Annotated in this window: 45 protein-coding genes (1 of these 45 running past the window's edge); 31 read left to right on the plus strand and 14 right to left on the minus strand. The window is 44.8% G+C overall.

Going from position 1 to position 57671, the window contains the following annotated elements; translation table 11 throughout:
* Positions 1-151: 151 nt before the first annotated feature.
* Entirely contained in the window at positions 152-1516 is a 1365-nt protein-coding gene (locus QZ938_RS23720) for a calcium-binding protein (RefSeq protein ID WP_293150853.1), read from the minus strand.
* 368 nt (positions 1517-1884) lie between these two features.
* On the opposite strand from QZ938_RS23720, the gene QZ938_RS23725 reads away from it, so the two are divergent.
* The 3 genes from QZ938_RS23725 to QZ938_RS23735 all read left to right on the plus strand — a co-directional run bounded on the left by QZ938_RS23725 (position 1885) and on the right by QZ938_RS23735 (position 4777).
* On the plus strand, positions 1885-3087 hold the full coding sequence (locus QZ938_RS23725; RefSeq protein WP_293353679.1) for a sensor histidine kinase: 1203 nt from the start codon (positions 1885-1887) through the stop codon (positions 3085-3087).
* Between the two features lie 280 nt (positions 3088-3367).
* Positions 3368-4027, plus strand: coding sequence for a response regulator transcription factor (locus tag QZ938_RS23730; protein ID WP_293158197.1), 660 nt, complete (start codon positions 3368-3370; stop codon positions 4025-4027).
* A 165-nt stretch (positions 4028-4192) separates the two neighbouring features.
* Positions 4193-4777 carry a Uma2 family endonuclease gene (locus QZ938_RS23735; protein ID WP_293158200.1) on the plus strand — a complete coding sequence of 195 codons (585 nt, stop codon included), beginning with the start codon at positions 4193-4195 and terminating at the stop codon, positions 4775-4777.
* A gap of 315 nt (positions 4778-5092) precedes the next feature.
* Here the strand turns inward: QZ938_RS23735 and argF are convergent, their stop codons facing one another.
* Positions 5093-6013, minus strand: a complete 921-nt coding sequence (argF, locus tag QZ938_RS23740; protein ID WP_293158202.1) for an ornithine carbamoyltransferase — start codon at positions 6011-6013, stop codon at positions 5093-5095.
* A gap of 162 nt (positions 6014-6175) precedes the next feature.
* Positions 6176-7189 carry a tRNA dihydrouridine synthase DusB gene (gene dusB / locus QZ938_RS23745; RefSeq protein ID WP_293158204.1) on the minus strand — a complete coding sequence of 338 codons (1014 nt, stop codon included), beginning with the start codon at positions 7187-7189 and terminating at the stop codon, positions 6176-6178.
* Positions 7190-7821: 632 nt separating this feature from the next.
* Between dusB and QZ938_RS23750 the strand changes: the two genes are divergently transcribed.
* Both QZ938_RS23750 and QZ938_RS23755 read left to right on the plus strand, forming a co-directional pair.
* Positions 7822-9432 (plus strand): glucose-6-phosphate isomerase, encoded by a 1611-nt coding sequence (locus tag QZ938_RS23750; RefSeq protein WP_293158207.1) that lies wholly within the window; start codon positions 7822-7824, stop codon positions 9430-9432.
* Positions 9433-9772: 340 nt separating this feature from the next.
* Positions 9773-10513 (plus strand): response regulator transcription factor, encoded by a 741-nt coding sequence (locus tag QZ938_RS23755; protein ID WP_293353677.1) that lies wholly within the window; start codon positions 9773-9775, stop codon positions 10511-10513.
* A gap of 108 nt (positions 10514-10621) precedes the next feature.
* Here the strand turns inward: QZ938_RS23755 and QZ938_RS23760 are convergent, their stop codons facing one another.
* From QZ938_RS23760 to murB, 3 genes are all read right to left on the minus strand, one after another.
* A complete protein-coding gene (locus QZ938_RS23760; protein ID WP_293353675.1) occupies positions 10622-11083 on the minus strand; it encodes a low molecular weight protein-tyrosine-phosphatase in 462 nt (153 codons plus the stop codon).
* Between the two features lie 226 nt (positions 11084-11309).
* Positions 11310-11657 carry a YbaB/EbfC family nucleoid-associated protein gene (locus tag QZ938_RS23765; RefSeq protein WP_194063602.1) on the minus strand — a complete coding sequence of 116 codons (348 nt, stop codon included), beginning with the start codon at positions 11655-11657 and terminating at the stop codon, positions 11310-11312.
* Positions 11658-11720: 63 nt separating this feature from the next.
* Positions 11721-12677 carry a UDP-N-acetylmuramate dehydrogenase gene (murB, locus tag QZ938_RS23770; protein WP_293154226.1) on the minus strand — a complete coding sequence of 319 codons (957 nt, stop codon included), beginning with the start codon at positions 12675-12677 and terminating at the stop codon, positions 11721-11723.
* Positions 12678-12712: 35 nt separating this feature from the next.
* Here murB and QZ938_RS23775 point away from each other — a divergent pair, with 35 nt between their 5' ends.
* The gene (locus QZ938_RS23775; RefSeq protein WP_293154224.1) at positions 12713-12877 is read left to right on the plus strand and encodes a hypothetical protein; all 165 of its coding nucleotides are present in this window, start codon (positions 12713-12715) and stop codon (positions 12875-12877) included.
* On the opposite strand, the gene murC is transcribed toward QZ938_RS23775, so the two are convergent.
* Positions 12828-14384, minus strand: coding sequence for a UDP-N-acetylmuramate--L-alanine ligase (gene murC / locus QZ938_RS23780; protein ID WP_293353673.1), 1557 nt, complete (start codon positions 14382-14384; stop codon positions 12828-12830). The two genes, QZ938_RS23775 and murC, sit on opposite strands and share 50 nt — an antisense overlap.
* Positions 14385-15239: 855 nt before the next feature.
* Here murC and nadD point away from each other — a divergent pair.
* The 11 genes from nadD (at position 15240) to QZ938_RS23835 (ending at position 25611) form a co-directional block, all read left to right on the plus strand.
* Positions 15240-15950: a nicotinate (nicotinamide) nucleotide adenylyltransferase gene (gene nadD, locus QZ938_RS23785; RefSeq protein WP_293353671.1), complete on the plus strand. Its 711-nt coding sequence runs from the start codon at positions 15240-15242 to the stop codon at positions 15948-15950.
* 214 nt (positions 15951-16164) lie between these two features.
* A complete protein-coding gene (locus tag QZ938_RS23790) occupies positions 16165-17184 on the plus strand; it encodes a type I glyceraldehyde-3-phosphate dehydrogenase (protein WP_293353669.1) in 1020 nt (339 codons plus the stop codon).
* A gap of 568 nt (positions 17185-17752) precedes the next feature.
* Complete coding sequence (locus QZ938_RS23795) at positions 17753-18706, plus strand: GDP-mannose 4,6-dehydratase (RefSeq protein ID WP_293353667.1); 954 nt, start codon at positions 17753-17755, stop codon at positions 18704-18706.
* Between the two features lie 22 nt (positions 18707-18728).
* Positions 18729-18968 carry a DUF5678 domain-containing protein gene (locus QZ938_RS23800; RefSeq protein WP_293353665.1) on the plus strand — a complete coding sequence of 80 codons (240 nt, stop codon included), beginning with the start codon at positions 18729-18731 and terminating at the stop codon, positions 18966-18968.
* 33 nt (positions 18969-19001) lie between these two features.
* Positions 19002-19778, plus strand: coding sequence for a glucose-1-phosphate cytidylyltransferase (rfbF, locus tag QZ938_RS23805; protein ID WP_293353663.1), 777 nt, complete (start codon positions 19002-19004; stop codon positions 19776-19778).
* Positions 19775-20773 (plus strand): GDP-mannose 4,6-dehydratase, encoded by a 999-nt coding sequence (locus QZ938_RS23810; RefSeq protein WP_293353661.1) that lies wholly within the window; start codon positions 19775-19777, stop codon positions 20771-20773. The genes rfbF and QZ938_RS23810 overlap by 4 nt, the downstream gene beginning before the upstream one ends.
* Positions 20774-20925: 152 nt before the next feature.
* Positions 20926-22155 (plus strand): class I SAM-dependent methyltransferase, encoded by a 1230-nt coding sequence (locus QZ938_RS23815; RefSeq protein ID WP_293353659.1) that lies wholly within the window; start codon positions 20926-20928, stop codon positions 22153-22155.
* Positions 22152-22685, plus strand: coding sequence for a dTDP-4-dehydrorhamnose 3,5-epimerase (gene rfbC, locus QZ938_RS23820; protein WP_293353657.1), 534 nt, complete (start codon positions 22152-22154; stop codon positions 22683-22685). Before QZ938_RS23815 ends, rfbC begins: the two co-directional genes overlap by 4 nt.
* The gene (locus QZ938_RS23825) at positions 22682-23608 is read left to right on the plus strand and encodes an NAD(P)-dependent oxidoreductase (protein ID WP_293353655.1); all 927 of its coding nucleotides are present in this window, start codon (positions 22682-22684) and stop codon (positions 23606-23608) included. The genes rfbC and QZ938_RS23825 overlap by 4 nt, the downstream gene beginning before the upstream one ends.
* A 74-nt stretch (positions 23609-23682) precedes the next feature.
* Complete coding sequence (locus tag QZ938_RS23830; protein ID WP_293353653.1) at positions 23683-24843, plus strand: class I SAM-dependent methyltransferase; 1161 nt, start codon at positions 23683-23685, stop codon at positions 24841-24843.
* Positions 24844-24846: 3 nt separating this feature from the next.
* Positions 24847-25611, plus strand: a complete 765-nt coding sequence (locus QZ938_RS23835) for a cephalosporin hydroxylase family protein (RefSeq protein ID WP_293353651.1) — start codon at positions 24847-24849, stop codon at positions 25609-25611.
* A gap of 57 nt (positions 25612-25668) precedes the next feature.
* On the opposite strand, the gene QZ938_RS23840 is transcribed toward QZ938_RS23835, so the two are convergent.
* Positions 25669-28761, minus strand: coding sequence for a tetratricopeptide repeat protein (locus tag QZ938_RS23840; protein ID WP_293353649.1), 3093 nt, complete (start codon positions 28759-28761; stop codon positions 25669-25671).
* Between the two features lie 385 nt (positions 28762-29146).
* Here QZ938_RS23840 and QZ938_RS23845 point away from each other — a divergent pair, with 385 nt between their 5' ends.
* The 7 genes from QZ938_RS23845 to QZ938_RS23875 all read left to right on the plus strand — a co-directional run bounded on the left by QZ938_RS23845 (position 29147) and on the right by QZ938_RS23875 (position 40241).
* Entirely contained in the window at positions 29147-30103 is a 957-nt protein-coding gene (locus tag QZ938_RS23845; RefSeq protein ID WP_293353647.1) for a GDP-mannose 4,6-dehydratase, read from the plus strand.
* 242 nt (positions 30104-30345) lie between these two features.
* Entirely contained in the window at positions 30346-33156 is a 2811-nt protein-coding gene (locus QZ938_RS23850; RefSeq protein ID WP_293353645.1) for a hypothetical protein, read from the plus strand.
* A 164-nt stretch (positions 33157-33320) separates the two neighbouring features.
* Positions 33321-35402, plus strand: a complete 2082-nt coding sequence (locus QZ938_RS23855) for a glycosyltransferase (RefSeq protein WP_293353643.1) — start codon at positions 33321-33323, stop codon at positions 35400-35402.
* Positions 35403-35646: 244 nt separating this feature from the next.
* A complete protein-coding gene (locus QZ938_RS23860) occupies positions 35647-36279 on the plus strand; it encodes a bifunctional 2-polyprenyl-6-hydroxyphenol methylase/3-demethylubiquinol 3-O-methyltransferase UbiG (protein WP_293353641.1) in 633 nt (210 codons plus the stop codon).
* 42 nt (positions 36280-36321) lie between these two features.
* Positions 36322-37581, plus strand: coding sequence for a glycosyltransferase family 4 protein (locus tag QZ938_RS23865; RefSeq protein ID WP_293353639.1), 1260 nt, complete (start codon positions 36322-36324; stop codon positions 37579-37581).
* A 157-nt stretch (positions 37582-37738) separates the two neighbouring features.
* Positions 37739-38992 (plus strand): glycosyltransferase, encoded by a 1254-nt coding sequence (locus QZ938_RS23870; protein ID WP_293353637.1) that lies wholly within the window; start codon positions 37739-37741, stop codon positions 38990-38992.
* A 43-nt stretch (positions 38993-39035) separates the two neighbouring features.
* Positions 39036-40241: a glycosyltransferase family 4 protein gene (locus QZ938_RS23875; RefSeq protein WP_293353635.1), complete on the plus strand. Its 1206-nt coding sequence runs from the start codon at positions 39036-39038 to the stop codon at positions 40239-40241.
* Between the two features lie 415 nt (positions 40242-40656).
* On the opposite strand, the gene QZ938_RS23880 is transcribed toward QZ938_RS23875, so the two are convergent.
* Entirely contained in the window at positions 40657-43350 is a 2694-nt protein-coding gene (locus QZ938_RS23880; RefSeq protein WP_293353633.1) for a tetratricopeptide repeat protein, read from the minus strand.
* 338 nt (positions 43351-43688) lie between these two features.
* On the opposite strand from QZ938_RS23880, the gene QZ938_RS23885 reads away from it, so the two are divergent.
* Positions 43689-44327 carry a Uma2 family endonuclease gene (locus QZ938_RS23885; protein ID WP_293353631.1) on the plus strand — a complete coding sequence of 213 codons (639 nt, stop codon included), beginning with the start codon at positions 43689-43691 and terminating at the stop codon, positions 44325-44327.
* Positions 44328-44578: 251 nt separating this feature from the next.
* Here the strand turns inward: QZ938_RS23885 and QZ938_RS23890 are convergent, their stop codons facing one another.
* Positions 44579-45178 (minus strand): 50S ribosomal protein L25/general stress protein Ctc, encoded by a 600-nt coding sequence (locus QZ938_RS23890; protein ID WP_293353629.1) that lies wholly within the window; start codon positions 45176-45178, stop codon positions 44579-44581.
* Between the two features lie 14 nt (positions 45179-45192).
* Between QZ938_RS23890 and QZ938_RS23895 the strand changes: the two genes are divergently transcribed.
* Positions 45193-45357, plus strand: a complete 165-nt coding sequence (locus QZ938_RS23895; RefSeq protein ID WP_293353627.1) for a hypothetical protein — start codon at positions 45193-45195, stop codon at positions 45355-45357.
* A gap of 87 nt (positions 45358-45444) precedes the next feature.
* Here the strand turns inward: QZ938_RS23895 and QZ938_RS23900 are convergent, their stop codons facing one another.
* The 3 genes from QZ938_RS23900 to QZ938_RS23910 form a co-directional block, all read right to left on the minus strand.
* On the minus strand, positions 45445-45834 hold the full coding sequence (locus QZ938_RS23900) for a hypothetical protein (RefSeq protein ID WP_293353625.1): 390 nt from the start codon (positions 45832-45834) through the stop codon (positions 45445-45447).
* 16 nt (positions 45835-45850) lie between these two features.
* Positions 45851-46222, minus strand: a complete 372-nt coding sequence (locus QZ938_RS23905) for a hypothetical protein (RefSeq protein WP_293353623.1) — start codon at positions 46220-46222, stop codon at positions 45851-45853.
* 114 nt (positions 46223-46336) lie between these two features.
* On the minus strand, positions 46337-47677 hold the full coding sequence (locus tag QZ938_RS23910; RefSeq protein WP_293353621.1) for an adenylosuccinate synthase: 1341 nt from the start codon (positions 47675-47677) through the stop codon (positions 46337-46339).
* Between the two features lie 372 nt (positions 47678-48049).
* Here QZ938_RS23910 and QZ938_RS23915 point away from each other — a divergent pair, with 372 nt between their 5' ends.
* Positions 48050-49087: an adenosine deaminase gene (locus tag QZ938_RS23915; RefSeq protein ID WP_293353619.1), complete on the plus strand. Its 1038-nt coding sequence runs from the start codon at positions 48050-48052 to the stop codon at positions 49085-49087.
* A gap of 406 nt (positions 49088-49493) precedes the next feature.
* On the plus strand, positions 49494-52433 hold the full coding sequence (locus QZ938_RS23920; protein WP_293154154.1) for a CHAT domain-containing protein: 2940 nt from the start codon (positions 49494-49496) through the stop codon (positions 52431-52433).
* 310 nt (positions 52434-52743) lie between these two features.
* On the opposite strand, the gene tnpA is transcribed toward QZ938_RS23920, so the two are convergent.
* Complete coding sequence (gene tnpA / locus QZ938_RS23925; protein ID WP_293353617.1) at positions 52744-53301, minus strand: IS200/IS605 family transposase; 558 nt, start codon at positions 53299-53301, stop codon at positions 52744-52746.
* 551 nt (positions 53302-53852) lie between these two features.
* On the opposite strand from tnpA, the gene QZ938_RS23930 reads away from it, so the two are divergent.
* The 3 genes from QZ938_RS23930 to QZ938_RS23940 all read left to right on the plus strand — a co-directional run.
* Entirely contained in the window at positions 53853-55304 is a 1452-nt protein-coding gene (locus QZ938_RS23930) for a hypothetical protein (RefSeq protein ID WP_293353615.1), read from the plus strand.
* A 44-nt stretch (positions 55305-55348) separates the two neighbouring features.
* Complete coding sequence (locus QZ938_RS23935) at positions 55349-56836, plus strand: TldD/PmbA family protein (protein WP_293353613.1); 1488 nt, start codon at positions 55349-55351, stop codon at positions 56834-56836.
* Between the two features lie 185 nt (positions 56837-57021).
* Positions 57022-57671, plus strand: the 5' portion of a protein-coding gene (locus QZ938_RS23940; RefSeq protein ID WP_293353611.1) for a TldD/PmbA family protein. The gene runs 697 nt beyond the window's last position; 650 of the gene's 1347 nt are visible here — the first part of the coding sequence; the start codon lies at positions 57022-57024; the stop codon falls past the right edge of the window.

Raw genomic sequence — 57671 nt, forward strand, 5'->3', positions numbered from 1 at the left:
TAATTTAACTGGCTCACTCAAGATCATTTTTAGCATCCCAATTACAGAAGTCACAACCGCTCATGTCAAATTTTTTGTTTCCTACTCTTCGAGGATAACTGGGATTATATTTAATTGCAAGCCCCTAAGCTGAAAGGCGCGCACCTGAAAACTAGCTGACTCTGAATTGCGTTGTATCGTTGATATTCAGACCAGAAGGTGCATCCTGAACGATCGCAATCAACTCAAGGGGCTGTGCAAATCCAGTTTTCTTGAAAATTCCCATATCTTGAGCTGCACTCCCTCCTTGCAGGGAATTGGGGACGGATCTGAGCTCATAGCTACTGCGCGATCCACCCAGTTGAATGAGATCCTCACCAACTTTGAAGTCAATGATGCGGGCAAAATCGCTCAGGCCATCAATGCCAGCGTTGCCATTGAACAAGTCCTCAAATTTGTCTAACACGCCGTTACCATCATCATAACTGGTTTGCCCGAGCTGTCCCAGCACAAAAGTATCTACTCCTGCACCGCCAATTAGCACATCAATTTCACCTTGGCCTCCTCCTATTGCGGCACCTTGAATTCGATCGTTCCCATTACCCCCGGAAAGAACGTCACTTCCTCCATTGCCCAATAGCGTGTCGTTCCCGTTACTGCTGAAGAGAAAATCATTGCCGTTACCACCACTAGCATCGATGTTTGCTGATACATTATTCGTATTCAGGCGATCGTTGCCTTCTCCCCCCGTGAATTGGATAAATTGGACGCCGCTTGCCACGCCTAGATTGCTGACACTCAAAACGTCATCGCCACCGCCACCGTTAATTGCATTAAAACTTTCTATGCCTGTGGTTGTTAAGGTTACGGGGACGAGATTGGTGCGTCGCAATACAACGTTCGATCCCGATTGGGCGAGTTCAATGTTATCCCCTTGCGCGATCGAACCGTTGAATAACAAGTTATCGCTTCCGCTGTCGCCTTGAATCAAATCGCTGCCGTCACCATCCACCCATTGAAAGTTATCATCGCCGTTACCACCGATCATCGTATCGTTACCCTTGTCGCCAGCTAGGAAATCGAACCCATCGCCACCTTCTAGCAGATCAGTATCGTTGCCACCTCGCAGGTTATCGTTTCCTGATTCTCCCCTTAAAGTATCGAATCCGTCTCCACCAATTAGGCGATCGTCCCCTGCCCGACCGGAGATGTCGTCATTGCCAAAGCTACCATCGATCTGATTGTTAAAAGCGTTGCCAGTTAAGACATCTTGATTGTTACCGCCAATTAAGTTTTCAATACCGATGAAAGTCCCGCTACCTCCAAAAAAAGTTGCTTTGTTCGTCTCTAAAGAAGCATTAATATTATTACTAAATCCCAGATAGGTCGCTGTATCATTTCCGTTTCCACCATCCAGAAGATCGTCCCCAAAAAAACCGCCAAATAGATTATCGTTTCCGTCCAAGCCCCGCAGGGTATCGCTCGCAGCAGTACCGTTCAAATTGTCGTTGCCGGGGGTTCCATTAATTAAAGCCATGTTCGTTGCTCCTAGATATTAAGTGAAGTATTGAGGCAAATCAAAACTGTTTGCTTTGGTTTGCTATGTCACAATCTTAGGAAATCAACTCGGTTAAACACATCTGAAAAACGTCTCGATCTGAGAGCATTTTGACATCAACGAAATGGATACTCTCGATCGCCCGCTCATCTGCCAAAAGTCTCGATCGCCCATTACTGCCAAGAGCGATGTTCGCGATACCTATCCCGATCGGCTATAACTTTAGTCATAGTTCCCAGGGGTAGCATCAGCGAAAGTTAGAAAATTGCCGAGTTTTATCGACATTCAGTCTGACTTGCAGTATTTTTTGGGAATACGGAGAGACACAAATACAGGAGGCCCCTGCCATGAATGCGATCGCACCTCTACTAAAAACCCAACCTCAACCATTTCGCTTTCTGCTGTACACCGAATGGCTCATGTTAGGCAGTTGTGGGATGATGGCCGCGATCGAAGCGTGGCAGCGTCAAAGCATTCCCGTACAGCACATTCTAATCCTGGTATCCCTAGGCTTGATGGGATGGATCTTACCCTCGGGCAAAACTTCGTTTCGCTATCTCTATACGGCGATCGAAATGAGTCTGATCTTCTACGGAACTACCTTGGGATATCTCCATATCCTACCGACGCTGTATTTGATCGTGTTGATTCGCAGTTGTTTTTTATTTGAATCTCCCGGTCGCTGGATTGTGGCAGGTCTGTCGCTGGTAATGTATATGTTTCATCAAGTTCAGTATCTTCAGAGGGTAACACCCCTGATGTTGCCTAATGTCGAGCAACAGCAAATTTGGATGCACCAAACGGCAGAATTGTTGATGTTTGCGTTGGGGCTATTTTTCGTGTCGCAGTTAGTCAGTACCTTGCTAGCAGAACGCAGAACCCAGGAACAACTATCGCAAGCCCACGCGCAGCTACGGGAATATGCCCTGCAAATAGAAGATTTAGCAGCGGTTCAGGAACGCAATCGGATTGCTAGAGAGATTCACGATTCGCTGGGTCACGCCTTGACTTCGCTCAACATTCAACTGCAAACCGCCGTGAAACTTTGGCAGCACGATCCCAAAGATGCACAACCGTTTTTAGAACAAGCCCAGCGACTCGGTAAGGTGGCGATGAAAGAAGTTCGACAATCGGTAAATGCGCTGAGGGCTGACGCAGAGGCAGAAGAACCCTTGGAACAGGGGATTGTCTCCCTGATCGAAGACTTTCGCCAGAGTACGGGTGTCACTGTTACCAGCAGCATTGCTGTGGAAGTTGTGTTACCGCCTCAAGTTGCCAAAACGCTGTATCGGGTCGTGCAAGAAGCATTGACCAATATTTGCAAATACGCCGAAGCTACCGAGGTGCGCCTGAAATTGCAAACAAAATGCGATCGAGTTCATTTGAGTATTGAGGATAACGGGCGGGGGTTCCAGTTGGAAAGTCGTGCTGGCGGGTTTGGATTGCAAGGAATGCGAGAGCGAATTGCTTCTCTCAACGGAGAGTTTCACCTGGAAACATCACCCGAAGCGGGATGCAGAATTGATGTTAGCTTGCCGTTAAGTAGGTAGGTGTGAGCATCAAAAAGCTGTAGGGGCGGGTTCACCAAGGTCTTTAAAGCTTGCAGATAGCTTAAATAAACCCGCCCCCACCCCACAAATAACCCCCAAATACCCCCCTAAGATTGAGATTGCTGCAAGATTTGAGTAGGTACAAATAAAAGGGATGAGTAATTCAGACCTAGTATTACTCGATGTAACAAAATGTAAAACTCACCTAACGCCTTTCCGTGTTTTTTCTTTGTCTGTGTAATTAAGAACTATCATGGGATGAGAGATTGAGGAATATCCCATGATTAGTCTGTTGTTAGTGGACGATCAGCAGCTTATCTGCCAAGGGCTCAAGGCTATGTTAAGCCTAGAATCAGATTTAGAAGTGGTTGGAATTGCCCATAACGGTAAAGCTGCCCTAGAGCAAGTCGAAGCTCTCCAACCCGATGTTGTATTAATGGATTTGAAAATGCCCGTCATGGATGGTAGAGAAGCAACTCGCCTGATCTGCCAGTCGTTTCCCAACACGAGTGTCTTGGTTTTAACTACCTTTGATGACGATGGATACATTGTTGATGCGATGCGGGCCGGGGCTAAGGGCTATTTATTGAAAGATATGCCGTCGGAAGAGTTAGCACAGGCAATTCGTTTGGTGCGATCGGGTTACACTCAACTGGCGCCTGGTTTAATGGACAAGCTAATGACAGGATTTGGTGCTGCACCTACGACTCCAACACCTACTACTCAACCCTCGAAACTTCCTGATCTGGCACAATTAACCCCGCGGGAACAAGAGGTATTGCGGTTGATTGGTAAGGGTTTAACCAATCGAGATATTGCCCAGCAGTTATTTATTTCTGAGGGAACGGTGAAAACCCATGTCACTCATTTACTGAATCGGTTGAATTTGCGAAATCGATCGCAGTTGGCAATTTACGCTAATTCTGCGATCGCCACCTGAATTATGTGAACGTTTTATTGTTTTTTTATTAACCGCAGAGAGCGCAGAGGGCGCAGAGAGTTGGAATGGAGAGGCTGCACAATCCCGCTCGGATTACCGCTGCATACTTTACGTCAGCTACAATCATATTATCCTGGATGGAATTGCGATATTTTTGGTGAAGCTATGCTGATAACAGAAGCCCCTTTTACGCTCCGCAAATGGACAGTTAAAGAATATCACAAGCTGGGAGAGATGGGATTTTTTCACCCAGAGGAGCGAGTTGAACTACTTTCAGGAAATATCATCACAATCAGTGATAAAGGAACTGCTAACACTTCCGCCACGAGACGCACTGCTAATGTACTGCGAGATATTCTGGGAAATCAGATTGATGTTTATTACAAAAGCCCGATCGCCCTTGACGACAATTCTGAACCTGAACCGGATATCGCTGTAGTAATAATAGATCCGTTTGACTACGCTACTCACCATCCGATTCCCTCAGAAGTATATTTAATTATCGAAGTAGCAGACAGCAGCTTAGCTTACGATCGCGAAGTTAAATCCAAAATCTACGCGCGATCGCGAATTGCCGACTATTGGGTATTAAATGTGAATGAGAGACAACTGCACGTTTTCCGAGAACCCACTGAAGATGGATATCAAAGCGAAGTCATTCTTGAGGAAACTGCCAGCATTTCACCGCTCCAATTTCCCGCTGTTAATATCGCAATTGGGGAAATGCTGCCACCTATTATATCAAATTGAAAACCGATATCAAACTAATCCAATAATTGCCGTCGGTTTTGATCCAATACGGTTCAGATAAAACGGTGGTTGAAATAACGGAAGACTCAGAATATCACGTAATTTTAACCGCCTACTCTTCAACCCACGGAGGTGGGTTTTGTCTGTGTAGACGCGGTTTCAACCGCCGTCTTATCTACTCTTCAACCCACGGAGGTGGGTTTTGTCTGTGTAGACGCGGTTTCAACCGCCGTCTTATCTACTCTTCAACCCACGGAGGTGGGTTTTGTCTGTGTAGACGCGGTTTCAACCGCCGTCTTATCTTATCTTATTAACCTAATCGCTTTCGAGGATGCTAGCCAGCAAAGCTTGCTGGGCGTGCATCCGATTTTCCGCTTGATCCCAAACGCGCGATCGCGAACCTTCAATCACCGCATCGGTAATCTCTTCATCTCGGTGTGCCGGCAAACAGTGTAGTACGATAGCATTGCGATCGGCCATTTCTACCAGTCGCTCGTTTACCTGATAAGGCTCAAACAAAGGAATCCTGAGTTTAGCTTCCTCTTCCTGTCCCATACTTGCCCAAACATCAGTGTAAATGACTTGAGTATTCTTAGCAGCAGCTTCCGCATCAGCAGTCACAGTAACTTCTGTTTTGCCATTCGCGATCGCCTGAGCTTTTGCCACTATCTCAGGATTTGGGAGGAAATCTTCAGGACAAGCAATTCTGACATTCATCCCCATCATTGCACACCCCAACATCAGCGAATTTGCCATGTTGTTGCCGTCTCCAAAATAAGTCAACGTCAGTCCTTCCAGCTTTCCAAAACACTCTTTGACTGTCATTAAATCAGCCAGCACTTGACATGGATGTTCGTCATCTGTCAGAGCATTAATTACAGGAATTTTGGCATAATTGGCAAAGGTTACTAAATCCTTTTGCTCAAAAGTCCGAATTGCCAAAATATCTAAATATCGGTCTAAAACCCTGGCTGTATCTACCAAAGGTTCGCCACGGCTGACTTGTGTTACATTGGGATTGAGGTCGATTACTTGCCCTCCCAATTTATACATTGCCACCGTAAAACTCACCCGGGTTCGTGTCGAAGCTTTGGAAAATAACAAGCCGAGAACTTTGTTGCGTTTCAGCTTGACCATTCCCGATTTTAAACTGGTTGCGAGATCCAGTAAATAATTTAATTCGTCAATGCTTAAATCGGCCAGACTTAATAAATCTCGCCCTTTTAATGAGTCCATGCTTTCCCCTACACACAAATTTTCAACTGTTAATAAAAACGGTTCGTAGTGAGGACTTTAGTCCTCTGAATTAGAGGACTAAAGTCCTCACTACGAACCTTACTTTTTGCGAGCGATTGGACTCGCAACAGCGGGCTTTTGGCGAGCCCCTCTCCCAGGGTTTTAAACTGCGGGCAATTGCTCGATCGCGCGATCGATCGAATCACAACCTTGCTCAACCGTTTCTACTACAGCCAACACACCCCGCAATTCCGCAGCACCGGGGAAGCCCTTAGCATACCAGGTTAAGTGCTTGCGCGCTTGAGAGACACCGCTTTCACCTTTGTATTCCCACAAAGCCCGCAGATGTTCCTTAGCACATTCGAGAAGTTCAATTGGTGTCGGAGGTATCTTTTCTACACCTGTTTTCAAGAAATAATCGACTTCTCCCACCAAGAATGGATAGCCCAAAGTTCCCCGCGAACACATCACTCCGTCGGCGCCAGTTTCTTCGAGACAGCGCACCGCTGCTTCCACTGAAAAAATGTCTCCGTTACCAATCACGGGAATCGATAAAACTTCCTTAACGCGGCGAATCCACTCCCATTTTGCCGGGCCGGTGTAACCTTGCGATCGCGTGCGGCCGTGGACGGTAATCATTTTTGCTCCCGCATCCTCCATCCGCTTAGCAAATTCCAAAATATTAATTTCTTTGTCAGTCCAACCGATGCGAGTTTTCACCGTCACAGGAACATCTACAGCATCCACAACCGCCCGCACAATTGCTTCGGCATTTTCCGGATCTCGCAGCAGCGAAGAACCGCCGCCGTTTTTAGTAATTTTGTTAACGGGACAGCCCATATTAATATCAACTGTATCCGCTCCTTCTGCCACAGCTTTCTGCGCCGCTTCCGCCAAGAAATTCGGCCGGCAGTCAAACAATTGAATGCTAATCGGGCGCTCGTTTGGATCGATTTCCATAATTCGTGGCAGTTGCTTCACGTAGTGCAAACCTGTAGCGTTGACCATTTCGGTGTACATCATCGAATCCGGGGCATAGCGGCGCACCAGGCGGCGAAATACCAAATCGGTTACGCCGGATAAGGGCGATTGCAGGACGCGACTTTTGACTTCTAAGTCGCCGATTTTCAGCGGAGTTGCTAATCTTTCTTTTAATTCTGGAGATAGGGTAAGCATAGTCGATCGCACTTTTAATTATAATATCTGTATATTCCAATACGTTTCTCTTAGCGCTGTTTATTGCCCGGAGATCCCCCTCGCATCCCCCTTAAGAAGGGGGACTTTGAAAATACTCTTGTCCCCCCCTTAACAAGGGGGAGTAGGGGGCAAGCTAAGGGGGGATCAGTCTTAAGTGAACCGTATTGCTGTATATTATACTACAATTTTGGTATTTGACAGTTGTTCATTATATTTTTAGCCGATGATTGAGTGACAGCTAAAAGTATATTTAACCAGACTGCAATGCCTATTTGAAAGGGACTTCCCAAAATTTAACTGTTGTCAAACTAAAACCCAAAGCCGAACCCGGACAACATTTAAATCTATTTCTCGCTGTCGCTTGACTTTTGAGCTATCTATGGGGCGTTGCCACCAATGGGCGATCTACCTACTAAAACTGTCGCGCAAGTCACTTTTTTATTCCTTAATTCTGCCACAGTCTTCTGCCTGTCGGAGGGTTCCGCCTTCAGACGAGTAATGCTTAAATTTATTGGGATTCTGCAAAAGCCATACATAACATCGTTTTAAACTACAATTGGTTGATTCCCGACTAGCCCGATCGCACATTATAAAAATTGTAGAGAATTCCTATGGATGCCACAGCACTCTGGCAACGCTACCAAGACTGGCTTTACTATCACTCTGGATTGGGGCTTTACCTCGACATCAGTCGCATGGGATTTGACGACGCTTTCGTCGCCACAATGAAACCCAAATTTGACAAAGCTTTCAAAGACATGGCAACTTTGGAAGCAGGCGCGATCGCCAATCCCGACGAAAACCGCATGGTGGGCCACTACTGGCTGCGAAACCCCGATTTAGCTCCCACTCCAGAATTAAAACAAGAAATAGTCGAAGGCGTATCACAAGTCGAAGAATTTGTCAAAAAAGTTCAAAGTCGCGATATTAAACCGCCATTTGCTCCGCAATTTACCGATATTATCTCGATCGGCATTGGCGGTTCTGCCCTCGGCCCTCAATTCGTCGCCGAAGCGTTATCCCCAGATATTGGGCCCCTAGCAATTCATTTTATCGACAACACAGATCCGGCTGGGATCGATCGCATCCTCAACAAAATCAAAGACAAACTCAGCAGCACCTTAGTAATTACTATCTCCAAATCCGGCGGCACCCCCGAGCCCCGCAACGGCATGATCGAAGTTCAAAAAGCCTTCGCCGCCCAAAAACTCGACTTCGCCAAACAGGCAATTGCCATCACCGGCACAGACAGCCAACTAGACAAATTAGCCAAATCCGAAGGCTGGATTGCCAGCTTCCCCATGTCAGACTGGGTGGGAGGACGCACTTCGGAACTCTCAGCAGTCGGACTTTTACCAGCAGCTTTGCAAGGTATCGACATTCGGGCGATGCTCGATGGCGCTAAAGTCATGGACGAAGCTACCAGAATTCCCGACATTAAAAACAATCCCGCTGCCCTTTTAGCCCTCTCCTGGTATTTTGCCTGCAACGGACGCGGCGAGAAAGACATGGTAGTTTTGCCTTACAAAGATTCCCTGCTATTGTTCAGCCGCTATTTGCAGCAATTAGTCATGGAATCGATCGGCAAAGAAAAAGATTTAGACGGCAACACAGTTTATCAAGGAATCTCAGTCTACGGCAACAAAGGCAGTACCGACCAACACGCCTACGTCCAGCAACTCCGAGAAGGCGTGCCGAATTTCTTCCTAACATTTATCGAAGTTTTGGAAGACAGGCAAGGAATTTCTCCAGAAGTAGAACCGGGCGTCACCTCGGGAGATTATTTATCTGGTTTGTTGCAGGGAACTCGACAAGCTTTGTACGAAAATCATCGAGATTCAATCACCGTCACAATTCCCCAAGTCAACCCTCGGACAGTAGGAGCATTAATCGCCCTCTACGAAAGAGCCGTAGGTTTTTACGGTTCCTTGGTAAATGTCAATGCCTATCACCAGCCAGGGGTTGAAGCCGGTAAAAAAGCGGCCGCTGCTGTGTTGGATTTGCAGCAACTGGTGCTGCAAGTTATCAAAGACGCTCCAACACCTCTGTCTGTATCAGAAATAGCAAAAAAAGCCGGAAGACCAGAGCAAATCGAGACAATTTACAAAACTCTGCGGCATTTGGCAGCCAACGGGCGCGGCGTAGCTTTGCAGGGAACATTAGCGCAACCTGGTACTTTAACTGCAACTTATCAGAGAGATGGGTCTAAAACCCCTTCTTGAGTGGCAGGCTTTTCGCCATTGTTCAGTAAAATAACAAATCCATCTTCACAAATGAATATGGTAAAATAAACACATCAGACAAGATTTAAAAACCTACCCCCTCCCGGTGGGAAAGTCTACGCCCAAAACATTTTGAGGAGACATGACTACGCACTTAATCGTGTAAACGCAGTCAGCGAAAGGAACCCTAACAATAGGGATATTTTGACAGAAATGTCTTAAAAATCCCCGTACCTTGATATTCGGGGAGTGTCAACAACAGAATTAAACAGTAGAATTAAAAATTAAAAGTGATTAATTTCACTTTTGATTTTTAATGTTTAATTTTTAATGTCCGCCCATGCCCTTGACGATTCTGGTTGCTGACGACGATTTCGCGACGCGCTTGTCGATTACCGATTATCTGGAAATTACGGGATACTCTGTAATCGCTGCTGAGAACGGCAAAGATGCTTTAGGCTTGGTAGAGGAATTTCAGCCACATTTGATTGTTACCGACATTACAATGCCCGAGATGGATGGCTACGAATTCGTGCGTCGAGTTCGGACTCGTCCCGCCTTCCGATTGCTACCGGTGATTTTTTTGACGGAACGCACGAGCACGCAGGAACGGATTCGGGGCTATCAGATGGGGTGCGACAATTTTCTGGCTAAGCCTTTTGAACTCCCGGAATTGGGCGCGGTAATTCGCTCTTTGCTCGATCGCTACGCTCTAATTGCTCAGGCACCGTCTCGTTCCCCCGAACCCGAACAGATGCCAACAGCGACAGGTATCACCGCCAATGACCAGCCTCAAACTGATTTTTTAACTCAAAAACCAGAAACGCGCGATTCCCTACGGGATAGCTCGTTCGCGCGGGTATATGGCACTGGCGATGCTCCGAATTTGACGCAACGAGAGCAGGAAGTGCTAGATTTGGTGACAGAAGGTCTTTCTAATGTTCAAATCGGCGATCGGCTCCACCTCAGTCCTCGCACCATCGAAAAGCACGTCAGCAGCTTGTTCAGAAAAACTGAAAGCAACAACCGGGCAGAACTGGTTCGCTTTGCGATGGAACACCATTTGGTCGGTAATTGGTAATTGGGCATTGGCCAAACAGGGCATTGGCCAAACAGGGCATTGGGCAGAGGTTATTTTGATCGACCAATAACCAATAACCAATAACTAATAACTAATAATCACCGACTACTACTTCACATACTCCAACAAACCCTCGCAGGCATCTAACAGTAAATCAATTACCCGATCGAATCCCTCCGGCCCACCGTAGTAAGGATCTGGAACTTCCTTCAAGTCGTGCGATCGGCAAAATTCGCACATCAAGCGCACTTTATCTTTATATTTTCCCGCAGTATCAACAGCCAGAATATTGCGATAATTGTCGCGATCCATCGCCAAAATCAAATCAAAATTTTCAAAATCTTTCCTGTTAAATTGGCGGGCTTCGCCTAACAATTCAATCTTGCGCTTTCTCGCCGCCAACGCCATGCGGTTGTCAGGGGGGCTGCCAATGTGATAGCCGCCAGTTCCGGCTGAATCGCAGGTAATGCGATCGCTCAAACCAGCTTGTTTAATTAAGTGATTCATAATATTTTCTGCTGAAGGCGATCGGCAGATGTTGCCAAGGCAGACAAACAATAATTTAGTCATTAGTTATTTGTTATTTGTTATTTGTTATTTGTTATTTGTTATTTGTTATTAGTCAGTCAACAGTCAACATTGCTAATTTGTAGGGTACGTCGCCTTCGACAACCTGCAAGTTCCATGAACGATCGTAGGGCGACGCACCTTACTATAGGGGTTTTCCAGAAAGTTTAATCAGTCAAAAGTCAACAGTCAACTGATGGCTGATGACTGCTGACTGCTGACTGAGCGCTTAGAAACCGGGGAGATTAAGTCCGCCGGTCAGTTCTTCCATTTTCTCCCGCATCGTTGCCGTAGACTTAGTGTAGGCATCCTGCATCGCCACCGTGACGAGTTCAGAAACCACATCAGCACCTTCACCGAGGGCATCCGGTGAGATTTCGACGCGGCGGGGTTCTTGGTTGCCGCTGAGAAAAACCTTAACCAAGCCGCCGCCGGCAGTTCCCTCAATTTCCATTACATCCAACTCTTCTTGGAGCTTTTTAGCTCCTTCTTGAACCTGCTGAGCTTTTTTGAAAGCTTCAGTCAGTTCTTTCATTTTGCCCAAGCCGAAGCCAAATCCTTGTCCTGATTTTGTCATAAGTCGTTTGTGATGGTGTGTGGGGTGGCAGTGTGCCGTTTCCGCGTTACTTCTAATGATGCCTTAGGAGGGAAACTCTCCCAGTATTCTAACTTCTGGCTCCAACAACAGCGACCACCGCTGCTCGACTTGCTGTTGAACGTGGCGGATCACTTGAAAAATATCGTTAGCCGTTGCTGACCCGCAGTTAAGAATAAAATTAGCATGACGCTGAGCTACTTGTGCGCCGCCGATCTGATATCCCTTCAGTCCCGCTTGTTCGATTAACCAGCCTGCTGCCTTGGGGCTGGGGTTGCGGAAAACTGAGCCGCAGCTAGGCAGATGGTAGGGTTGACTTGTCCGCCGCTGGCTGAAATTGTTATTGGTTTCTGCCATGACTTGCGATCGATCGAATCCCGGCTGCAACTGGAAAGTCGCTTCTGTTACCAGTCGATCGCCCCCTTGCAACACTGAAGTCCGGTAACGATAGCCTAAACCTTCTGGTGTGAGAATTTCCACCTTACCATTAGGAGATAGCAGGCGAGCGTTGACTAGAATATCAGCAGCACAGCCCCTGTGAGCGCCTGCATTCATCACCACAGCCCCTCCCACAGTGCCCGGTATGCCAACTGCCCATTCGAGGCCTTTCCAGCCCCGCTTAGCCGCCAACCAAGCGAGGCGGGGGATTGACTCCCCCGCCCCGGCTGTAACTTGACCTGTTTCTGCATTAAAGTTTACCTGTTTCAGGTAGCGAGTGGCGACGACCAAACCGGACAAACCCCGATCGCTCACCAACAAATTAGAACCCGCGCCTAGGAGAGTCACCGGTATCCCTTCATCGTGCGCCCAGGTAAAACTCGCTTGCAAAGCCTCCAGACTGCGGGGAGCGACGTACCACTCAGCCGGGCCGCCGACTCGGAAAGAAGTCAGGCCAGCCAAAGAAACTTGAGAATTAATTTTACAGTCAGTTCCCCGCAAAGAAATAGGAGAATACACTCGCCGATTTTCCTTCACACAGGAGTCATTCGATATAGTCACCATCTTGAAAATCCTTAAAAATACATTCGCTTGAAGAGGTGGTAGCAAATTCTGTTTGCGTAACTTATGCGACTGTTTTGAGAGAGTCGCCAGACAGCAGTGTCGGTACAACCTGCACCGCCATCATGTCGATCGACTTGGGGCGGGCGAGAGCTAATCCGGGCGATCGGCTTGTTGATAAAAAGCCATCACCTCTGGAATAATCTGATTCAGATTGCCAGCACCCAAAAACAGAGCCAAATCCCCCGGTTGCAGATTTTCGGTTAAAAACTTACTTACCGACTCCAGGGAAGATTGAAACTCAACCTCTCGGCCTTCTTTAGCAATCAAATCAGCAACCTGCTGCCCGCTAATCTCTCCTAAATTCGGTTCCCCAGCACTATAAATATCGCAAGCGACAACCAAATCTGCATCCCCAAAAGATTGAGCAAATTCTGGCAAAAATGTCAGAGTTCGGCTGTAACGGTGCGGTTGAAAAATAGCAACTACTCTTCGGGATTTGGAATTCTTTTCGTTACCTTCGATGCGTAAGCGAGCAGCGGCCAAGGTAACCCGAATTTCGCTGGGGTGGTGGGCGTAGTCGTCCACAAACAGGATGTCATTGTGAAAACCCCGCACTTCAAAACGGCGGCGAGCGCCTTCAAAGCCAGCAATCGCTTTGGCGATCGCCGAAAACTCCAACCCCAACAATCGACCCACTGCTACCGCAGCTAGTGCATTGCTAAGATTGTGTGTGCCGAGCAACTTCAACTCCATTTCCCCCAGGAAAGCTCCTCGCTCCCAAATGCCAGCCTTGGTGCTGGCGGCGCCGTATTCCACGTCCGAAACCGTGTAGTCAGCACCGCTGTCCGGATTCAAGCTGTAGCTGACATTCGGTGCAAGGGAGTCTTTGACGATTTGGTCGTCTATGCAGCCCACCAACGTTTGACAGTTTTGGGCAAACACTTTAAATGTGTCTATTACCTGTTCGAGGGTATCGTAATGGTCTGGATGATCCAGTTCCACATTCGTCACTATGCCAATTTTGGCTGCAAGCTTGACGAGGGAACCGTCGGATTCATCAGCCTCGGCGACTAAGTAGGGGCCTTCCCCTAAACGGGCATTCCCTTCCCAAGCATTTACCTCGCCTCCTACCACGATCGTCGGATCCAGACCCGCAGCCATCAGCATAAAGCCGATTAAGCTGCTAGTGGTAGTTTTGCCGTGAGTCCCTGCTACGGCTATGCTTTGGTAATCTTGAATTAACGCTGCCAACACATCCGATCGATGAAAAATCGGACATTCCAAATCTAGGGCAGCTCGATATTCGGCATTTGCCGGGTGAATTGCCGTCGAACATACTACTTGAGGCAATCCCACAATTGCTTGGGGGCCAGAACCCTTGCCGTTCAATTTGAGAGATTCGGCTGTCGCCACGGAAGTCCCTACCGTGCCAGCGACTGCCGAGGATACGGCCTTTTCGGCTGCCCCGCGATCGGGACTGCTAACGTTGAGGGCCGTTTGAAATATTTCAAAATTGCTGGCGTCTTGACGCCAAAAAATGTGAGCTCCCATTTCTTGCAAGCGCTCGGTTATGTGACTCGATTTAATATCGGAGCCGTACACAGGCAACTTGCGTTTCGCTAGAATGTAGGCAAGGGCTGACATCCCAATTCCACCAATGCCGATGAAATGAAATGGTCTCCCGCTGAAATCAACAGAACTCGGCATTTTCGCTCCTCACACACCACACCACGCCAATAACACGCGATATCATATCAAGAATTGTTTTTTCAGGATACAGTTCGCTAGAGATTTTGTACAAAATTCTCTGCGCGTCCCTAGATTTGTGGGACTTGTAGAGATGTTTGTCTTGTATCCTATATGACTTAGTACCGAGTAGTTTTCCGGAACAGTCACAACTCGAAAATTGCAGGTCAGAGAGAATGGGGTCTGGGGTCGGGGCTAACTGACTAATTTTGGGCGGTTGCATATCTCCTGCATTCTTTCTATTTCTACCCGCCTGCTGTGCTGGGATACGGCAGCAAAAGCCCCACAACCTTTGTACGAAGATTGAGGGTAAAACCCATCAGGATTTACAAACACTACCACGTATGACAAAAGTTCGCTCATTTTTTACTCATTTATCTGCTGGTACGGTCATTTTTTCCTGAAAGTCAGAGATTGACTCGATCGCCACCACAGTATTTTCTCACATACTGTATACATTTTCTCACTTAATAAAGGTACGTTGTTGGGCTTCAGCCCTCTTACAGTCTTATATAAATTACATTAAGATACAGGCAAATAATTTCAATCACAGTCATACCTCACCTATCTGAGGAGAATGAGTTATAGCCTTTCTCAAAAAGATGAGGTATGACTGACAGCTTATATAACCCCTTAAACCAAGAGGGCCCAAGCCCAACAACGTACCTCATCTTTGTGAGAAAGTTATATATACAAGCTATACATTAAATCACGGCCGTCAAACAGTGACTGAGCTTAGTGGTAAAAGCGCACAAACATGAAATTTGGGCGATGTCTGTCTGTATTAATCCTAATTAATCCTAATTTTTGGGAAATATGGGGAAAATAGCGATTTTTGGGGGTACTTTTGACCCGGTGCACAGGGGTCACTTGTTGGTAGCCCAGGCGGCTGCGAGTCAGTTTAATCTCGATCGAGTGATTTGGGTACCCGATCGCGCTCCTCCTCACAAGTGGCGATCGGATTTGGCAAGTTTTGAGCGGCGGCGCTCCATGCTCGCTCTGGCGCTGGGCGATCGCCCAGACTTCCTACTAGCGCCGTTGGAGGTAAATCCTTCGGGCAGTTCTTTTGCGATCGACACTTTGCTATATTTGCAAAAAATGTATCCAGGCGATCGGTGGTACTGGATTATTGGCAGCGATGCTTTCAGAACTCTTCCCAAATGGCACCGCTCGGCGGAAATCGGCCGGTTGTGCCACTGGTTGGTGGGCCCGCGTCCGAGTCAGGGAGGTGCACAGACAGCAGAAAGCGGGGACATAGGGGCAGCATCTGAGTGGGGCGATAGTTTGAGGGATGTGTCCATTGATGCCGGCGACAGGATGCAGGTTGAGACAAATGCTGTTTGCTCTAAAGTTGCCGAACAGATGGCTCTGCTAGATGTGGAAATTTGTTGGGAGGTGCTGTCGATGCGCGCGATCGAGATTTCGTCGAGCCACATCCGCCGCTGCTGGGCCGAACATCGGGATCTGAGCGACTTAGTACCGGAAGTTGTCGGGAGTTATATTGCGGCCCATCAGCTTTACCAGTAAAGGGCGATCGAATTTACCAGCAACCAGGGACTGAAAGCCGGAGGCCTTATGGCTTGCGATTTCTGCCTTCTCAAAAATTTCAGATTTTTTCAATACAGACGAAAAGTTAGAAAGGATCAGCCTTTGCGATATGATCTTGTCTCATAAGTCAATTCTTAATTTTTGTCAAAAATTCAGCCTGAGCTAAGGGCTGCCATCGTTAGGAGGTACTAAGGTGATTCGAGTCGCGATCAATGGTTTTGGGCGTATTGGGCGCAGTTTTGCGCGCTGCTGGCTGGGCCGTGAAAACAGCCAGCTAGAGTTGGTAGCTATTAATGACACTTCCGATCCCAGAAGTAATGCTCACTTGCTGAGATACGATTCCATGATGGGAACATTAAAAGGCGTGGACATCAGCGCCGATGAAAATTCCATTACTCTCAACGGCAAGACAGTTAAATGCGTGAGCGATCGCAATCCCCTAAACTTGCCTTGGAAAGATTGGGGTGTCGATCTAATTATTGAATCAACTGGCGTCTTTATTGACCAGGCCGGTGCATCGAAGCATATCACTGCCGGTGCAAAAAAAGTGCTAATTACCGCTCCCGGCAAAGGCCCAGAAGTTGGCACCTATGTAATGGGAGTCAACCACCACAACTACAAGCACAGTGACTACACTGTCATCAGCAATGCTAGCTGTACGACTAACTGTCTGGCTCCTGTACTCAAGGTGCTGCACGAAAATTTTGGCATCGTCAAAGGCATGATGACCACTACTCACAGCTATACTGGCGACCAACGCTTGCTCGATGCCAGCCACCGCGACTTGCGGCGGGCGCGGGCGGCGGCAATGAATATTGTGCCTACTTCTACTGGTGCTGCTCAAGCTGTAGCTTTGGTGATTCCAGAATTAAAGGGTAAGTTAAATGGTATTGCCATGCGCGTGCCGACTCCCAATGTGTCGGTAGTTGATTTTGTGGCTCAGGTAGAGAAAAAGACTTTTACCGAGCAAGTAAATCAAGTGTTTAAGGAAGCTGCTGCTGGTTCCATGAAAGGGATTTTGGAGTATAACGATTTGCCTTTAGTTTCTTGCGACTATCGAGGAAATGATGCCTCTTCGATCCTGGATTCCAGCTTGACGCTGGTGATGGATGGCGATATGGTAAAGGTTTTGGCTTGGTACGACAATGAATGGGGCTACAGCCAGCGCGTAGTTGACTTGGCTGAATTGGTCGCCCAACGGTGGGAAGCCTAGTATCTGAAGGCAGAAGTTCAACAGTTGACAGTTGACAGTTGACAGTTGACCATGGGAGAGCGACCTCTACCTAGAAGGAAGAGGATTGGAGTAATGAATAGTCTGATTTTAATTTCTCCCGCTCCGGGTTCCGGCTTTCAACCAATTCTTTCTGGTAAAAATAACCAGTACAGTAATATCGGTCTACTGTCTGATGCTTAGGCCCAGCTCCCCCCTAACCCCCCTTCCCAAGGGGGGAACAGGACTCTTCTCAAAGTCCCCCTTCTGAAGGGGGATTTAGGGGGATCTGGCCTAGGCTATAAGCCAGATTTCGCGATATCGCACGGGTGGGCAGAAACCGGGTTTTTTTACCAAAATATTTGGTTCAAACCCTTAATATCGGTAAAAAACCCGGTTTCTTTAGTCCCCGGCGTAAGTCCTAAAATTTGTTTGCTGTAAGCGCTTAAACTCGCCCTGGTAAGTCCTGCAAAAATCCCAAATACTAAAAACAATAAAAATTCTGACGGTAAAAGTTAAATAACGGGAAAAATAGCAACCGTTAAGCTAGAGTTTGATTGTAAAAATTTATATGAAAAAAGCGCTAATTTGTGGTATATCAGGTCAAGATGGAGCTTATTTAGCTAAACTGTTGCTCGATCGAGGTTATGAAGTTTGTGGCACCTCCAGGGACGCCCAAATGTCTAGTTTCGGAAACCTTGCCCGTTTGGGAATCCGGGACAGAGTAAAACTAGAATCCATGTCTCTCAACGATTTTCGCAGCGTCTTGCAAGTATTGGCAAAAATTGCACCCGACGAAGTGTACAATCTAGCAGGTCAAAGTTCCGTCGGCCTGTCTTTTGAACAACCAGTAGAAACCCTCGAAAGCATTGCCACCGGAACATTAAATCTGTTAGAAGCAATTCGGTTTACAGGCGGCAAAATTAAACTTTACAACGCCAGTTCTAGCGAATGTTTTGGGGATACCGGAGGCAATCCTGCCGATGAAAATACGCCCTTTCGCCCCAGAAGTCCTTACGCAGTGGCGAAGGCTACAGCATTTTGGGAAGTAGCAAATTATCGGGAAGCGTACAATTTGTTTGCGTGTTCTGGTATTTTGTTCAATCACGAGTCACCGCTGCGCCCGGAGAGGTTCGTCACCCAAAAGATTGTATCTGTGGTGTGCCGAATTGCTGCGGGTAGTTCCGAAAAACTCCACTTGGGAAATATTTCGGTGCAGCGAGATTGGGGTTGGGCGCCGGAATATGTGGAGGCGATGTATTTGATGTTGCAGCAGGAAGAACCAGATGATTATGTAATTGCTACTGGTGCAAGTTATCCTCTGGAGGAGTTTGTGCAGACAGCTTTTGTTTCTGCTGGTTTGGATTGGCGGGAACATTTGGTAACTGATGCGAGTCTCTACAGACCGACGGAGATTGCACTTGGAATGGGTAATCCGGCTAAGGCGAAGGAAAAGTTGGGCTGGGAGGCGAAGTATAAAATGCCCGATGTCGTGCGGATGATGGTGGAGGCGAGGATGGTTTGAGGGAAAATTATGGGGTGAAAATATGGCGGCAGAATATGCAACGGCTAAGGAGTGGTATAAGGCTAATCGCCGTGAATTGAAAAAATATCGGGGTCAGTGGATCGCTTATACTAACCAAGGTGTGATTAGTGGCGATCGGGATTATCGAAAGATGAAGGACGCTATTCCTGCTGATGTACCTAGTTTAAGTTATGTCATCAGTCGTATATATGAAAGCGATATTGAGTCTGTTCGCTTCCCAGGATTTCGCTGTTGTAACTAGATATTAGTTGATGATGTTTAAAACTGTGAAAAGATGCAAGTAGTTATATTAGCCGGCGGTTTGGGGACACGTCTCCGAGAAGAAACAGAATTTCGTCCTAAGCCCTTAGTTGATGTGGGCGGGCGACCGATTCTCTGGCACATTATGAAGACCTATGCCCACTACGGCTTCCTAGATTTTATTGTGTGTCTGGGCTACAAAGGCAACATGATTAAGGAGTATTTCCTCAATTATGAAGCGATGAATAATGATTTTACTATTTGCTTGGGTCGCCAAAATCAGATTACCTATCACGAGGAACACCAGGAGCAAGATTTTAAGGTGACGCTGGCGGAAACAGGCCCTGACAGCATGACTGGGGGGCGAGTGAAACGAGTCGAGAAATACATTACCGATGATACCTTTATGGTGACATATGGTGATGGAGTTGCTGATATCGATATTGGGGCGTTGGTAGATTTTCACAAGGCTCATGGTAAGCTGGCAACTGTTAGTACGGTTCGCCCAACATCTCGATATGGTATTTTAGATGTGGACAACCAAGGCAAAGTTCTGGAATTCACCGAAAAACCTCAAATAGATGGCTGGGCTAGTGCCGGATTTTTGGTACTTCATCGCAGCATATTTGAGGCTTTAAGCGGGGATGATTGTTTTCTGGAGCGGGAGCCACTAGAGCGGTTAGCAGCGGAAGGACAATTGATGGCGTACCGCCACCAAGGCTTCTTTTTTGCAATGGACACTTACCGCGAGTATAAGTATTTGAATGAACTGTGGGATAATGGAGAGGCTCCTTGGAAGGTGTGGGAATGAGTGAATTTTGGCGCGATCGATCGGTATTGGTAACAGGTTGCACAGGTCTTTTGGGTAACTGGTTAGTGGCTGAGTTGCTGGAAAGAGGAGCTTTGGTAACGGGATTAGTCCGTGACTTGATACCCCAATCCCGACTTTATGCTGGAGAGTGGTACAAGCAAATTAATATTGTTCGCGGTTGTGTCGAAGATTTGCCAACGGTAGAACGAGCGATTAATGAATATGAAATAGATACGGTGTTTCACTTAGCAGCTCAGACTATTGTGGGAGTTGCAAATAGAGAGCCACTGGCAACTTTTGAAACGAATATTAAAGGTACTTGGAATATTCTAGAAGCTTGTCGCCGTGTTGGTGGTGTGAGTCGAATTGTCATAGCATCAAGCGATAAAGCCTATGGAGACCAGCAAGTTTTGCCTTACAGTGAAACAACTCCGCTGCAAGGAGAACACCCTTACGATGTTTCTAAAAGCTGTGCTGACTTAATCAGTCGTGCTTATTATATCAGTTATGGTTTGCCTGTTTGCATTACTCGCTGCGGGAACTTTTACGGCGGTGGGGATTTGAATTTCAATCGCATTGTTCCGTCTACTATTCGATCGGCATTACGAGAAAAGCCAGTAGTCATTCGTAGTGATGGCACTTTTATTCGGGACTATTTCTATGCGAAGGACGGGGTTTTAGCTTATCTCCATTTGGCAGAACAAATGGACAGGAAAGAAATTTTGGGAGAAGCCTTTAATTTCAGTAACGAGCTTCAAATCTCTGTCCGAGGTATGGTAGACCATGTTTTGAGATTGATGGGTAAGAGTCATTTAGAGCCTGTCGTATTGAATCGGGCAAAGAATGAAATTAAACATCAGTATCTCTCGGCAGATAAGGCGCGAAGAATGCTCGGTTGGGAATCTAAATATCCTCTAGAAGAAGGGTTGAAAGAAACAATTGAGTGGTACGAGCAATTTTTGATGGACGAAAGTCCCTGTTTTATCAACGTGTGATTCAGGTATGACTTAAGCCAAGTGTCACCGTAACATCAAGTTGTTGTAGGGTGCGTCAGACATTGATTATTTCGATTTTAACAAGTTTTTCGGATCTGACGCACCCTACGGATGTACCTTAAAACTCAAAACTTTTAAAAGGGGTTAATTCTGTGACATCTAAATGTCGTTTTTGTAGTCACCCATTGGAGCATACTTTTGTAAATTTGGGGATGTCGCCGCTAGCGAATGCTTTTCTATCTCAAGAGCATCTGAATTGTGCTGAAAAATTCTATCCACTCCATACTTATGTCTGTGCTAATTGTTTTTTAGTGCAGTTAGAAGAGTTTGAATCCCCGGATAGCATCTTTAGTGACTATGCTTACTTTTCTTCCTATTCAGACTCTTGGCTGCGCCATGCTCAGAAATACACAGAGTTGATGGTGGAGAGGTTTGGATTTAACCAAACCAGTCAGGTAATCGAACTCGCTAGCAATGATGGCTACTTACTCCAGTATTTTCAGCAGCAAGGAATTCCAGTATTGGGGATTGAACCTGCTGCAAATGTAGCTAAGGTGGCTGAGGAAAAAGGGATTCCAACTTTAGTCAAGTTTTTTGGCGTGAAAACGGCTAAAGAGTTGGTTTCACAAGGGAAGCAGGCAGATTTGTTGCTGGGAAATAATGTGTTGGCTCACGTGCCTGACTTGAATGATTTTGTGGCGGGGATGAAAATTCTCCTGAAACCAAATGGCGTCTTGACAATGGAGTTTCCTCATGTGTTGCGACTAATTCAAGACAATCTGTTTGACACGATTTACCATGAGCATTTCTCTTATTTTTCGTTGTTGACAGTTGAGAAAGTTTTTGCAAGTCATGGTTTAACTTTGTTTGATGTGGAGGAATTACCGACGCACGGGGGTTCTCTGCGGATTTACGGGAGGCATAGTGAGGTCGATGGAAAAATTAGCGATAGCATCACCGAATTGAAAGCAAAAGAAATTCAATCAGGGCTCAACCAGATTGAAATTTATGTAGGATTTGGCGAACAGGTTAAGTCTACTAAACGTCAAATGCTGAGTTTCCTAATTGATGCGAAAAACCAAGGTCAATCAATTGCGGGCTATGGGGCACCGGCGAAGGCAAATACGCTGCTGAATTACTGCGGTATCCGCACGGATTTGATTGATTATACGGTGGATTTAAGCCCGCACAAGCAGGGTTTGTTTTTACCGGGAACCCAGATTCCGATATATCATCCAGACAAAATTCGCGAGACTAAACCGGATTATTTGGCGATATTGCCTTGGAACATTAAGGATGAGATAGTAAGTCAGATGGATTATATCCGCGAGTGGGGAGGTAAGTTTGTTGTGTTGATTCCTCAAGTGGAGGTAATCGGGTGAAGTTTACTGAGACGAAGCTCAAGGGAGCTTATGTTATTGAGGTTGAACCCATAGCAGATGAGAGGGGATTTTTTGCCCGCAGTTGGTGTCAAAAGGAGTTTGCCGAACATGGTTTGAATCCTAACTTGGTGCAGTGCAATATTTCTTTTAACCTCAAAAAGGGTACTTTGCGGGGGATGCACTACCAGGCTAAACCTCACGAAGAAGTGAAGTTGGTTAGATGTATCAAAGGGGGAATTTATGATGTAATTATCGATTTGCGTCCCGATTCTCCTACTTTTCAAGAGTGGTTTGCAGTAGAGCTAAACTCGGAAAATCGCAAGGCGATATATATTCCTGAAGGTATGGCTCACGGCTGTCAAACTTTGGCAGACAATACTGAGGTTTTTTACCAGATGTCGGAGTTTTATTATTCTGAATTAGCAAGGGGAGTGCGGTGGGATGATCCGGCTTTTAGTATTGATTGGCCGGAGATATCTGGACGCGTAATTTCAGAAAAAGATCGAAATTTCCCGGATTTTGTGCTATGAAAAAAGTGCTGGTTACGGGTGCAGGGGGTTTTGTTGGCAGACACTCGCTTCCGACGCTCGTGGAACGCGGGTTTGAGGTTCATGCTGTCGCTTCTAAGACCTTGCCTGATGTCAATTTGGATTGTACTTGGCATCTGGCCAATTTGTTAGACCATACATCCATTAAAGAGTTAGTTTGTCAAGTAAAACCTACACATTTGCTACATTTTGCCTGGTGTTATACAGTGCCTGGACAATACTGGAAGTCTGAGGATAATTTTTTGTGGGTGCAGGCAAGTTTGGAATTGTTGAGGCAATTTCGAGAGCAAGGGGGCGATCGCGTTGTCATGGGTGGAACCTGCGCGGAGTATGATTGGAAGTACGGTTATTGCTCGGAATTTGTCACGCCGAGAAATCCAGATACTCCTTACGGTATTTGTAAAAATGCTTTGCAGGAGATGGTGAGTTGCTATTCGGAGACGACAAGTCTGAGCAGTGCTTGGGGACGTATTTTCTTTCCCTACGGTGCTGGCGAGTACCCCAATCGGCTGGTTTCTTCAGTGATTGTTTCTCTCTTGAAGGGAGAGCCTGCTCGCTGCTCTCACGGTAATCAAATTCGTGATTTTCTGTATGTACAGGATGTGGCTGATGCTTTTGTGGCTCTTTTGGAGAGTGATGTGACAGGAGCTGTTAATATTGGATCTGGACGGGCGATCGCGATTAAAGATGTTGTTTATCAAATAGCTGATATGATTGGGCGATCGGATTTAGTTCGGTTAGGTGCTATTCCGTCTGCTGCAACAGAAGCGCCTTTGTTAGTGGCTGATGTGACTCGTTTATCGAATGAGGTGGGTTGGCAGTCAAAGTTGAGTTTGGAAATGGGATTAAGGCAGGCTATAATCTGGTGGGAAAATTCAAATTATATAGGATTAAAAATTAAGTAATTAGTGAAAATCTTGAAACTGATGCTGACACATACAAAAAATTATAAATCTTTCCCGATAAATGGATATTAAGTATGCAAAGATGTCCTATTTGCGATTCTAACTTAATAGCCCCATTTTTAGTTCGAGGTAGCGTACCCGTCCATCAAAACTTAGTTATGGCAGATAGAATATCTGCTATAGAAATAAATCGTGGAAATCTAACTCTAGCAGTTTGTGAAGACTGTGGATTTATTTTTAATCAGGATTTTGATGGTTCCAAGTTGAGTTATGGCAAGGAGTATGATAATACCCAGACTTATTCGCCATCTTTTGAGAGTTATATTTCCGAACTTGCCCGCTCTCTAATCTATGATAAAAATGTTCAGAATTGCTCGGTTGTGGAAGTTGGCTGCGGTAAGGGATCCTTTTTAAGGAAGCTCGTAGAATCTGAGGAATGGGGAAATACCGGTTATGGGTTTGATCCAAGCTATGTCGGGGCAGAAACTGTTCTTGACGGTCGCCTGAAGTTTGAGAAGCGTTACTATGATTCAGAGTGTGCTAATATTCATGCTGATGTGGTTGTTTGTCGTCACGTGATCGAACACGTTCCCGATCCTTTGAACTTACTTTTTTCTGTCCGACAAGCTTTAGTTTATTCTCCCAATGCTCGCGTTTTCTTTGAAACACCTTGCGTCGAATGGATACTCCGCAATCAAGTAATCTGGGATTTTTTCTACGAACATTGTTCCTACTTTACGGCAGAGTCTCTAGCGACGGCTTTTGAAGAATCCGGTTTTCAAGTTGAGAGCGTAGAGCATATATTTGAAGGGCAATATCTGTGGTTAGAAGCTACGATTCCGCCCCAAAAACCTGCGATCACGAAAAAACCAGCATTAATTTCAACTTTAGCTAACGAGTTTGCGACATCAGAACGCGAACTGATTAGCAAGTGGGAAATTAAGATTCAAGAATTAGCTAGCCAAGGAAAAGTTGCTCTTTGGGGGGCTGGAGCTAAAGGTGTAACTTTTGCTAACATAATAGATCCCGATCGTAAATGGATTGACTGCATTATTGATCTGAACCCGAATAAACAAGGTAAATATATCCCTGGGGCTGCTCACCCGATTGTCAGCTATCAGGATATAGCCGATCGAGGAATTACAACTGCTATTTTGATGAACCCGAATTATCATCAAGAAAATTTAGTCTTATTAAAGGCATCCAACTTAAACATTGACCTATTAGTGGAGTAATTTATGAAATTGACAATTGATACAACTGAAAAAACACTGACTTGTGAAATTGATAACCAGAAGCAGGTATTAGACCTTTATACCAAAGAGGCTTTTGAACTCATATCGCTTCAGTGGGTTAAAATTGGATGGAATCAGAAATATTCTTATACATTTAGTTGGTTGGGTCGCCCTTTGCTGCAACTCCCTGAAGATTTGATTCGCATTCAAGAAGTTATCTATCAGGTTAAACCCGATGTAATTATTGAAACCGGGGTGGCTCACGGTGGCTCTCTGATTTATTACGCTAGCCTTTTTAAAGCAATGGGCAAGGGTAGGGTGGTAGGAGTTGATATTGAAATTCGCCCTCACAATCGCAAAGCTATAGAGGAACACGAACTGTCATCGTTCATTACTTTAGTTGAAGGCAGTTCTACAGATACCAGTATTGTAGAGCAAGTTAAAAAACTGGTAAATCCAGGGGAGACTGTCTTGGTAATTCTTGATTCGTGTCACACAAAACAGCACGTTGCTGACGAGTTAGAGGCTTATTGCAGTTTTGTGACACCAGGTTCCTATATAATTGCCACCGATGGGATTATGAAGGATTTGGATGATGTGCCGCGTGGGAATCCTGACTGGAAGTGGGATCATCCTACTGCGGCGGCTGCTGAGTTTGCAGAAAAGCATCCTGAATTTGTGTTGGAACAACCTAAGTGGCCGTTTAGCGAGAGTGATTTGACGGAGAATGTGACTCACTGGCCGGGCGCTTGGTTGCGACGCACTTAAATCATGTCTATTATATAGTGTGAGTACCTTGCTCACACTAACTTATGAGAAAAAACATCAGCTCATTTCCATTTTATTTAATAATTTAACTATCTCATTATAAATAAACCGCCAATCGCAATCATAATTGTTATTAATACCATCAGTAATATATTCATTAGGAAGTAATACTTGCGCTTTTAAATTTTCTCTAAAAGTCGGATGGCTTAGGTGATTACCAAAGGAATTCATCATAAAGGTAGATGCGTGAACAACAATATTGGGATTATTGGCTATCCATGATGAAAAAGTCATACCAGCGCCCAAGCTAGTCACACCTATCTGTATAGCTTGAGTCCACCAATTGACAGTTTCAAAAGTCGTGGCACCGATTGCACTATAGGTATTGATGCTAGGAGGGATAAGAGCAACTATTTCTTCCATTATAGCTTTCTCCTTTTTAATTGTAGACCAGCTCGTACTTAGAGAATCCTCTTTTCCTGTCAAAGACCACCCATCAAACACAACTCCCAAATTCGGAAAATCCGAATATAAGTTTGTAATAATATTCGCTATTCCTTCTGATTGACCTAGCCATACCCTACTACTGGTGCGAATTTGGAAACCGAGAAGTGGGAAATGCTCCTTAGCTTGTTTCACTTGTGTCAAAAAATCTTGAGTACATTTTTTCATGGAAGCATCGCATACTCTCTTTACTAATTGCTCCGTAATAAATATACCATTTGCCCTGAAAGCAACATAATTATTATCCAATACAGTTTTAAAAAGATCCCAAACATCTTCAACTTCAATAAACTTGTCAGCAGGAAATTCTGGAAAAACTTCTCGACAATTGAAGTAGTCACCAGGTCCTGTCAGGATTTTATCAAGTTTATGCTGAATTTCATTCTCTATGAGAACATGAATACCCGCTAGGTCTTGCCAAAAATAATGTCCTATATTGAAGCCTAAACCTATAACATCGACTACTTGTTTAGCTTCTGTTGATATATATTTTAGAACTTGTTGCCAATAACTTATCATGTAACTTTTGAATTTATTGATACTTTCTACAGAGCGTGCAAAACCGACTAACACAGGATTGAGGTTAATAATTAGCTCTAATCTTGGTATATAAATTAACAACTTTTCACCATTTGGGCACCCTGTCATTAAATAAAATATTTCCTTTCCTACAAAGCGGTAAAGAAAACCTTGCAAATCATGGTGCCCCACTTCTTGATGATTGATAATAAATGATTGATTAGACCTAATAATCTTGCTGCTGAAAGGACAAACTGCATAAACGTAACCAGTTTCTAAGAGAACTTGCTGATACGGCAAAGTTAGTCTCATTGGCTGATGCAGATGTTTTGGAGAATCGGCAAAACTCTTGATATAAATTTCTTCCAAGAGAAAGTTGTCTTGTGCTATTAGTTTCACATTCGCTAGTGACAGTCCTATTTTTTCCAGATACTTCCTATCATCAGAATTTTCCAATGTATGTGTAATGATTTTGTATCGGCTTGTTAGGCTGAAATATTCCTCGGCTGCTTTTGGTTTGATTTCTGCGTGCCAATCAATATTAGTTTCATTGAGTGGGTTGAGTTGATTTAATTCATTCCATATCTGATCGCAGAGATTCCCTTCACTATCGGCTGGGATATGTGGTGTTTTCTGAAAACAGACTATAGCTTCGTGTATCATACCTTGTTGTGCCATGAGTATCGATAAGTTATGATGATAAGTCACAGCACTATTAATTGATGTCTTGAGCGCCTCTGAGGAGCAAGCAAGTACCTCATCTAGTAGTCCCTGTTTTAACAAACCTATTACTAAGTCTGAGTAAATATTAGTTTGTTCAGGGATAATCTCTATAGTTTTTCGGTAGCAAGAAAGGGCTTCTTCTACCCTATTGTTTTGAGCCAAAAAGACCCCAACCTGTACAGCTTTTTGGTAAGCTGCGATCGCCTCAGTAGATTTTCCTTGTCTTGTTAGCGATTGACCTAAGTCGTACCAAGATTTATATGACTCTGGATTCAGGGAAATAGCTCGTTCGTAGCAAGCAATTTCTTCTGCTGAGTATTCATGGCTAATTTCTAACTCGCGCCACCGACAAGCTATCTCGTACTCTATATATGGATACTTAGTTAAAACGTAGGAAAATTCCTGTGAACCTCGAAATCCACTGAGGATGATCTGGCGGGATATCGCACCATCCTGGAGATTTTTTGCATATGTTTCTTTCTCATTCCCCTGGGGTTCGCGCTTCAAGTATGCGCGGTAAACTTCTTGTACAAAATCTGATTCATTGAGGGACTCAGCAGCTTGTAAAAAAGCTTCATCATTGACTTGATGCAGGTCCATTTCACACGCATCTTTATGGCGTTTTTTGAGAAGGATTTTTCCCGTATCTGGATTGGAGCGTACAAGTTCTAGATTGAGCTGCGTCCAACGATATAAAGTTTCTCCTAAGTGTTGATGAGACTCATAAGAATCTGGATTTAGTTTACAAGCAAGACGATAGCAGTCGATCGCCTTTTCCCACAGCTCATGTTTTACTAATCTCTTTCCTAGCTGGCAATAAACTTCAAAGCTATCGGGTTGGAGTTCTAGGAGTTTATAGTAAGGTTCCGTATTATCTGGGTTTAGCTCAATGGCTTTATAGTACGATGCGATCGCCCCCTGCAAATCCAATTTAGTTCGTTGTTGCAGAACTTCCCCTAATTTATTGTGAATCCAGTCCGCCCCTGGGTTCAAACTTTCCGCTTGCCGATAAGTCGCGATCGCTTCATCTAGCTGACCCAGTTTAGCTAAGCTCTCACCTAACCCGCAGTAAGAACCGAAATGTTGCGGATTGAGTTCAATGGCTTTACGGAAAGCGGTTGCGGCCTCCTCTGGTTGCATTTGCTGAGCTAGAGCATCCCCTAAATGGTGGTAAGACCAAGAGAAATCCGGGTTGAGTTCTATAGCGCGGCAGTAAGCTGCAATCCCTTCCTCCAGCTTGCCTTGCTTAGTCAGGGCTTCCCCTAAATGGTGGTAAGACCAAGAAATCTCAGGATTTAAGTCGATCGCATGGCGGTAAGCTGCGATCGCCTCCTCCAAATTACCTTCCTCTAAAAATTGTTTCCCATTATTCAAATATATAGTCGCAGTTTCGTTTGTATTCATTTCAATTTATTTTTTATCTAGTTATATTCTCAGTTTGACTAGGGCTGTTCTTTTAGCTTAAATAATGATGCCACACAATACGAGTTTATGAGCTTGACAAAGATTCACCAATCTGAACTTCAAATCAATACAGTGTAGCTCCCTCTTTAATCGTTTCTAATTTCAAACCTTGTACGCCATACAAGACTATAGACAGACGACTATAGACGGTTTTGCAAAGTTCCTGATTTGAAAAAAAATTACACATAGTCACATATACTAGGGAACACTCGATCCAAATGTCAAGTCAACTAGCAAAATGTGCCTTCAGTGTACCTGCATATGTACTAAACTAAGCAAGCACCAAAGAGGCCAGAGTCATCAGAGAGTTTTTAGAGGCAATTCTATGAAAAAAGCAGTAATTTGTGGTATATCCGGTCAAGATGGAGCTTATCTAGCCAAATTACTCCTAGATAAAGGCTACTCAGTCTGTGGTACCTCGCGAGATGCCCAAATGTCAACCTTCAACAACCTCACCCGTTTAGGCATTCGTAACTCAGTAAAGCTAGAATCCATGTCCCTCAATGATTTTCGCAGCGTTTTACAGGTGCTTGCCAAAATCGAGCCAGATGAGGTTTACAATCTAGCAGGTCAGACTTCCGTGGGACTGTCCTTCGAGCAACCAGTGGAAACCCTAGAAAGCATTGCCACCGGGACACTCAATCTCCTAGAGGCAATTCGGTTTACAGGGGGCAAGATTAAATTGTATAATGCCAGTTCAAGTGAGTGTTTTGGCGACACCGGAGGCAAAGCCGCTGAAGAAAGTACCCCATTTCACCCCAGAAGTCCCTATGCAGTTGCCAAAGCAACAGCATTTTGGGAAGTAGCGAACTATCGCGAAGCCTACAATCTGTTTGCTTGTTCTGGTATCCTGTTTAATCACGAGTCGCCACTACGACCACAACGTTTCGTAACCCAAAAAATCGTATCCATAGCTTGCCGGATTGCGGCCGGTAGTCCAGAAAAGTTGCAATTGGGGGATATTTCCGTGCAGCGAGACTGGGGCTGGGCTCCCGAATACGTGGAAGCAATGTATTTAATGTTGCAGCAGTCAGAGCCAGATGATTATGTCATCGCCACCGGAGAAAGTCATGCCTTAAAAGAATTTGTTGCCCAAGCCTTTGCCAGTTTGGGATTAGACTGGGAAGAACATACAGTTATAGATACGAGTCTGTACAGACCGACAGAAATTGCACTTGGCAAAGGCAATCCTGCTAAGGCAAAGGAAAAATTAGGTTGGCAGGCAAAATATAAGATGCACGATGTAGTAAAAATGATGGTCAAGGCAAAGCAGGATAAATGATAAGCAATTTAGAAAATATAAAAATCCAAGATTTATCCGTCCTAATTTGATTCGCTAATCTTAATGTAGTTATGGAATATGCGAAAATTGGGTTGAGTTTTAGATTGACTAAAGGTGAGGTGTTTAATGTAGCAGAAAGATATCTATTTAAAGGAAAACATAATCTAGGAAATTGTTTTCCGTTCCAGTAAAAATTGTTCAAGTAAAGTGAAGATTGTTTAGATAGGCAAGGAGGTATTATTATGGTTGAACTAATTGCTGTTCACGTCCCCAAAACAGCAGGAGCAACTTTTCAATCTGTCTTAAAACAAGTTTATGGAGCGGAAAATATTTACTATGATTATTTAGAGGTGTCTAGACCGAGAGTTTACAAGCCTAGTGAAATTCCGTCACAAATCAGAGCCATTAACGGTCATTTTTCTATCAGCAAGTATGAAAGCTTTTTCCCAGAAGCTAAAAGAATTATTTGGTTGAGGCACCCGATTTATTTATTGGTTTCCCTCTATTTCTACTGGCGATATCTCCCTTTACAGAAAGGTGATGACACCATAGTAGGAAAATTGCAACAATCGCAAATGGGTATATATGAATTTTCAGAGCAACCGGAACTGAGAAATATATTATGTCAAAATGCTTGTGGAAAGATGCTAGACGAATTTTATTTTGTAGGCTTGCAAGAGTTTTTTATAGAAGACTTGTTAGAACTAAAAACAATACTTGGTTGGCCCGAAGTTAGGATATTTCAGGAAAATATTAATCCCAATCCTAAATACCAACATGATGTACAAAATGTATTAACTAACAAAACAATTATCAGCAAGTTAGTAGAAAATAATCGCCAAGATATAGAACTTTATGAACAAGCATTAGTTTTGAGAGCAAAGCGGAGAAAAGAATCAAGTTTAGTACAGCCAATTCTAGCAGGATGGAATCGGGCTCAGTACCAATTAAGTCAATTAAGCAACCAAAATAATCCAGTTTCTTTTAAAAAAACAGACAAAGGAAAAGGAGCAGCAAAAATGACAAACTGGCAAAAAACCTTTTTATTTAAAGGCAAAGAGTTATATTATAATCGCATACCGTATAACAATCCTTCGGAAAGAGCGGTGGAAGTTCCGATCGGGTTTAATTGGCTGATCGATCTCCAAAATTCCGACCGTGTTCTTGAAGTGGGAAACGTACTTTCTCGCTATGAAAGCTCACTAGGCGAACAGATGGGGGTTATTAAAAGAAGAATTATAGACAAATTTGAAATAGATATAGGCGTGGACAATGAAGATTTAATGACACTTGAATCTGACGAAAAATATCATGCTATAGTTTCAATTTCTACCGTAGAACATATAGGTCAGGGACTTGATCCGCAGGGTGCTTACGGTGAGTCTACAGAAATTCGCGATATGGAAGCTCCACTGAAGGCGATCGCCAAGATCTACGATTTGCTGGCTATTGAGGGAAAAGCATTGATTACAGTTCCCTTTGGAACCCTTACGGATGGAGGATGGTACATTCAGTTCAGCGCGCAGTATCTGGCACTCTTAAAAAAATATGGAATTCCTCAAGAAGCAATCCGTACAAGTTTTTTAAGATTAATTAATAGAGATCCAACAAAGGATAGCGTCAAAATGCTTTGGGGAGAAATAGAAGAGATAGAACTTGGTAATGTAGAGTACAACCATCCTTTCCCCTTTGCAAATGCGATCGCCGTTATAGAACTTTCCAAACTTTCAACAAACTTTCAGATAAACTTAAAAGTTGAGCCTACCCCTCTCTATTATCATATGCCATACGAGACTCGGATAGAATTGGACCAATACAAAGTGCAACTGCACCAGATTCAGGCTGAATTGGAGCAATACAAAGCGCAACTACACCAGACTCAGGGTGAATTGGAGCAATACAAAGTGCTAATGCACCAAGCACAGAGTCAATTGGCACAATCCCAGTTGCAACTACACCAGACTCAGGGTGAAGTGGAACAATCCCATACTCAACTGCACCAGACTAAAGGTGAATTGGAGCAATCTCAATTGCAACTGCACCAGACTAAAGGTGAATTGGAGCAATCTCAGTCTCAACTGCACCAGACTAAAGGTGAATTGGAGCAATCCCATGCTCAACTGCACCAGACTAAAGGTGAATTGGAGCAATCTCAGTCTCAACTGCACCAGACTCAGGGTGAATTGGAGCAATCTCAATTGCAACTGCACCAGACTCAATCTGTATTGGTACAATCTCAGTTGGAACTGCATCATACTCAGGAAGAATTGGAGCAATCTCAGTTGGAACTGCATCATACTCAGGAAGAGTTGGAGCAATCCCAATTGCAACTGCATCATACTCAGGAAGAGTTGGAGCAATCCCAATTGCAACTGCATCATACTCAGGAAGAGTTGAAGCAAACTCAGGGTGAATTGGAGCAATCCCAATTGCAACTGCACCAGACTGAGGAAAAGTTGGAGCAATCTGAGTCTCACCTACACCAGGCTCAGGCTGAAGAGGAACAATTTCAGGCTCAACTGCAACAGGCTCAAGGTGAATTGGAACAATCTCAGTCTCAACTGCATCAGGCTCAGGCTAAATTGGAGCAGTCTCAGTCTCAACTGCACCAGGCTCAGGCTGACAGGGAACAATTTCAGGCTCAACTGCATCAGACTCAGGCTCAACTGCATCAGACTCAGGCTGAATTGGATCAATCCCAGTCTCAACTACACCAGACTCAGGCTCAAGGCGAAAAACTACAGTTTCAGGAAGCTATGGTTGGACATTCTGACTTACGAATCCAGTTGGATTACAAACTGCTGGTGTGGGAGGCTTGGCACGCTCATCACAAAGGTGATATCAAAGGTATGGCTCACTTTCTAAAGGAATCATTAAAGTGTACCCCTTTCTCAGGAACAGAAACAGTATTAAAATGGTTAGAGAGTTTTGCCCACTTCAGTTCAGAAAAGGGATATCACCTTGATACCAACTCCTTGATTAACTCAGCGGAATGGAATGAATTGATGCGTCGCGGTCTTCATAGTGGCAAGAGTGTAATTGCGATGCACTAGACTGGGATTGCTAGTAACCTGTGATCCCAATCTGACGTTGTGTTCGTTGCTAAACTTAGAACACTGTGCTAATAGGGCGATCAATCATTGCTGAAGATGACGAAAAAACAGTTACTTTTAAAGGTTAAATTGTATTCACAATTATCAGGAGGGTAAAATTGACTATGTTCAATCAAACAGTAAGTTATACTTTTGGTGTCAATCTTGTAGGTCATGTGACAGGTGAATTTGGTCTGGGCGAAGGAATGAGAGGTACAATCAGAGCAATAGAAGCAGCAGGCATTCCCTTTTCGCTTAAGGATATTAAAGAAAGTTCGCAGCGGAACTTAGATTCTACATACACAGATTTTTCGGACAATAATCCGTATCCAATCAACATTGTTCATGCCAATCCTAATTCAGTCCATATCGAGCAAATTGGTTCTGAATACTTTCAGGGTAGATACAATATAGGATTTTGGGCTTGGGAACTGCCAACATTTCCCTATTTTTGGCAAGGTGCTTTTGATTTATTTGATGAGATATGGACTTATAGCCATTACACGGCTGAAGCCATTGCTAAGGTGTCGTCTATTCCAGTTCTAAAAGTAGCACCTAGCATTTATCTTCCACAATCATCATTGGGTAAAGAAGCTTTAGGATTACCCCAAAATAAATTTATTTTTTTGTTCATGTTCGACTTTGGAAGCATATTTGAAAGAAAAAATCCAATAGCTACAGTAGAGGCATTTCAACGAGCTTTTGATAAACTAAATAATGATGTACTATTGGTGATTAAATTCCGACCGCATCCACAGTTTAAAGAGCAGCAAGAACAACTTTTGAAATCGGCAAAAGAATGGTCATCTATTCGGTTTATAGAAGGAGATTTAAAAAAAGAAGAAATCCATTCCTTAGTTAACTGTTGTGATTGTTATGTGTCGCTGCATCGTTCAGAGGGTTTTGGCTTGACAATGGCTGAAGCGATGTTTTATGGAAAACCTACGATCGCTACTGCATACTCCTCCAATGTTGAATTTATGAATGTAGGGAATAGTTTCCTGGTGAAATATGACCTAGTTACAACTACTGAAGATTATGGGCCTTACCCAAAAGGTAGTGTCTGGGCCGAACCTGATATTGACCATGCGGCATCCTTAATGGAGTATGTTTTTCACCATTATAAAGAAGCTGAGCAAGTAGGAGCCAGAGCCGCTAGGGAGATTAAGTCTTTACTGAGTCCGCAGGCAGTTGGCCGCACCATTAGAAACCGCCTGCAACATATTATGAAAATTGGGATTCGCAGGCAATTAGAGCAATCTCAATTTCAACTCCCTCAAATTAACGATTCAGAATTTTTGCAAGAAACTGAGATCCTGAACAATGGAGATTTTCTGGAAGTAGCTTATCATGCCTATCTAAAACGCGAACCAGATCGCGAAGGCAAAGAAACCTACATCCAAGTTTTACATGATGGCAGGTTCACACGTCAGCAATTCCTCTGTGAAATGCGGGATTCACCGGAATTTAAGGCTTTGTGGAAGCTGGTGGAGGAAGGATTTTTGCCCTTAGCTTCGGAAGTAAAATTTATTTCCGTACACATACCAAAAACAGCAGGCGTAACGTTTGGCAAGATTTTAGAACAGGTTTATGGTAGCGATAAATTAGTTAAAGAATACAAAAATATGTCTTTAGCTACTATCGTGCAACAAGGTTGGATCAATCAAGAAACTAGAATAATTCACGGCAATTTTCCTGCTGTCAAGTATAAAGGATGTTTTTTGAATTCTGTTCCCTCGATAATTTGGTTGAGGAATCCAATTACTCGGTTAATTTCCTGGTATTGTGATTCTATTAGTATGTGGACTGACCTTGCTGAGGATGAATTTCAGAAATATGTCAGTCAAACCAAGCCGAGTCTGCTGGAATTTGCTGAGTTATCGGCAACCCAGAACTTGATGTCAAGGTGCGCTCAGGGAATGAAGCTAAGTGATTTTTACTTTGTCGGCATCCAAGAATTTTTCCGCGACGACCTAAATGATCTTAGAGAAATGCTAGGTTTGCCAGAGGTAGAAATTGGTTGGCATAACAAAAATAGATACCCTGGGTATCACGGTTATGTTAACAATGTGTTGAGTGACAAGAACCTGCTGGCTAAGCTAGCAGCTATCAATAGCGAAGATATGGAACTTTATCAAACCGCATTGAACTTGAGAGAGAAGCGGAAAGAGAAAATTACAGCAAACTCAGAACTCCATTCAACTTAGGGAGCGGTACTATTTTATGATTCAGAAAAATGGTGCGACAACTGCCATTAATCACCACCTAGTTATTATCAACGATGAGCCGAGCCTCACTAATCCCGTTTCGCAAATGGCTACCGAGGCGCAGTGTCGCTCAGATGCCTTTGTGTACTGGTGTCAAGAGACTCGTCTGCCTCACCCGCCTATCTTCCACCGCAAGGTATGGGAGTACGGTTATATCCTCCAAGCTCTATCTGAGGCAGGAATGATGTCACCAGGCAGGCGTGGGCTGGGTTTTGGTGTCGGCAAAGAACCCCTGGTTGCGGTAATGGCTCAGCGCGGCTGTGAGATAGTCGCTACAGACCTCGATATAGAAGAGGCGACCAAGCAGGGCTGGGCTGGTTCTGGTCAACACGCAGCAACGCTCGAAGCGCTTAACGATCGCGGCATCTGCCCGCGCGATCGCTTTGCAGCGCTGGTAAAGTACCGGATCGCGGACATGAATAAAATAGATGCGGATTTGGTCGGCTTCGATTTTGTCTATTCGTCTTGTGCTCTGGAACACGTCGGTTCGATCGAGCTGGGGCTGCGGTTTATCCACAACAGCCTTAACTGCCTGCGTCCGGGTGGCGTGGCAGTACATACTACCGAATTCAACGTTTTTTCTAATGATGCGACGATCGACAACCAACCCACTGTACTGTTTAGGAGGCAGGACATAGACACACTAGCAGCAGAGTTAGCAAGCCAGGGACATGAAATAGTCCTCAACTACAACGCCGGAAGCGGACCATTCGATCGCCACATAGACGTACCGCCCTGGTCGGAGATACACTTAAAGCTTCAGTTAGAGAAGTACGTGACGACCTCCATAGGGCTAATAGTTAAGAAAGCGCTATAGTTTTGAGGTGAAATATGACCCAACAACAATTAGATTATTGAAATGTTAAACGAAAAACTAAACTCAGCTTTTGGGGTCAATTTAAGCGGTCATATAACTGGTGATTTTGGGCTGGCAGAAGCTGGGAGAGGAACTCTCAGAGCAATGCAAGCTGCTGGCATTCCTTTTAAAATTATGGATCTGAAAGTAGGGGGTCAACCCAACTCAGATACCAGTTACACAAATTTTTCTGAAGACAACCCGTATCCGATCAATATTGTCCAGACAAATCCCAATTGGGTTGAGCAGATTTTGGCAGGATACTTTCCTGGTATTGGCAGTGGATATTTTCAAGGGAAATACAATATAGGTGTCTGGCTGTGGGAATTGCCAGAATTTCCGGCTGAGTGGCAGTGGGCATTTGATTTATTTGATGAAATTTGGACTCCCAGCAATTTCTGTGCCGAAGCATTTTCGACTGTTTCTCAAGTTCCGGTACTCAAGATTCCGGTTAGTCTTGTTTTCCCACAACCTTCACTGAAGCGAACCGACTTAAACTTGCCACAAAATAAATTTATTTTTCTGTTTATTTTCGACTTCGGCAGTTCCTTTGAACGTAAAAATTCCTTTGCTACTATTGAGGCATTTAAACAAGCTTTTGGTCAAGCTAATGAGGATGTTTTGCTTGTCCTCAAGTTTGCCAATTCACATTATTTTCCTGAAAAACAAGAGCAACTCAAAGAATTGACAGAAAATTGGCCATCAATTCAGTTTATAGACGGGCATTTGAAAAAAGAAGAGATTCACAGCTTGGTTAATAATTGTGACTGTTATGTTTCTTTGCATAGGGCTGAGGGCTTCGGTTTAACAATGTCTGAAGCGATGTACTACGGCAAGCCAGTGATTGCTACAGCTTACTCATCTAATATGGAATTTATGAATATCGGGAATAGTTTTCCCGTCAAATATGAATTGGTGACAACGACTGAAGATTACGGCGCTTACCCCAAAGGTAGTGTTTGGGCTGAACCAGATGTCGATCATGCTGCCACGCTTATGCAGTATGTCTTTAACAATTATCAGGCAGCACAGACAGTAGGGAATAGAGCTGCAAAAGAGATTCGTTCTTTACTGAGTCCGCCAACTGTAGGCAAAAAAATTAGAAGTCGCTTGGAATTTATTATGAAGACGAGAAGTAATTCGGATTTGTCGAACCGATACCTGGAACTTCAGGCAGAGAAAGACTGGTTGGCATCTCAAGCTCAAGCTTGGAAGCAAACAGCACTGCAAATGCAAACGGAACTTAAATCCTTGCAGTTTTAACGGTAATCGACTCAAACTGATTTATCCTTTTCCTATTTCCTCGAATCGCCATCCACTGGATATGGTCTAACAAGACCAAGCTTTGAGACTAAGATTCCTGAGTGCGCGAGTTCAAGCCAAGTTCTGTTGAAATATTGTCATTAGTCTAAAATTTTTTATGTCAAACAACACGTTAAACGATCACTTTGGAATCAACTTTGTAGGACACATAAGCGGTGAATACGGACTGGGGGAAGGCAGTAGAGCTACCCTAAGAGCTATTGAGTCCGCAGGCATTCCCTTTGCTCTTCAGGATCTTAAAGTACATTGGCATAGGAACTTGGATAATAGTTACACAAATTTTTCAGAGCAAAATCCCTATCCTATTAACCTGATTCACACTCTGCCAGAACCCGTTGTTTTCAACATGATCGATCCAGAATGCCTAAAAGGTAAATATAATATAGGCTTTTGGGCTTGGGAACTACCTATATTTCCATCAGGGTGGCTCTATGCTTTTGATTTATTTGACGAGATATGGACTTATAGTAATTATTGCTCTGAGGCGATCGCCCCTGTATCGCCTGTGCCCGTGATTAAGATGATGTCCAGCCTCGACCTTCCCACACCATCGTTTGATAGAGAAGCATTGGGATTACCCGAAAACAAATGTATTTTTCTGTTCATGTTTGACTTCCACAGTACGATAGGCCGCAAAAATCCCTTTGCTACTTTGGAGGCATTTAAACGAGCTTTTGCTCAATCGAATGAAGATGTCTTACTGGTACTCAAGTTTTCCAATGCCAGCTTTTTCCCCAAAGAGCGAGATCAACTCAAAGCGGAAGCGGCAGGCTGGCCAGTTCACTTTATAGATGGGCATTTAAAGAGAGAAGAACTTCATGCTTTAGTTGCCAATTGCGACTGCTATGTTTCCCTACATCGTTCAGAAGGGTTTGGCTTGACAATGGCCGAAGCCATGTATTACGGCAAACCTGTAATTGCTACTGGCTACTCATCTAATATGGAATTTATGAATGTGGGCAATAGTTTTCCAGTCAAATATGACATAGTGACGCTGACAGAAGATTATGGGCCTTACTTTAAAGGAAATTACTGGGCTGATCCGAGTATCGATCATGCAGCATCTCTAATGCAGTATGTTTTTGAGAATCCCGAAGAAGCGCGAAAAGTAGGAGCGAGAGCATCTCAGGAAATGAAATCTTTACTGAGTCCTCAACTTTTAGGCACGAAAATCAAAAATCGCTTGGAAATCATTAGAAATAGGATGAACCAATCTACAAACTGGTCAACTCGCATCCATCAGATGCAGCAAGAGACGGCTTTCGCCCATTCCCAAATCCAAGTTTGGCGGCAAACAACACAACAAGTTCAATCTGAACTAACGCAATACCAATTGCTGGCTAAGAGTTGAAAAGTTTAATTTACTGTAGATATTTGTTATTAGGAGTTCAATCATGTTCAATAACCCAAATTCTCAGTTTGGAGTTAATATTATCGGTCATGTGAGCGGCGAGTTTGGTTTGGGCTCTGGCGTGCGAGGGACTATCAGAGCCATAGAAGCAGCTAACATTCCTTTCACGCTTAAGGATCTGAAAGAAGATTCGCAACGCAATTTAGATTCTACATACACCAATTTTTCCAGCGATCGTTTTTATCCGATTAATATCGTCCATACCAACCCTCACGAATCCTTGTTGAATTGTATCGATCCTGAAATTTTTCAAAATCGCTATAATATTGGTTTTTGGATTTGGGAACTTCCGGTATTTCCCGATTTCTTCATGGGGGCTTTTAATCGATTTGATGAGGTTTGGACTTACAGTAATTACACGGCTGAAACCATTTCCGATGTCTCGCCTCTTCCGGTTGTCAAATTACCGCCTAGCATTTATTTGCCTCCCAACGAATTGGGCCGAGAAGCTTTAGGATTGCCCAAAGACAAATTTATTTTTCTGTTCATGTTCGACATGGGTAGCGGTTTTGAGCGCAAAAATCCTTTTGCTACGATTGAGGCGTTCAAAAAAGCCTTTGAGAAGTCTCATGAAGATGTTTTACTGATTATTAAGTTTCGACCTCATCCAGCTTATCAAAATCAGTACGATCAACTAAAAGCACTGGCAGAAGATTGGCCCTCTATTCAATTGCTCGAAGGGCATTTGAGCAAGGAAGAGGTTCATGGCTTAGTAGATAATTGTAACTGCTATGTATCGCTACATCGGGCTGAGGGTTTTGGTTTGACTATGGCAGAGGCTATGTATTACGGCAAGCCAGTCATCGCTACCGCTTATTCATCGAATACCGATTTTATGAATGTTGGCAATAGTTTTTTGGTAAAATACGATTTAGTTGCAACTACGGAAGCTTACGGACTTTACCCAAAAGGCAGTATCTGGGCTGAGCCGGATATCGAGCATACAGCGGAGCTGATGCAGTATGTTTTTAAAAATTACCCGCAAGCACAGCAAGTAGGAGCAAGAGGAGCTAAGGAGATTAAGTCTTTATTCAATCCAGAGGTTATCGGTCAAAAAATTAGACATCGCCTGGAATATATTATGAGGACAATAGAAGAGAAAAAGTTGTTTGAATCGCAAGCTCAAGCTTGGAAGCAAGCGGCGTTGCAATCTCAGAGAGAACTGGAGCGAGCCAGGCTTCTATTTTGATACTAGCAACTGTCGGGCTTCTTTGATGATTTATGGTTCGTTTTCTAATAATGAGCCTACAAATATTCCGATCGCATACACCAAATGTAAAAACAATAAGATCGATCTGGATTGTCGTTTAATAGTTGGCTGTGAAGAAATTCATGGCTGAGAGTTTCCTGGCTTGATGTTTCAATGGATTGTGAGATATCGACAATACCCTTTGGTTTCGACTATCTTGAAATTATGCTTCTCCAAGAGATTGCACAAATCATCAAAATAGTATTCGAGTTTGTGTTCGGGATGAATGTAATTATTGGTAAACAGTAGGTTGGTGGCTTTATGGTAATTCCTCTAATCTTGTTTTATCTTTTCAAAAAATAATATCTGTCAGCCTGTATAGACTTATAAACTACAGGCTCCATTGCACCGCCAATTAAAAAATCTTGGGTTCCAACTCTAAAGCATGACGGTAACAATAACTCGCTTCATCTATTTGCCCTTTCTTAGTCAAAACTTCTCCTAAATTATAGTGGAACCATGAGAAATCTGACTTGAGTTCTATGGCGCGACGATAACAAGCGATCGCCCCGTCCAAATCTCCTTGATGTCGCAGCATATCCGCTAAATTGTTGTGGATATAGGGATCGTCAGGTTTTAACTCGATCGCGCGGCGGTAACAGTTCATCGCTTCTTCCCGCTTACCCTGTGCAACCAGAGCATCCCCTAACAATTGGTAAGGTTTATACTCATGTGGTTGAACCTCAATAGCGCGGCGGTAACAATAGATCGCCCCATTCAAATCATTCTTTTGCGCGAAGAGCATCCCCAACTGCAAGTGCGCCTCCCCGCATTCGGGATTTACCTGCAATGCCATCTGATAAAAGACGATCGCCCCATCAAGCCAACCCTGCCGCACCAAAGCATCAGCCAACCCCACATAAAGGTCAGCATCATTCGGTGCAATCTCCAGCGCCTTGTGATACAACTGCAAGTCATCAGCATTTTCCTGAATCGCGCGCTGGTACAAACCCATCGCATCCTGCAAATCCCACTGCGATCGCATTCTCAAAGCATCAGCCAACTTCTGCGAAATCCACGGCAAATCCGGCTGAATTTCGACAGCACAGCGGTAAGCAACGATCGACTCATCCCACCGTTCCAGCTTCTCAAAAGCCGTCCCCATGTTGTAATAAGTCCACGGAAAATCCCGATTTAACTCGGCTGCACGGCGGTAAACTGCGATCGCCTCGTCCCACCTTTCCATTTCTAGCAGCGCGTCGCCCAATTTGCTATGCGACCAGAAGAAACTCGGATTCAGTTCGTTAGCGCGCCGGTACGCAACTACCGCCTCATCCCAGCGTTCCAAATTCACCAGCGCTTCGGCTAAATTGTTGTGGGCCCAGAAATGATCGGGATTTAGTTCGATCGACTTTTGGTAAGCCGAAATAGCCTCTTCCCACCTTTCCAGTTTAATGAGCGCGTCTGCTAAATAGTTGTGCGACCAACTGAAATCTGGATTTAATTCTGTTGCTTTTCGATAAGCCTCTACAGCTTCTTCCCAGCGTTCCAACTTCAGCAGCACATCTGCTAAATTGTTGTGAGACCAGCTAAAATCTGGATTTAATTCGATCGCCGAACGGTAAGCATTTATAGCTTCTTCCCAGCGTTCCAATTTAACTAGAGACTCAGCTAAATTGTTGTGCGACCAAGAAAGTTCGGGATTAATTTTAATTGCATTGGCGTAAGCATCTACTGCCGCTTCCCACTGTTCTTGACCCTTCAGAAGTTCGCCCAATTCATGATAAGCTGCGCCAGCATTTGGGTTTAACTCAACTGCGCGCCGATAACATTCGATTCCTTGCTCAACCTTACCTTGCTCGATCAAAGTTTTGGCTAAATTCTCGTGTTCCTCAGCAGTGCCCGACTTCGGGTCGATCGCAAATGCTCGATACCAGGCTTCGGCGGCCGCCTCCGACTTGCCTAACTGCGCCAAAAGTTTCCCAAAATTTCGTAAAGCACCAGCAAAATCCGGTTTCAGGGCGATCGCCTTTTCGTAGGCAGAAACCGCTTGCTGCCACTGTTCCTGCTGCGCGCAAATGCTGCCGTAATTAGCGTAGGCTTCGGCAAAATTTGGGTTAATTTCGATTGCTTTGACATAGCAACTTTTAGCTTCATCAATTTTGCCACCGGCTTGCAGGGCGTTGCCGAGCATTTTGTAAAGTGGTGCTTCAGGCTTAATTTGGAGAGCTTTTTTGCAAGCAGAAATTGCCTGTTCCAATTTGCCCTGAGCAAAATAGCCTTCAGCCAATATTTTGTATGCTTCTGGATCTTCTATATTAATTGTAGAATTAACTGCCGGCTTGACTGACGGCTTGACTACCGGCTTGGCTGGTGCTGCTGCGGGTTGCTGTTTAACTGCTGCACCGTTTGTCGCTGTTGCACCCGCCAAAGTTTGCTCTCCCTCGCTGCCGTTTCTAGCATTAGCTGCGTTCAGTTCAATAGCTTTACGATAATATACTGTCGCTTCCTGTACTTTGCCTTCTTTTTTCAGGGCTTCGCCTAAGTTTTGGTAAGCTTGGGGTAGATTAGGATTTAATTTTATGGCGCGATCGTAACAGCCGATCGCCTCCGGGAACTTTTCTTGCCGAAAGAAAGCATCACCCATACTTAAATGTTCTGCCGGGGATGCTTTTTCCGGTTCCAAACTAAATGCACGATACCAGCATTCCTGAGCTTCTGCCGATTTGCCAATTTGTCCGAATACTTTGGCTAAATTCCGGTATACTCCGGCGAAATTAGGCTTAAGCGCGATCGCCTTTTGGTAAAACTCGATCGCCTCCGACCATTTTTCCTGCTGCGCGCCAATGCTGCCCAAATTCGCGTATACTTCCGCAAAATTCGGTGCAATTTCAATAGCTTTAGCGTACCAGTGCCGCGCCTCTTCCATCCTGCCTTGAGCTTGCAGCGCATTGCCCAAAGTTTTGTAAGCCGGTGCAAAATTCGGGTCAATCTTTAAAGCTTGCTCGCAGGAGGCGATCGCTTCTGCTAATTTCCGTTGGGATAAGTATATTTCTCCCTGTTGGTTAAATTGAACCGCTGTTGATTCTGTATTGACTGTTGATGGCATAGGGGCGGTGGCGACTGAGGCAGCAATTAAATAGGGTAGTCGAAACGTTAAATAATTATACTTGCGTTTGACACTAACAGTAGCAGGCTTGTTCCCCTAAGTCTTAATTTTTTTGACTCCGGCGCTGGAAAGAAGTCGCTGGCTGGGATTTTTTTTGATTTCGCTGCTAAATGGGGGGCTTCAACCGCCTCTCTAGTTGCCTTGCACGCGCCAGCCAACGGTTGAACAGCTAGCGATCGCACTCAGGATGCCTGCACCACAAGACTTACTGAAGAAATATATTACAATAATTAACAGTAAATGTTCTGTCAACTTTGGCTTAAATTGCGGTAATTTTGATGTTGTTAGAGCCACCACCTCAACTTGTCGGTGAAAAGCGCCTCACCTTTCGCGACCTCGATTGGCAAGCCTTTAAGCAAATTCAAAGTTTGCTGGCGGATCGCACCCGCGCCCGTTTTACCTACGATAACGGAGTCTTAGAAATCACTAAGTCCCTCGAAGGACACGAACGCTCTGCTCGCTTGATTGAACTCTTTATTAGAGTCCTTGTGGTTGAAATGGGCATGAAAATGAAGACGATGGGCTCGACTACGCTCGATCGCGAAGACTTACTCAAGAGCGCCGAACCCGACAATGGGTACTATATCCAGAATTATGCCTTAGTTGCCGATCGCCCGGTTAATTTGAATGTCGATCCTGCCCCGGATTTAGTTGTGGAAGTGGATATTACCCATACGGATCTCAATAAAAATACACTCTATGCGAGTATGGGAGTGCCTGAGTTTTGGCGGTTTAACGGGCGGGTATGGCGGATTCTGCAATTAGTCGATGGGGCTTATGTCGAGTGCGATCGATCTCCGACTTTTCCGATTATTGAAAAAACGGATTTATACGAATTTCTAGAAGCAGCTTTCATTGATGAAGTTGCCGCAGAGATAGATTTTCGTCAATGGGTGCGACAGCAGATTCAAGGCTGAGTATAGCAAAGTGCGATCGCCCAAAAACTATAACTGCTTTTTTGCAAAAAACGATCGCCCTTTTTGGAGAAAGCGATCGCCCTTTTGTTTAATAATTAGTTAACAACTATAGCAATCCTAAATCATTTGCATAATTATTGTAGGGGTTCTTAAAGATCCCGGTTGTCCCAATAGATAAGGGGTAGGCACGGGGGCACTACCCCTACAAATCTTCATTAATCATTTAGGATTGCTATATTTGCAATTACTAATCAAGCTGCGGCTGCTGCTTCTTCTGCTGCTTCTTCAGGGCTGGCTTTAGTTCCCAGCACGGTAACTACCACCTGAGTTGGATCGCCCAGAGCTTCTGCTCCCGCAGGTAAAACTAATTCGTGAATGTGCAGCGCATCGCCTACCTTCAAATTAGAAATATCTACTTCAATTGCATCAGGAATGCTATCAGGTTTGCACTTAACTGCGATTTGCGTCAGCACAGTTTCTAACATACCGCCTTCTAACTTGACGCCCACAGATTCGCCGACGAAATGCAAAGACACTTCAACTTCCAAGCTGTCTTGAGTTGCTACGGAGAAAAAGCTCAGGTGGTAAGGAAAACCTTTCCAAGGATGAACTTGAACTTCTCTGAGCAATGTTTTTCCGCTCCAAGAGAGTTCAGGAATGCTTAGATCAATTAGGGTGTTGTTGACTGCGTGTTTTTTGAGCAGGGTTTCAACTGTTTTGGCTTTGACGGTAAGGGAAATGGATTCAGAGCCTTTGTGCCCGTAGAGGACGGCGGGAATCAATCCGGAGCGGCGGAGGGCGTTAGGTTTGCTGCCTTCTGCCCGCTTTTGACATTCTACTGCGAGTTCCATTTTGTGACTTTCTGTTGATTGTTTTCACATTTTACCAGAATTGTGGTAGTGCGATCGAACTTATAGCAGAAGGAAGAAGGAAGAAGGAAGAAGGAAGAAGGAAGAAGGAAGAGGTAATAATAGCAATGGTTTCAGCGATTGAGAATGTCCGGTACTGTCACACTTTAACTAGCTTGTAGGGTGCGTCAGTATTAAGTTTATGACGAAAAATTTACGTGTTATCAACTGACGCACCCTACTAATTGGGCTAGTTGCGTAACTCCAGATTAAATTCGCTGAAGGTATTGATAATTTTCGTTTTCCACACACTTCAGCAATTCCAGCATTTTTCTCAGACGGTACGTTCCTGATTGATACTCTTCTTTTGAAGGAGAATCACCAAGCTTTGTAAGAACTGCATCGCTTTCACTGATGATTGCTTCGCTGAAAATTTTCTTGAACTGCTGGCGAATATCTTGATTTAATTTTACTAGAGGCAGAATTACATTTTCTTCATCTAGGTAAATTTCGGTGTCGATTGATTCGCCACCTATTTTGGAAAATTCGGATTTTGCTAACCACTCGTAAATATTTGCTGTGATGCTTACACTATCATATCGTTCACCATTGGCTGAATAAAAACTGATGTCAAACATTGGGATTACTCCTTCTGGCAAACATCCAGAAACTCATTCAAAGGACTCGCTGAAGATACTGATAATCTTGGTTTTCAATACATTTTAGCAAGTCTAGTAATTTCCTCAAACGGTAGGTTGCTGCTTGATATTCTTCTTTGAGAGGGGAATCTCCCAGCTTGGTGAGGACGGTATCGCTTTCGCAGATAATTGCATCTCGGAAAAAATTTCTGAACTTCTGGCGAATATCTCGATCTAACTCAACTACAGGTAGCTTCTCGTCTTCTTCATCTATCAAAATATTTGTGGGAACAGATTTGCCAATTTTGGAAAATTCCGATCTTGCCAACCACTCGTAAACGTCTTCAGACATTTCGACATAGTGCGGTGGCTGATTAATTTTGAACTCGTAAAAAATAAGATCTAACATTTAATTACGGTTGTTTCCTGAAAGACTGCATACACCGGTGCGTCGCTGCGAGATTGTCTCTCTTTTTTAGGATTTTTGATGGCGACGCACCCTACAGCTACTGTTGCATCAGCTTTAGGAGTGTACTGCTAGAGCCGTGCCGTCGGCCGACAACAATCCGCGTTTCGGGCCGTGAATCGGGTCTTCTACGATAATAGTTTGGTCGCGGCCTGCTCCGAGAGATACAATGGCGATCGGCACTTCCATCAAATCTGCCAAAAACTTTAGATAATCCAAGGCTTCCGATGGCAAATCTTCCAAATTGCGGCACTCTTCTGTGGACTGCTTCCAACCGGGAAGGGTTTCATAAATCGGTTTACAGCGAGCAAATATCCGCGAACTTTTCGGAAAATCGATGCAACGTTCGCCGTCTATTTCGTAAGCAACGCAGACTTTGATTTCTTCTAATTCATCCAAAACATCTAGTTTGGTAACAGCGAGACAATCAAGGCCGTTGATGCGGACTGCGTAGCGGCCGATTACTGCGTCGAACCAGCCGCAGCGCCGTTTGCGACCGGTTGTGGTGCCGAATTCTGCTCCTCTCTCGCCCAAAACTGCGCCAATTCCATCGACCATTTCGGTAGGGAATGGGCCTTCTCCGACGCGGGTTGTGTAGGCTTTTGCTACGCCAATTACGCGATCGATCGCTGTGGGGCCAACTCCGGTTCCTACACAAGCGCCGCCAGCGATGGGATTGCTGGAAGTAACGTAAGGATAAGTACCGTGATCTAAGTCTAATAAAGTGCCTTGGGCGCCTTCAAACAGAATATTTTTCCGCTTGTGAAGTCCCTCATAAATCTTTAGGGAACTGTCTACTACGTGCGGCCGCAAACGATCGGCATAAACTCGATATTCATCAATTACCTCTTGCGGATTTAGAGGCGGCAAATTGTAGAGTTTTTCCAGAATGACATTTTTATGCTCGATCGTCCATTCCAGTTGTTCTTGCAAACCTTCCAAGTCCATTAAATCGAGCATCCGAATGCCCGTGCGTTCGGATTTGTCGGCGTAAGTCGGGCCGATGCCGCGTCCCGTCGTGCCGATTTTATAATTTCCCCGCTGCTCTTCCGATGCTACATCAATTAATCTGTGATAGGGCATCGTGACGTGAGCAGTCTCTGAAATCATCAGCGAGGCAGTCGAAACATTCAGTTTTTCTAACTGATCTAATTCTGCAATTAAAACTTTAGGGTCGATTACCGTTCCGCAGCCGATGATACACTTTGTCTCAGGGTAGAGAATCCCGGACGGAATTAAGTGCAGCTTGAAAGTCTGATCGTTGACTACCACCGTGTGACCGGCGTTGACGCCCCCTTGGTAGCGGACAACGATATCTGCGGATTTGCTGAGCAAATCGGTAATTTTGCCTTTTCCTTCATCGCCCCACTGGGCGCCGATCACAACTACGTTAGCCAAGGGTTTCTCGCGTTCAGTTCAGGTTGACACAAACTCCGATTATGTACGAATGCGTCCAGGATGTCAAATTAATTTTTGTTACAATTTAGAGAAGTGAGGCTGTATTGCTCTCAAGAAAAGACTCTCAGGATGATCCGAGGAGAGGGGGAGAGGGGGAGATGGGAGAGAATGTGATTGGTTTTTATGGGAATCCAATGTGCAGCTTAAATTTGGAACAGTTTACCTGCTTGAGGTTATTGGCTAGTATTTGGGAAAGACCGATTTCTGGGCACCGATGCGCCCAGAACTAAATTACAAATCCTTCAATCTTTTAATCCTTCAATTCCTCAATCCTTTCAATTCTTCAATCCAAAATCTCAAATCTAAAATCCCATGACTTTACACGCTGAGTTGCACCGACATCTAGGTGGTTCTGTGGTTCCTCGAATTTTGTGGCGGTATTTCGATCGCCATAATGCCGAAATGGTCGATCGCTTTCAACAATATTCCGCTTTTGAGGAGTTTTACACTCGTCCCCGCAATACTCTCGACGAGTATTTGGAACTGCACACGCTGGTGGAAAGCGTGCAAACTGTTGAGACTTTGCCTTATTTTATCTATCGGTTGATGCGGGGGGCTTACGTATTTGAAAATCTGGCTTATTTGGAGTTGCGCTATACTCCTTATTTGCGGACTCCCGAGCATTTGGATCAGTCGAAACGCATTGATTTGATGGCAGAAATTGTACAGGTTGTGGGTAAGGCAAGTCAAATTAGTGATTGTCCGATTGTAACTAGCCAAATTTTGTGTATGCACTCGCGTTTGCCCTATGAGGTGAATCGGGCGATCGTTGATTTGGCAGCCGAGATGGGAGAGTATGTTTGTGCGATCGATCTTGCGGGCGGTGATGCTGCTATTGGCGATCGCCTGGACGAGTTTGTGGGATTGTATGAGTACGCAAGGTCGATCGGCATTAACACAACCGGCCATCTCTACGAAACTACATCAGGCTGTTATCCCGAACTTTTGCCCTATCTGATGCGGATCGGCCACGGGATTCAAATTCCGTTAAAATATCCCGAACTGTTGCCAGAGGTGGCGCGTAGAGGTCAATGCTTGGAGGTTTGCCCGACTACCTATCTCAAAACGGGAACCTTGCAGGATATGGGAGAATTGAAGGTTGTGTTCGATCGCTGTTTTGAAGCCGGTGTCGATATTGCCATTTGCACCGACAACGCCGGATTGCACAACGTGCGGCTGCCTTTTGAGTACGAGAATTTGTTAACTTTGGATATTATTGATTTTCGGCAGTTACAAGCGTGTCAAGATGCTGCTTTCCGCCATGCTTTTGCGTGGCCCTATGACGGGCGGCCCGTGAAGATGCTGACTGGTTTGTTGCAGCATGAGTCGGTTGGTGCGATCGTTAATTAGCAAAGAATATATATTTAACGAACCGCGAAGGTGCGAAGCAGTGACTACGACAGAAACCAAAGAAACCGGGTTTTTCGCAGTTTTTAGGCTGTGTATCGACATTCTCGAAAAAAACCCGGTTTCTCGCCTCCACCCAAAATCTCAGAAACCGGGTTTTTGCCCAAATCACTGACTGTAACCAACTATTCTGGAAAAAACCCGGTTTCTCGCCACCCCACAAGTCCAAGACTACGACAAAAACCAAAGAAACCGGGTTTTTCGCAGTCTTTAGGCGGTGTATCGATATCCTCGGAAAAAACCCGGTTTCTGGCCCCGCCTACAAAAATCTTGGCATCGCCCGCCCCAAACAGATGAGTTTCAGCGATAATAAATTAATAGAGCGAACCATCCCAAATCCCAAATCGCCATGAATTCAGAACGCCAACAAGCCTATCTCAACCTGATAAATCAACTGCTAAATAGTCCCAGCGGCGAAGAAGCGGAGGTATTGAAAACTCACCCGGAATTGCTGGATGATGGCTTGGTGGCTGCAATGCTAGAAGAGGCAGATAATCTTAGGGAATTTGGCGTATTAGATAATGCTAATCGGTTGATGAATTGTGCAGGGATGTTGCTTGGCAGGAATAACAACTCCTCAGTGGCAGTCACCCGACAAGCCACAGCAAATATACTGAATGCTCAAGCTATTCAGCAGCATAGAATTAGTCAATTTCGAGAAGCTTTACAGTCTTGGGAAGAGGCACTAACTATCTATAAGCAAATAGGCGATCGCCAAGGAGAAGCTGCTTCCATCGGCAATTTGGGATTAGCTTACTATTCCCTAGGGCAATACCACAAGGCAATTAAGTTCCATCATCAGTCTTGCAAGGTTGCACGGGAAATAGGAGATCGCAAACAAGAAGCCAACTCTCTCGGCAATTCGGGCTTAGTTTACTATTCCCTAGGGCAATACGACAAGGCGATCGAGGATCACAAACAGTCTTTAGTGATTAAAAGGGAAATAGGCGATCGCCAAGGAGAAGCTAATTCTCTCTGCAATTTGGGCAATGCTTACGATTCCCTAGGGCAATACGACAAGGCGATCGAGTTTCACGAACAGTCAAGAAAGGTTTCAGAGGAAATAGGATATCGCAAAGGAGAAGCTAATTCCCTTGGCAATTTGGGTACAGCTTACCAATCCCTAGGTGAATATGACAAGGCGATCAAGTCTCACCAACAGTCTTTAGATATTTCACGGGAAATAGGCGATCGCCAAGCAGAAGCTATTTCCATCGGCAATTTGGGTAAAACTTACCAATCCCTAGGTCAATACGGCAAGGTTATTAAGTCTCACCAACAGTCTTTAGATATTTCACGGGAAATAGGCGATCGCCAAGGAGAAGCTATTTCCATCGGCAATTTGGGCTTAGCTTACTATTCCCGAGGTCAATACGACAAGGCGATCGAGTTTAGCGAACAGTCTTTAGTGATTTCACGGGAAATAGGCGATCGCGTGGGAGAGTCGATATCTTTCAGTAATTTAGGCGTAACTCTATTCAAAAACAACCAACTCGCAGAAGCAGAATTAACACTCTATGCCTCAATCAAAATCAGGGAAACTCTGCGGTCTGAATTAATCAATGATGACCATAAAATATCATTTTTTGAAACCCAAGCAGATGCCTATCGCCTCCTGCAAAAAGTCTTAGTCGCCCAAACTAAATTTGACGAAGCCCTAGAAATATCTGAAATGGGACGTACTCGTGCCTTCGTGGAATTATTGCAGAAAACTTTATCACCCAATGATTTCGCAACCAACGAAATCACAAATAAATTATCAATCCCCAAAATCCAACAAATAGCCCGCGACAGAAACTCCACAATAGTAGAATATTCGATTATCGATTCAGACAACCTTTACATCTGGGTAATCCAACCAAACGGCAACATCACCCATCGCACCGCCAACCTCGAACCCCTCAACCAACAAAACCAAACCCTCAAACAAATCATCCTCAAAACCCGCGTCTCCATCGGCACCAATGAAACCGACGACCAAGGCAACAAAATTCAGCTAGAATCCCAGTACAAACAAGACGTAACAGGCGGCTTTCCCCTACTGCAACTCCTCCATCAAATCCTGATCGAACCAATCATCGACTTGCTACCCACCGATGCCAATTCCCCCATCATCTTCATCCCCCACTACGACTTATTTTTAGTACCCTTCGCCGCCTTGCAAGATAGCAACAACCGCTACCTAATCGAAAATCATACCATCCTCACCAGCCCATCCATCCAAGTATTAGAACTCACCCGCGAACATCAAAACCGAGTGCGAGGATTGAGACAAGCCGCCCTAATTGTCGGCGATCCAACCATCGCCCCAAAATTCAAAGAAAAACCCTACGAACTCCAACAACTTTCCAGGGCAAAAGAAGCCGCCGAAGCCATCGCCGCAACTTTAGGAACCCAAGCAATTAGCGGAGAAAATGCCACAAAAGTCGCCATTTTAGACAAGATGCTAAACACGCGCATCGTCCATTTATCCGCCCACGGACTCCTCGACGATTTCCAAGGTTCCGGCATTCCCGGCGCGATAATTTTAGCACCATCAGGAGACGACGACGGCGCAATTCATGCCGTGGATATCCTGCAATTAAAACTCGATTCCGAACTCGTAGTATTGAGCGCGTGCAGCACCGGCCGCGGTAAAATCACCGGAGATGGAGTCATCGGATTGTCGCGCTGCTTCATCCTCGCCGGAGTCCCCAGCATCATCGTTTCGTTGTGGAATATGGGAGTTATTTCAGCCAAGTTGCTAATGACTGAATTCTACCAAAATTTAGCACGGGGAGACGATCGAGCTGCGGCCTTGCGGTGTGCTATGCTAACCACAAAAGCTCGATTTCCGAGTCCCATAGCTTGGGCTGCATTTACGCTAATTGGCGAAACCGAAACTTTACCGCTGTCAACTGCAAAAATAGATTTAAGGAGTCTGAAAATGTCACTTCCAGATGATGCGAAACCTGAAGAAATTGTGGCGGCTTTTAGTAAGTTATTGAAAATATCGGAACCGCAATTTGTGGCAGAATTATCCGCGATTGATGTTGGTGCGATGGATAATGTGAATGTTATAGCTGAAAGAATCAAGGATTGGTGCGAAACTAAGCCTCAGATTGAAGAGAATTTGGAGAATGAGATTTATCAAATGGGTGCGGGCGGGACTGATAGTGATGCGCCGGAGGAAGTGGTGAGGGAGTTTTATGAGACGTTGAAGGAAAATCAGATTCGATTGGGTTTGTCTGGGGATTCTGTGGCGGTTGAGGCCCCGGCGGTGGGTGAAGAAGGCCCCGGCGGTGGGTGAAGAAGGCCCCGGCGGTTAGAAACCGCGGCTACACAAACGATGTCCGCCTCCGCGGACGAAGAGGGTATTCGGAGGTGATAAATCATTGACCCCCGGCGGTTGGAAACCGCGGCTACACAAACGATGTCCGCCTCCGCGGACGAAGAGGGTATTCGGAGATGATGAATCATTGTGTAGAATCTTCAACCCGCGCACCATCCGGGTTTTGTTTGTGTAGACGCGGTTTCAACCGCCGGGTGGATGGGGGGAAATCACCGATTGGAATCTTCAACCCGCGCACCATCCGGGTTTTGTTTGTGTAGACGCGGTTTCAACCGCCGGGTGATTGAAAACCGCCGGGTGATTGAAAACCGCCGGGTGATTGAAAACCGCCGGGTGATTGAAAACCGCCGGGTGATTGAAAACCGCCGGGTGATTGAAAACCACCGCGTAAATTTTTAGAACCTGCGAAAGCAGGATCAGAAACCCATTCCCATTCAGGAATCATTGATTTTTGGCGGTGGTGAACAGCCTGATTTCTGATATAGTTAGCCACAGTGTCGATCGCATCACGACTAACCGTAAACGCCCCATAGCTACCTTGCCATTTAAAAAACAAACTAGGTTTAAGTTCGTGAGTTACTAAATGAGAAGAACTGCCCTTAACTTCTTTAATAATTTCAGCTATTGTCAAAATTGACGGAAAACCGACTAGCAAATGTACATGATCTTCTATCCCACCAACAGCAATTACAGTGCATTTTAAATTATTACATTTTCCAATAATGACTGCATAAATTGCTTCTTGAATATCGGGAGTAATCAAAGGCAATCTATCCCAGGTTGCCCAAACATAGTGTACATACAACTGCGTGAAATTGTCTCTCATTTCTCGTAATATGAAATTTTTCTTCAACCCGCGGAGGCGGGTTTTGTCTGTGTAGCCGCGGTTTCAACCGCCGGGGGATTGAAAATCACCGGGTCAAATCTTCAACCCGCGGAGGCGGGTTTTGTCTGTGTAGCCGCGGTTTCAACCGCCGGGTGATTGAAAATCACCGGGTCAAATCTTCAACCCGCGGAGGCGGACATTGTTTGTGTAGCCGCGGTTTCAACCGCCGGGATTGATTGACGGCACAATGAAATCATAATGATTATATCCCAATTCAGACCCCCGGCGGTTAGAAACCGCGGCTACACAAACAATGTCCGCCTCCGCGGACGAAGAGGGTATTCGGAGATTGAGGAATCCGGCGATTAAGCCCCGGCGGTTAGAAACCGCGTCTACACAAACAATGTCCGCCTCCGCGGACGAAGAGGGTATTCGGAGATTGAGGAATCCGGCGATTAGGCCCCGGCGGTTAGAAACCGCGTCTACACAAACAATCTCCGCCTTCGCGGACTAAGATTGAATTAACATCATGTCTCATCCCGGATTCGATTATGACCGAACCACCGAAAATTAAAAATCCCAGCATTACTCTCTATCCTTTTCACCTGCGGAATGATGCCGATGAAGGCTACGGCGCAGCAGCCAAAAATGCTCAATTTCTGTGGGAAAATCTAGCAGATAATGTCGGTACACAATTTAACAGCAACGAACTAAAATCTCTCAGAGAAAAGCTGACTTGTTACAAAGACAAACAGTATTATCCCCAAGGCGAAAAAGAAAAACCAAATAATCGCGAACTGCTGATTCCCGATGGCAAAACTCTGAAATTTCAGCCAATTACTCAGCCAGATTTACCCAAACTTTCTGGTTCAATCTATCCTCTGCGAATTCATGATACTTACACCGCAGATTTGACATTTTACTATCAAAATGCCACAATCAAAGTATCAGACTTAAATCAATTAAATCCCCAAGGTTGTTTGTTGCCAAATGCAATTCAACCGTCCCTGGGACAAACTTTATTGTTGTACGCCGCACCAGCAGTTTATGATACTTATCGCAAGCTAGCCGATGAATGTGTTACAGCTTTTGTCCACAATCAACAGCAAGCTTCACCAGAGTTTCGCGCGCAAGGGATATTATTCGGGAGTCCGATTTTTGAGTATGACAGCCGCGAAGATGATGTGTCTAAACGATGTCACATTCTAGTATGGTTGGAAAAAGATCCCGAAACTTTGAATAAAGCAACTCTAAAGTTTAATTCTTATTTGATGAATCTGCTGTGTTATCGTGCTAAAATTTTATTTGTGTATGGTGCAGCTCAAAAAAGCTATGGCAAAGCACAGCAAATTGTCGCCGAGTTAGAGAAGAATTTGCCGAAATTCGCTGCAATCGAAAGGGAACAAGATAGACAAGTTAAGTTGCGGAATCTGAAGGATTTGCTGGCTGAAGTTCGGACTAAAATGCTTGCTTGTTCTCACCAAGTGCGCTATTTGCAGGAATTTAGAAATACCATTGATACTAATGCTGAAAATTATGGTGATGCGCTGACCATAATTAGAAGTTTGTCTATGGAAGGTGATAATCTGGATTTTTGGCAGAGGTTTCTAGATTTGGCTGAGGGTAAGTATCAGCGGCAAATTGAAATTGATTTGAATTATCTGATTGCTAGTCAAGATTTGTTCCAGCAGTCGATATCTACTGTGCGGGGAATGGTGGAAATTGAACAGGTGGAATTCGATCGCGAACAGGAAGAAGAAGAGAAAAAGCGCGATCGCCAACTTGAGAATATCATCTTTTTTGTCGGAACTGCGATCGGGGGCGGTCAAATCTTCTCCGCCGCCTATCCTCTCCTCAAGGAGACACCGATTCAATGGCGACTGGATGCTTCTCTCCCGCTACATCCCTTTGCTGCGACAATTCTGTGGAGTCTGCTGTTTGGCTTAGTATTTGGCTTGTTAATGCTGGGTGTCGCTGTGTTGGTCAGGAAAAGACTGAGATAGTAACGCTATAATAATTGATAACCAACGAGGAATGACGAATAACTATGGTACTGTTAACCGCAAAAGTTTCTGCTAACGAGTTGGCAAATTTGGCTGTAGATTTGATTCGGAAATCTGGATGCGAATACGGTGACGTGCGTTTTTGCACTTACCGACGGCAAAGTTTGTACGCGCGCGATCGCTCTTTAAGCAATATCTCCGATAATGTAAGTTCCGGTTTTGGCGTGCGAGTGCTGCTAGACGGCGCTTGGGGCTTTGCCGCCAGTCACAGCAAAACACCCGCAGAGGTTGCCAGAATCGTCGCTTTGGCTGTTGAAATCGCTAAGGGTAGCCGTTTGACTCAAAAGGAACCTGTGCGCTTAGTACCCGTCGAAAAATATGTCGATACTTACATTACTCCGATCGCAATTGACCCGTTTTCTGTACCCGTTGCTGAGAAAGCTGAACTCCTATTAACCATCAACGAGCGACTGCTAGCCCACGATTCACAAGGCATCAAAAAAGCTTTTTCTTTTTTGCAGGCAAACCGCGAAGACAAGGTTTTTGCGTCCACAGAAGGCTCGCTAATCGCACAAACAATCTACCGCAGCTATCCGGGTTTTGGCTGTACGGCAATTGCGGGCGGCGATGCCCAAAGTCGCAGTTACGAACGCCCGCCGCTAAATATCGGTTACGAACACATTAATCCCGATGATTTGCTCAGTCAAATAGACAGAGTTGCGGCGGAAGCGATTGAGAAAGTTGCTGCACCGAAGGTTCCGGCTGGTATTTGCAAATCCCTGATTCTTAAACCGACTAATTTGTTTCTGACAATCCACGAATCCGTCGGACATCCCACGGAATTAGACCGAGTTTACGGCTACGAATCTAATTTTGCAGGCACGAGCTTTGCGACTACTGATAAATTGAATAAGCTGCAATACGCTGCGCCTTGGGTAAACTTTAAGTGCGATCGCACTCAACCGGCAGGCCGCGGTACAATGGGTTACGACGATGAAGGAGTCAAATCCCAGGATTGGTACGTTGTCAAGGATGGAATTTTAGTTGATTATCTGACAGATAGAGAAACAGCTTATCGTCTCGGACGTGCCAGCAGCAATGGTTCTGCTTGCGCTGATAGTTGGTCTAGCGTACCGATGGTGAGAATTCCTAATTTGGGATTGGAACCGGGCCCGGATGGCGGCAGTCATACTGCTACTTTGGATGAGATGATTGCTGATACGGAAGATGGGATTTTAATTGACGGTGTTGGTAGTTTTTCGATCGACCAACAGCGGCGCAATTTCCAATTCGGTGGCGATGCTTTCTGGAAGGTGGAAAAGGGTAAAGTTGTGGGAATGTTGAAGGATGTAACTTATCATTCGATGAGCACTGATTTCTGGAATCAAGTAGATGCGATCGGGCCTGCTTCGGAACGGGTACAATGTGGTACTAATATGTGTGGTAAAGGTGAGCCGATGCAGGTTGCTCAAATGACTCATGCTTGTGTGCCGGTGCGGGTTAGGGATATTCAAATTGGGGGAAGGGTTTAATTCGGATTGATTTAACCGCAGAGGGCGCAGAGAACACAGAGAGAGAATTCAGAGATGGATGATTTAAATGACTCATGCTTGTTCGCCGGTGCGGGTGAGAGATATTCAAATTGGGGGAAGGGTTTAATTCGGAATGATTTAACCACAGAGGGCGCAGAGAACACAGAGAGAGACAAGAGAGATTTATGATAGTAACGACATCGCCTACAATTTTAAGTGAAGATCGAGCTTTATCTTTGGTAGAAAAAGCAGTCAAACAATCGGAAGCAGAGGCAGTATTTGTCAGTCTCTATACTGGTGAAGAATCTCTTTCCCGATTCTCGGAAAATCAAATCAGCCAAAATATTAGCAAGACTGTATTTAGCCTCAACGTTACTAGCTATTTCGGTAATAAAAGCGCTTCTGCATCTGTTACCGAATTTGATGAAGAGGCGATCGCCCAAACCGTCAAACGATCGCAGGAATTAGCCAAAATTGCCCCCGCAGACCCCGAATGGATGCCCTTGCTGCCCCCTCAAACCTACGATTTACCCGCCCCCGCGTTTGATGAAGCAACGGCCTCTGTATCGCCTCTAGCCCGCGCAGAATTGGTGCGACAAGCTTGCGCGATCGCCTCTCAGGAAGGTGCAGATGCTTCCGGTACTTTGAGCACGGAGGCGTCATTATATGCGATCGCCTCGTCAACCGGACTCCGCGCCTGCAACCAGTCTACGGAGGCGAATTTCGGCTTTACAGCCCGCATCGGAGACGGTTCTAGCTGGACGGAAAGCACGGCTTGGGGTATCAATCAACTACAAGTATCGGGATTAGCAGCACAAGTTGTCGATCGCGCGAT

Origin of the sequence: Microcoleus sp. CAWBG27 (assembly GCF_020883145.1) — a bacterium.
In the GTDB taxonomy this organism is placed as follows: Bacteria; Cyanobacteriota; Cyanobacteriia; order Cyanobacteriales; family Microcoleaceae; genus Microcoleus.

Coding starts and splice junctions, on each gene's coding strand:
- QZ938_RS23855 (WP_293353643.1), top strand. CDS start 33,321: ATGTTCAATCAAACAGTAAGTTATACTTTTGGTGTCAATCTTGTAGGT.
- QZ938_RS23795 (WP_293353667.1), top strand. CDS start 17,753: ATGAAAAAAGCGCTAATTTGTGGTATATCAGGTCAAGATGGAGCTTAT.
- QZ938_RS23935 (WP_293353613.1), top strand. CDS start 55,349: ATGGTACTGTTAACCGCAAAAGTTTCTGCTAACGAGTTGGCAAATTTG.
- QZ938_RS23865 (WP_293353639.1), top strand. CDS start 36,322: ATGTTAAACGAAAAACTAAACTCAGCTTTTGGGGTCAATTTAAGCGGT.
- QZ938_RS23845 (WP_293353647.1), top strand. CDS start 29,147: ATGAAAAAAGCAGTAATTTGTGGTATATCCGGTCAAGATGGAGCTTAT.
- nadD (WP_293353671.1), top strand. CDS start 15,240: ATGGGGAAAATAGCGATTTTTGGGGGTACTTTTGACCCGGTGCACAGG.
- tnpA (WP_293353617.1), bottom strand. CDS start 53,301: ATGAGAGACAATTTCACGCAGTTGTATGTACACTATGTTTGGGCAACC.
- QZ938_RS23835 (WP_293353651.1), top strand. CDS start 24,847: ATGAAATTGACAATTGATACAACTGAAAAAACACTGACTTGTGAAATT.
- QZ938_RS23825 (WP_293353655.1), top strand. CDS start 22,682: ATGAAAAAAGTGCTGGTTACGGGTGCAGGGGGTTTTGTTGGCAGACAC.
- QZ938_RS23850 (WP_293353645.1), top strand. CDS start 30,346: ATGGTTGAACTAATTGCTGTTCACGTCCCCAAAACAGCAGGAGCAACT.
- QZ938_RS23730 (WP_293158197.1), top strand. CDS start 3,368: ATGATTAGTCTGTTGTTAGTGGACGATCAGCAGCTTATCTGCCAAGGG.
- QZ938_RS23830 (WP_293353653.1), top strand. CDS start 23,683: ATGCAAAGATGTCCTATTTGCGATTCTAACTTAATAGCCCCATTTTTA.
- QZ938_RS23920 (WP_293154154.1), top strand. CDS start 49,494: ATGAATTCAGAACGCCAACAAGCCTATCTCAACCTGATAAATCAACTG.
- QZ938_RS23870 (WP_293353637.1), top strand. CDS start 37,739: ATGTCAAACAACACGTTAAACGATCACTTTGGAATCAACTTTGTAGGA.
- QZ938_RS23905 (WP_293353623.1), bottom strand. CDS start 46,222: ATGTTAGATCTTATTTTTTACGAGTTCAAAATTAATCAGCCACCGCAC.
- dusB (WP_293158204.1), bottom strand. CDS start 7,189: ATGCTTACCCTATCTCCAGAATTAAAAGAAAGATTAGCAACTCCGCTG.
- QZ938_RS23760 (WP_293353675.1), bottom strand. CDS start 11,083: ATGACTAAATTATTGTTTGTCTGCCTTGGCAACATCTGCCGATCGCCT.
- QZ938_RS23735 (WP_293158200.1), top strand. CDS start 4,193: ATGCTGATAACAGAAGCCCCTTTTACGCTCCGCAAATGGACAGTTAAA.
- QZ938_RS23880 (WP_293353633.1), bottom strand. CDS start 43,350: ATGCCATCAACAGTCAATACAGAATCAACAGCGGTTCAATTTAACCAA.
- QZ938_RS23810 (WP_293353661.1), top strand. CDS start 19,775: ATGAGTGAATTTTGGCGCGATCGATCGGTATTGGTAACAGGTTGCACA.
- QZ938_RS23890 (WP_293353629.1), bottom strand. CDS start 45,178: ATGGAACTCGCAGTAGAATGTCAAAAGCGGGCAGAAGGCAGCAAACCT.
- QZ938_RS23725 (WP_293353679.1), top strand. CDS start 1,885: ATGAATGCGATCGCACCTCTACTAAAAACCCAACCTCAACCATTTCGC.
- QZ938_RS23750 (WP_293158207.1), top strand. CDS start 7,822: ATGGATGCCACAGCACTCTGGCAACGCTACCAAGACTGGCTTTACTAT.
- QZ938_RS23860 (WP_293353641.1), top strand. CDS start 35,647: ATGTCACCAGGCAGGCGTGGGCTGGGTTTTGGTGTCGGCAAAGAACCC.
- rfbF (WP_293353663.1), top strand. CDS start 19,002: ATGCAAGTAGTTATATTAGCCGGCGGTTTGGGGACACGTCTCCGAGAA.
- QZ938_RS23930 (WP_293353615.1), top strand. CDS start 53,853: ATGACCGAACCACCGAAAATTAAAAATCCCAGCATTACTCTCTATCCT.
- QZ938_RS23840 (WP_293353649.1), bottom strand. CDS start 28,761: ATGAATACAAACGAAACTGCGACTATATATTTGAATAATGGGAAACAA.
- QZ938_RS23915 (WP_293353619.1), top strand. CDS start 48,050: ATGACTTTACACGCTGAGTTGCACCGACATCTAGGTGGTTCTGTGGTT.
- QZ938_RS23885 (WP_293353631.1), top strand. CDS start 43,689: ATGTTGTTAGAGCCACCACCTCAACTTGTCGGTGAAAAGCGCCTCACC.
- argF (WP_293158202.1), bottom strand. CDS start 6,013: ATGGACTCATTAAAAGGGCGAGATTTATTAAGTCTGGCCGATTTAAGC.
- murB (WP_293154226.1), bottom strand. CDS start 12,677: ATGGTGACTATATCGAATGACTCCTGTGTGAAGGAAAATCGGCGAGTG.
- QZ938_RS23875 (WP_293353635.1), top strand. CDS start 39,036: ATGTTCAATAACCCAAATTCTCAGTTTGGAGTTAATATTATCGGTCAT.
- QZ938_RS23755 (WP_293353677.1), top strand. CDS start 9,773: ATGCCCTTGACGATTCTGGTTGCTGACGACGATTTCGCGACGCGCTTG.
- QZ938_RS23800 (WP_293353665.1), top strand. CDS start 18,729: ATGGCGGCAGAATATGCAACGGCTAAGGAGTGGTATAAGGCTAATCGC.
- QZ938_RS23765 (WP_194063602.1), bottom strand. CDS start 11,657: ATGACAAAATCAGGACAAGGATTTGGCTTCGGCTTGGGCAAAATGAAA.
- murC (WP_293353673.1), bottom strand. CDS start 14,384: ATGCCGAGTTCTGTTGATTTCAGCGGGAGACCATTTCATTTCATCGGC.
- QZ938_RS23720 (WP_293150853.1), bottom strand. CDS start 1,516: ATGGCTTTAATTAATGGAACCCCCGGCAACGACAATTTGAACGGTACT.